The following is a 55,664-nucleotide window of genomic DNA, read 5'->3' as shown; positions in this document are numbered from 1 at the left end:
TCGTCTGGTGGTCACTTCGCGCCGGGCGTCGGCGTCGGATGGTAGTGCTCTTCCTCCTCGGTGAAGGCCTTGACCGGGACGGTCAGGTCGTGGGAGGTGCCGTCGGAGAACTTGAGCGTCACCGGGACTTCGTCACCTGGCTCCAGTGGCTGCTTGAGGCCCATCAGCATGACGTGGTCGCCGCCGGGGGAAAGGTGGGTGTGGGAGGTGGCCGGGACGGTGATGCCGCCCGTCTTCTCCTGCATCACCATCTTGCCGCCCTTCATCGCCATCTCGTGCAACTGCACGATCCCTGCCACCGGAGAGGTTGCCGAGGTCAACTGGATGTCCGCGTTCCCGGGGTTGGTCAGCGACATGAACGCCGCCGTCATGCCGGTGTCCTTCGCACCGACCGTCGCCCGTACCCACGCGTCCTCGACCAGCACCGAGGGCGTGGTCGCGGCTGCTTGCGTCGCGGGCTCCGGGGAAGATCCACAGGACGACAGCAACACCGGGAGGGCGACGGCCAGCGTGGCCGTCAGCAACGTCAGCTTCACGGACAGGCCAACGACCGTGACCCCAGGTGAGTTCCGGCCTCAGGCGATCCCGACCGTGTCCCGATCACCTCGAGAGGTTCGTCATTCTGCCGACGTGGCCCCGTCGTCATCAGGCTGGATGAAGTCCGGATCGCCGCCCTCGTCGCCCGAGCGGGCACCGGCCTGGGCGAGGTGTGAGACCGACTCGAGCTCCGCGAGAACCGTCTGGTGCTGGTCGACGCACAGGACGACGAGATCACCCCGGTTGGAGCGGCCCAGCGCATGCCGGACCGCTTCCAGCTCGTCCAGCTCGATGTCGACCTGGCGGCAGCGCGCTCCGTTCTCCATCGCGGCGCGGACACCCTCCTCGACCAACCCCGCCGACTCACCGCGCTTGCGGCCGCGTAGCCGGACGTCCTCGCGGACGACGACCACGTCGAAGTGCTGAGCCGCGACCTCACCAAGCTCGCGCATGTCGTCGTCACGCCGGTCGCCGGCGGTCGCGACCACGCCGATCCGGGACGGTCGCCCGAGCTCCGACGACGCGTTGAGGCTTTCGCCGAGCCGGTCGACGAAGTCACCGAGCATCCGCATCGCGGGCGCGTTGTGGCAGTAGTCGACGATCACCGTCCGGCCGTCAACGTCGATCTCGTTCAACCGGCCGGGGGAGAGGTAGTACGACGTACTGAACGTCCGCAGGCCCTGCCGGATGTCATGGAGTGGCGCACCGGCGGCGAACGCGGCGGCCGCGGCGGCCATCGAGTTCTGCACGTTCATCATCGCCCGCCCGCCGAACGTTGCCGGCAGCAAGTGTGTCCAGGCCAGCTGCATCGACCGGCGGCCGTGCTTGACCACGATCATGTCGCCCAGGTCCGAGCGCTCCAGGACGACGGCCCGCCCACCACGCCGGCAGTGGCCCTCGATGTAGTCGCGCACCTCGCTGCCCGGCTCGGCCATGCTGAACCACACCACCTGGCCGGAACACTTCCGCCGCATCTTGCGCACCAACGGATCGTCCGCGTTCAGTACGGCGTACCCGGTCCGCGGCACCGCCTCGACGAGCACCGCCTTCACATCGGCCAATTGCTCGAGCGTGTCCACACCCCGCAGACCGAGGTGATCGGGCTGGATGTTGAGAACCACAGCCACGTCGTTGCGTTCGTAGCCGAGGCCCTCGCGCAGGATCCCACCGCGGGCCACCTCGAAGACGGCGAAGTCGACCCGGGGGTTCTGCAGGACCATCCGGGCGGACTTCGGCCCGGACGCGTCGGCCCGGATCACCAGCCGCTCGTCGATCACGATGCCGTCGGTCGACGTCATCCCGACCTTGCGACCGATGCCCTTGAAGACATGGCTGATCATCCGCGCGGTGGTGGTCTTGCCGTTCGTCCCGGTCACCGCGACGATCGGGATCCGGCTGGTCGCCCCCGGCGGGAACAGCATGTCGACCACCGGCTTGGCGATGTACTGCGGTTCGCCGATCGTCGGGTTGGTGTGCATCCGGAAGCCGGGTGCCGCGTTCACCTCGCAGATCGCGCCGCCGGTCTCGCGCACCGGCTGGGTGATGTCCGGGCAGATGAAGTCGATACCGGCGATGTCGAGCCCGATCATCCGGGCCGCCTCCTCGGCGATCTCGACGTTCTCCGGGTGGGCCTCGAAGGTCCGGTCGATCGAGATGCCGCCGGTGGACATGTTCCCGGTCAGCGTCAGCTTGACCATGGTGTCTTCCGGCGGTACGTCGTCCAGCTCGAACCCCTGGCTGCGGACCAGTTCGCGGGCGGCGTTGTTGATGGTGATCCGGGTCAGGATCTTCTCGTGCCCGACACCGCGGCGCGGGTCGGCGTTGGTGATGTCGACCAGCTCGGCCACGGTGTGGATGCCGTCACCGACCACGTGCGCGGGCACGCGTTCGGCGATCGCTTCCATCCGGCCGTTGATGATCAGGCAGCGATAGTCCTTGCCGGTGACGAAGTTCTCCACGATCACCCAGCCGCGACGGGACTGCTCGACCGCGATCGGGAACGCCTCGCGGACGGCGTCCGCGTCCTGCAGGTTCAGGCACACACCTCGGCCGTGGTTGCCGTCGAGCGGCTTGCACACGACCGGGTAGCCGATCTTGTTGGCGACCGTTACCGCGTCCTCGACGGTACGGACCGAGTCCGAGCGGGGTACCGGCAGACCGGCCGACGCCAGCAGGCGGGTGGTCAGGTCCTTGTCGCCGGCCACGTCGACCGCGATCGATCCGGTCTCCGACGTCATCGTGGCCCGGATCCGTTTGGCGTGCACACCCTGGCCGAGCTGCACCAGACTGGCCTTGTTCAGCCGGATCCACGGGATGTCGCGGGAGACCGCCTCGTCGACGATCGCCTGGGTCGACGGGCCGAAGGCGCTCCGCTCGGCCCGCTTGATGAACGTCTCCAGCTCGGTGGTGAAGTCGAAATCCGGCGTCGGCTGGACCAGGTAGTTCACGAACCGGATCGCCAGCTCACCGGCGGCCAGGCCGACACCCTCGTCGGCGTACGAGTAGACGATGTTGTAGCGGCCGGGCACGCCCTTGACCTGGCGGGTCTTGCCGCGGCGCATGTCGTGGCCGGCCTCCTGCTGGAGTTGCAGCGCGACGTGCTCGGCGATGTGACCGAGCCAGGTGCCCTCCTGCAGGCGCTCGATGAAGCCGCCCCTGCGACCCCGCGAACAGTGGTGCTGGTCGAGCCGGGGCAGGGCCTCGAGCAGCCGCTCGGAGAAGCCGGGGATGGTGTTCGAGGGGAAGTTCTCCAGCGAACCGAGATCGACGACGAGGTGGATGGCCGGGTCGTAGCTCCACATGTTCGGCCCGCGGTACACGCGGGTCTCGATGATCTTCAGGTCCGGGCTGGGGGTGCCGTGCGTGTCGGTCATGCGGGCTCACTGTCTGGTCGGGTGCGGTCGGGGGTGTCGAGTTCGGCGCCGGCCGTGATCGGCTCGGTCGCCTCCGGTCTGGACTCCCCGGCCGCGGTGGCCCGTTTGGACGCAGTGGCCGTCCGACGTCCCGCCCGCCGCTTACGGTCCGCGTAGTACTTGGGTGACACCCCCTCGGCGGCGATCTCCTTGGCCAGCTTGCGCAGATCCGCCTCCGCGGCCTGCATCTCGGCGATCTCCTCGGCCGGCGGCTGCGGCCCGTACGACAGCAGGACGCGCGCCTGCAGGTCGAACGTCGCGGTCGCGGGCAGCACATGCAATACGACGCCCGACGCCAGGATCGGCTCGGACCGCTTGGCGTGGTGTGCGTTCGACGTGATCCGGCTGCCGTCGAAGATCGTCACCGCACCACGGCCGACGACCTCCAGATGAGTCCCGCGTACGACGGCCGCGGTGTCCTCGTCCACGCCGATGCCGAGCAGACCGGGGGACTGGGCGACGAGCGACAGCAGCCGGCCGTACCGGTTCCGCTGGGCGAAGTGCTGGTCGACGATCGCGCCCTGGACCAGGCCGAGGCCACCGGCCAACTGGCTCATCCGCTGCCGCGGGGTCGCGCCGGACCGGCCGAAGGCGATCATGTGCTCGGCCAGGATGCTCGCGCCGGCCGACGTACCTCCGACCGCGGCACCGCGGGCGTGGGCGGCGGTGACGGCTCGCCCGAACGCCGTACCGGTGACGACACCGGCCAGCTTCAGCTGGTTGCCGCCGGTCATGAAGACACCGGTGGCGTTGTGCAGCGGCTCGATGAAGGCCGGGTCGTCGGCGTCCTCCCGGTTCTCCGGGCGGACGCCGACGACACTCTCGGCTCCGAGGGCGGCGAACAGCGCGTGGTAGACGTCGACGACATCCGGACCGAGCGCGGACGCGGTCGGGACGACCACGATCCGGGCCTTCGACCCGCCCGCCGCCTCGACGAACTCCTGCAGCACCGTCCGCTTCTTCAGCTTGTCCTCGGCCCCACCGATGGCGAACAGGGCCCCCGGCCCACCGCTCACCCCACCCTGCTGTTCAGACATAGCCGAAGGATAGGTGGCGACGACCCGTTACCGCTGGATCGGGTTGTCAGTGACCGAATGTGAGCCAGTTGAGGTTGACGAAGTCAGCGGGTTGGCCGCTGGTGAAGGTGATGTAGACGTCATGCACGCCGGTGACGCCGCTGATGTTGGCCGGGACGGTTCGCCAGGACTGCCAGCCACCGGTGTTGGCGACGGCGAAGCTGCCGATCGGGGCGTTCGAGCGACTGTCGAGGCGTACTTCGACCAGCCCGCTGACCCCACCGGCCGCACCGGACGCGACCCTGGCGATGAACTGGGTCGCGGCCGTGCTGCCGAAGTCGAGCCCGCGGTAGAGCGCCCAGTCGCCGTTGCCGATCTGCATCAGGTTCTGGCCGCCGCCGGTGTCCGTGGTGGTCTCGACGCCGATGCTGGACCGTTGGGTGGACGTCTCGGCCTGCACGGTGCTGTAGGCGCTGCCACCGCCGGGCGGAGGCGTGGTGGGCGGGGGAGTCGTGGGCGGAGTCGTGCCGCCGCCGCGGGATGTGACGGCAACGTAGTCAACGACCATCGGATGACCCGGGACAGTCTCAGGCCGTGGCGTCGGTCCGTTGAGGGCATCCGGGAAGGCGCCGCCGATGGCGACGTTCAGGAGGATGAAGTAGCCGGCGTGCGAGGTCATGTTCGTCCACGTGTCGGCAGGCAGTTGGCCCTGGCTGATCGAGTGGAACTGCTGCCCGTCGACGTACCAGCGCAACTGGTTCGGCGAGATGCTCGTGTCCCACTCGAATCGGTAGGTGTGGAACCCGGACTGGCAACTCGAGCCCGGGCACGCACGGCTGGCGCCGAGGCCGCTGGTCTCGTTGCACGGTCCGCCGGGATTCACGCCACAGTGCAGGACAGCCCAGACGGAATTGATCCCGTTGACGTTCTCCATGATGTCGAACTCGCCGATGCCCGGCCAGTTCCAGTAGTTCCCGCGGTACGGCGCTCCGAGCGCCCAGAACGCCGGCCAGTAGCCGAGGGCCGCGTTGCCGGTGACGTTCGGCATCTGGATCCGGCTCTCGATCGCGAGGACACCGCCGGCGGGCGGTTTGAAGTCGCTCTTGTGGGTCTCGATCCGGGCCGACGTCCAGTTGCCGGCCGCGTCGCGGCGGGGCGTGATGCGCAGGTTTCCGGAGCCGTCGAGAGCGAGGTTGTCGGTGCTGTTCGTGTAGTTCTGGATCTCGCCGGTACCCCAGTTCCCGGGGCCGCCCGGGTAGCCGTGGCCGGTGTCGATGATCCAGTTGGCGCTCGACGGCAGCGTGTTGCCGGGCCCGTCGAAGTCGTCACTCCAGACCGTGGTCCAGCCGGCCGGAGGCGGCGGCACGCTGGCTTGTGCCGCAACGGCCAAGGCGCCGGTGACGAGAAGTGGGGCAAGCAATGCGGTGAGCAAGGGGCGGGAACGCATAGCGACCTCCAGGGATTGGTGAGGTCAATGTGAGCGCTCTCATGGCTAGGTGTCAACAGCTCGTCACGGTCGGAGTTCAGTGCGTCCGGCGATAAACCGTCGTACTGCGCCGGACCCGCATGCCGAGGCGTTCGTACATGCCGAGGGCGCCGGTCCCGGAATGCGTCCAGAGGATGCAGTCACGCCGGCCGAGCCGGTGGAACTCGGCGCAGGTGTCGTCGAGCATCGCCCGCGCCACGCCGTTGCCCCGCTGATCCGCGCGGACGGCGAGCTGCTGGACGTACCCCTCATCGGTCTCCGGGAGGTCGAGCGCGATCACGGCTCCGATGAGCTCGTCATCGGCGTACGCCAGCGTTGAGGCGTCCGGGCGGAAGGTGGATCGCTCCACGGTCAGCCGCGACCATTCGTCGTACGACTTCCGCCGCTGCTGGAACTCGGAGAACGCCCCCTCGATCAGCTCGTACACCTCGTGCGCCCTCGCCTCGTCGTACCGGCTGAGCGTGACGCCGGCCGGCACATTCCGCGGTCCAGGGGTCGTGATCGGGCGTTCCAGCAGCCAGTTGGTCGCGAGCACCTCGTAGCCGCGCGAGCGCAGCAGGTCGGTCCCGGCCTTGTCCGCGTCGTCCACGGCCTGCGCCAGCCATTCGCTGCCTTCCTCGCGCGACCGCCCTTCCGCCCAGTCGAGCAGCGCGGTTCCGATCCCGAGCCCCCAGTACGACGGATGCACGTCGATCTGAGCGCGTTTGGCCAGGTGCAGCCAGGCCCACCCGGCCAGGTCACCGTTGGCGGCCTCGACGAGGAGCGTGTCGCGCTCACGGTCCAGCTCGGGTCGCTGCAGATCCGCCGCGACCGCGTCCGCCGCGACCTCGGCCCGGCCGTGCCACCGGATCTCGCCCGCGGCCATCAGCCGATAGATCGCGTCGGCGTCATCTATCGTCGCGGAGCGGCTCGCGAACCCCTGCGGCAGCATGTCTCGATCATGGCGCACCCGCGGGGAAAATCCCGCGAACGGTCAGGTCGGATTGTCCGCGTCGGCGGCTTCCACTTCCTCGCGGCTGATGCCCAGCAGGTACAGGATCGTGTCCAGGTAGGGGTGACTCAGATGCGTGTCGGCCGCCGCCTGGACGACCGGCTTGGCGTTGAAGGCGACCCCGAGCCCAGCCGCCGCGAGCATGTCGAGGTCGTTGGCGCCGTCACCGATCGCGACCGTCTGGGACAGCGGCGTACCGGACTTCGCCGCGAACCGGCGCAGCGCGACCGCCTTGCCGGCCCGGTCGACGATGTCGCCGATCACCCGGCCGGTGAGCTTGCCGTCGACGATCTCCAGTTCGTTCGCCGTGGCGTAGTCGATGCCGAGGTCGGCGGCCAGCTTGTCGGTGATCTGGCTGAAGCCGCCGCTGACGATGGCGAACTGGTACCCGAGCCGCTTCAGCGTCCGCACCAGGGTGCGCGCGCCGGGCGCCAGCTCGATCGCGCGGTACACCTCGTCCAGCGCGGACTCGGGCAGACCTTTCAGCTGGGCGACCCGGTGGTGCAGGGACTCGGCGAAGTCGAGCTCGCCGCGCATCGCCTGTTCGGTGACCGCGGCAACTTCTTCCAGTCGGCCGGCGTGCCCGGCGAGCATCTCGATGACCTCGCCCTGGATCAGCGTCGAGTCGACATCCATCACGATCAGCCGCTTGGCCCGCCGGTACAGCCCGCCGGCCTGGACGGCGACGTCCAGTTTCTGCCGCACTCCCTCCAGGGCGAGCACGGTCCGCAGCGCCTCCGGATCGGCACCCGAGACCGCGATCTCCATCGCGGTCACCGGGTAGCGCGCCATCCGGCTGATCCGGTCGATGTTCGCGCCGGTGTCGGCGATCCGGCCGGCGATGGCGGCCAGCCCGGCGGCGGTCAGCGGGTGACCGATCACCGTCACCTGGCTACGGCCCTGGCGCCGGGGCTCGTTGTCGCCGATGCCCTTCTTCACCGAGATGTCGACGTCGAGGACCGTCCCGAGCGCCTTCAGTTCCTCTTTGAGGTCCTTGTGATCGCGTGGCACGGACACCAGCACACCGAGCACCAGGCGACCCCGGAGGACCACCTGTTCGGCATCGATCACCTCGAGCCCGCGGGTGGCGAGCGTCGAGAGCACAGCGGAGGTCAGGCCCGGGCGGTCAGTACCGGTCAACGTGACCAGCAGCGTCGGGCGATCGGGCGTTGTCGTCTCGAGCTCAGCCTGTCCAGTCATGGCAGCACGAACGGTACCTAAACCAGTTCAGTCGTGAACCGGCGGTCCACATGCCGCGACGAGGGCGCGGCGGGCGGCGGCGGCCAGATCCGTCAGCGTACGGCGGCGGGCGTCGGCCTCGGCGCCGGTGACCGCGGCACCGTCGTCCTCGAGCGCCGCATCGGCGATGGCGAGACACCGGCGAGCGGTGGCGGCGGTCTTCACCGCGCGGGGTTGGTAGCCGGGAGCAAGGTCGTCGTTGCGTCCGCTGCCGATCTTGCGGATGTCGATCAGTGCGTCCGCGATCTCCGGCTTCCACCGCGCGACGTCCAGGGCCGCGAGCGACTCGGCCGCCTCGATCAACGCCAGCCGCAGGCCACGGTCCGCCTCACCGATGTCGGCCGGCGGCGGACTCGTCGCCGCCATCACGGTCCACTGCACGGCCGGACCGACGTACGCCGGAACGAGCCCGACCTCGGCGCCCGTCAGGACGACGGCCTCACCCGTTTCGAGCGCGGCCTCGTTGAAGGTCGGCGGCCCGGCCAGTCCGATCGGATCGCCCGGAACCGGCAGGGCGAGATGGGCCTCCTTCGCGCCCGCCGCGCGTAACAGATTGAGTGCGACCGGCAGCGTCGCCGGCGCCGGATGCGCGGCCAAGCCGGCGACATGGTGCCCGACATCGTCGCCGAGGATCTTCAGGGCAGCGGTGTCCGGGTCACAGGATCCGGTCAGCATCGCGTTGGTCCACACGGTGAACCGAAGCGAGGCGGAGGTCGTCAACACGCCCGCCAGTCTCCCACCACGCTGGTCGCCGCACGACATCAGCAGGCCGCGCGCGGCTGTGGGCGAGCGACCCCGTAGGTTTTGGGCATGACTGCAGTGGTGGAGCTGGCCGGGGTGTCGATCGTTCGTGGTGGGGCGCTGCTGCTCGACGGGATCGACTGGACCGTCGACGAGGCCGACCGGTGGGTGGTGATCGGCCCGAACGGCGCCGGCAAGACGACGCTGCTGCAGATCCTCGCGGCACAGATCCACCCGACCTCCGGTGTCGCCGGACTGCTCGGCGAGGTGCTCGGTGCGGTCGACGTGTTCGAGCTGCGGCCGCGGATCGGACTGACCAGTGCCGCTCTCGCGGACCGGCTTCCCCGCGGCGAACGCGTGTCGGACGTCGTGGTCTCCGCGTCGTACGCCGTACTCGGTCGCTGGCGGGAGGAGTACGACGAACTGGACCACCAGCGGGCCAAGGAGCTGCTGACGGAGCTGGGTATCGGACACCTCGGCGACCGGACGTTCGGCACCTTGTCCGAGGGCGAGCGCAAGCGCGTCCAGATCGCCCGCGCGCTGATGACCGACCCCGAGCTGATGCTGATGGACGAGCCCGCGGCCGGCCTCGATCTCACCGGTCGCGAGCAGTTGGTTCGCTCACTCAGCTCGATCGCGACCGCGGCCGGTGCACCGGCGATGGTCCTCGTCACCCACCACGTCGAGGAAGTCCCGCCCGGCTTCACCCACGCCCTGCTGCTGAAGCGTGGCCGCATCGTCTCGGCCGGCCCGATCGACGAGGCCCTCACCTCCGAAAGCCTCAGCGAGACGTTCGACCTGGCCCTCTCGCTCAAGCAGGAAGACGGCCGCTACACCGCCCGCGCCCTCTGACCGGGATCCCGCAGCGAACAGGGCGCGTCCAATAACCGACCAAGGGCCCCGAATCGTGGATAGGCTTGGCAGATGATGGATTGGCTGCGGGACAACAGCTGGGCGGCGTGGCTGACAGTTGCCGCCGCCCTCGGTCTGGCCGAACTGGCGTCACTCGACTTCACCCTGCTGATGCTGGCGGCCGGTGCGCTGACCGCCGCCGGGGTGAGCGCCGTCTTCCCAGGACTGCTCTGGCTGCAGATCGTGGTCGGACTGATCACCGCCGCCGCGATGCTGGTCGCGATTCGTCCGCTGCTGGCCCGCAAGTTCCATCACGGCCCCGAGCTGAAGACCGGCTCCGCGCACGTCATCGGCCGCACCGGCACCGTGGTCAAGGAGATCCACCCGGACGGCGGCGGTTCGATCCGGATCGGTGGTGACCTGTGGACCGCCCGCCCGTTCGACGAGGTGTCCACGATCCAGCCGGGTACGCGGGTGGAGATCATGTCGATCGACGGCGCCACCGCCGTCGTCTATCCGGTCGGCGATTCGCTCCACCAGCTCAGCGACCCGCGGCCCAACCAGGACCCGAATCCCACCGACCCGCCGCAGAGCTGACGCCCTCCCGGCGGCCCGCAGTTGAGCGGTGCTGAGTTCGCAGTACTGTCGGTTACGGGAGGACGACAGAAGTACCTGCGCGATCAGGCAGCCGACGCGCCGGGGAACCGGTACGGCGAGTGGACCGTCGATAGGAAAGACTGTCCGTCCTGAGGGTTCTGTCGAGTGGAGGGTCTAGTGACCGCGTTCCTCGTAGTGTTGGCATTGGTCGCCTTGCTGGTGATCGTCACACTGATCAAGTCTGTCCGGGTGGTGCAGCAGCAGACCGTCGGGATCGTCGAGCGATTCGGTAAGTTCAAGACCGGTTTGCAGCCCGGTCTGAACCTGCTGACGCCGTTCGTCGACAAGGTTCGCTACACCATCGACATGCGCGAGCAGGTCGTCGCATTCCCGCCGCAGGGCGTCATCACCGAGGACAACCTGATGGTGTCGATCGACTCCGTCATCTATTTCCAGGTGAACGACCCGGTCCGGGCCACGTACGAGATCTCCAACTACATCCAGGCGATCGAGCAGCTGACCATGACGACGCTGCGCAACATCATCGGTGGCATGGACCTGGAGCAGACGCTGACCTCTCGTGAGGAGATCAACGAGAAGCTCCGGTACGTGCTGGACGAGGCGACCGGCAAGTGGGGGATCCGGGTCAACCGGGTCGAGCTGCGCTCGATCGACCCGCCGCCGTCGATCCAGGACTCGATGGAGAAGCAGATGCGCGCCGACCGCGACAAGCGCGCCGCGATCCTGACCGCCGAGGGTATGCGGCAGTCCGCCGTTCTGTCGGCCGAGGGCCAGAAGCAGTCCGCGATCCTCACCGCCCAGGGTGACCGGGAGTCCCGGATCCTGCGCGCACAGGCCGAGCGGGAGGCCCGGATCCTGAAGGCCCAGGGTGAGGCGCAGGCCATCACCACGGTCTTCAACGCGATCCACGCCGGCAAGCCGGACCAGGGTCTGCTCGCCTACCAGTACCTGCAGATGCTCCCGTCGATCGCTCAGGGCGACGCGAACAAGCTGTGGATCGTGCCGAGCGAGATCGGCGACGCGCTCAAGGGTCTCGGCAGTGCGGTCGGCCAGGTGGCCGGTATCCCGCAGAAGGCCGAGGGTTCCTGGCAGGCGCCGGAGCTCGCCGACGGCCACGCGCCCGAGATCGAGCGCGCCACGGACGGCACGCCCGACGCGGCCTTGGCCGAGGCCGACAACGCGGTCGCGGAAGCGATCGCCGCCGCGAAGAACGCGGCCGTCAGCACCCGCAGCCAGCAGCAGGTGCCGCCCGCGGTCAGCCAGAACTCGGAGCCTCCGGTTCCGCCGTCGCCCGAGCCGCCGCTCGAGCGCTGAACACACTGAAAGACAGAGCCTTCCCAGGGCGACCTGGGAAGGCTTTGTGCTGTCCGGCAGACCCAGGGTGCCGGTGTAACGATCGAAGGTTGCCTGCTCAACGGACGGACTGCTGAGCGGACCGACCGGTCAGGTGCGTAAAGTCTGGCATCGATGACATGGTTCGAGGCGCTGTTCGTCCTGGTGGCGGGGGTAGGCGCGGGCACGATCAACGCTGTGGTGGGGTCGGGCACGCTGTTGACCTTCCCTGCATTACTTGCCGTCGGCATCCCGCCGGTGCTCGCCAACGTCAGCAACAGCGTCGGTCTGGCACCGGGCACGGCGGCCGGTGCGATCGGCTACCGGCGTGAGCTCGAGGGCCAGCGCGGCCGGATGATCCGGCTGATGCCGGCCTCGCTGGTCGGTGGCATCGTCGGGGCGGTTCTGCTGCTGACCCTGCCCGACTCCGCGTTCCATGCCGTCGTACCGGTGCTGATCCTGCTCGGTTGTCTGCTGGTCGCCCTGCAGCCGTGGCTGAAGAACTGGATCAGTGTCCCCGCGCACGCTCACCGCGGTGCGTGGTGGGTGATCCCGGCGGTGTTTGCCACCGGCATCTACGGCGGGTACTTCGGTGCCGCCCAGGGCGTGCTGCTGATGGCGATCCTCGGGCTCGGCCTGGATCCGGACCTGCAGCGGATGAACGGTCTGAAGAACGTCCTCGCGACCGTCGTGAACACGGTCGCCGCGGTGCTGTTCATCATCGTCGCCGACGTGGACTGGCTGGCGGCCGGTTTGATCGCGGTCGGCTCCACCTTCGGCGGTTTCCTCGGCGCCCGCTACGGCCGCAAGCTCCCGCCGGTCGCGCTGCGCATCCTGATCGTCTGCATCGGCATCGTCGCCATCGTCACGATGGTGTTCTGACCTCGAGGCCCGCCAGCAGCAGGTCCAGGCCGTAGTCGAACTGGTCGTCGCCGCCTGTGGTCCGGGCCAGTTCCGGGGCGAGCTCGACGACCGACGGGAAGTCCCGCGCCGAGAGCGACTCCATCGTCGTCCGGAGACGTCGCCACGAATCGGGATCCCGTCGTTCGGCGGCCATCTGGATCTCCCAGGACGTTGCCCCGAGCACGTAGGTGAACAAGGTGGTGTGCGTCCGGGCCGCCGTCTCCGGGTCGAACCCGGCGGCCCGCAGGACTCCGAGCAGTCCCTCCGCGACCCGCGCTGTCTCGTGACCGCTCAACGGGCGGCCCGCCAGTAGTTGCGCAAGGCAAGGGTGCTGGAGCATCAGCAACCGCAGGCTCCGGCACACCGCACGCACCTGGTCGGGCCACGCCACATCCTGCGGTACGGCGGGCAGCAGACCCATCAGGTGGTCGCGGACGGCGTCGTAGAGATCGTCCTTGTTGCGGAAGTAGGTGTAGAGCGCCATCGGGCCGACACCGAGCTCCGCGGCCACCCCGCGCAGGCTGAACGCATCGGTGCCCTTCGACTCCATCAGGTCGAGCGCGGTTCGCACGATCAGCTCGGAGCTGAGGGTGTTGCGCGGCGTTCGTGCCATGTGACGCACCTCCCTTCGACATCCATAACGTACAGTGTATAGTACGGTGTATGCGAGCGATAGAGATCACCGAGTTCGGCGGGCCCGAGGTCCTCAAGATCAGCGACGTTCCGGAGCCGGTCGCCGGTGAGGGACAGGTGCTGATCACCGTGGATCGCGCCGGTATCAATTACGCGGACACCCACCAGGTGGAGAACAGCTACCTGTCGAAGACCGAGCTGCCGCTGATCCCGGGCGGTGAGGTCGTCGGCCGTACGGCGGATGGCCGTCGTGTGGTCGCACTCGTCGGTTCCGGCGGGTACGCCGAGCAGGCTGTGGCGCACGCGCCGTACGCCTTCGACGTACCGGAAGGTGTCAGTGATGGCGCAGCGCTCGCGCTGGTGTTGCAGGGCACCACGGCCTGGCACCTGCTGAAGACGTCCACGCATCTCCAGCCTGGTGAGTCCGTGCTGGTGCACGCCGGTGCCGGTGGTGTCGGGTCCCTCGCCGTACAGCTCGCGAAGCTGTGGGGTGCCGGTCGGGTGATCGCGACCGCATCCAGCGAGGAGAAGCGCAAGCAGGTGCTCGAGCTCGGTGCCGATGCGGCGATCGACGGTGAGCCGGAAGGTCTGAAGGACCGCATCCTCGAGGCGAACGGCGGCAAGCCGGTCGACATCGTGCTGGAGATGGTCGGCGGACCGACGTTCGACGAGTCGTTCGCCGCACTCGCTCGCTTCGGCCGCCTGGTGACCTTCGGTGCCGCTTCCCGCCAGGCTGCCGCGCCGATCGATTCGAGCCGGCTGATGAAGGGCTCGAAGACGATCGCCGGCTTCTGGCTGGCCGACTGCTTCGGGAATCCCGCCCTGCTGGGCGACCCGCTGGCCGAGCTGTTCGACCTGACGGAGACCGGCAAGCTCACCCCGATCGTCGGTGGCGAGTACGCCCTGTCTGATGTCGCCTCTGCCCACGAAGATCTGCGAGCCCGCCGGACCGTCGGCAAGCTCGTCCTCGACCCCACCCGCTGATCCCTCCGCGGATCTCGCCCTCCCCAGGAGAACACTGACAATGACGATCGCAGTAGAGAAGGTTCTGTACACCGCCAAGGCGACGGCCCAGGGTGGTCGCGACGGCAAGGTCGCCACGAACGACGGCAAGCTGGACGTCGTCGTCGCGCCGCCCGTCGAGATGGGCGGCGGTGGCAAGGGCACCAACCCCGAGCAGCTGTTCGCGGCCGGTTACGCGGCCTGCTTCCACAGCGCGCTCAAGCTGGTCGCGCGCAAGACCCGCCAGGACGCCGACGGCTCGACCGTCACCGCCGAGGTCGGCATCGGCCCGATCAACGGCGGCGCCGGCTACGGCCTGGAGGTCGTGCTCGAGGTGAGCCTGCCCGGCGTCGACCGCGCCATCGCCGAGGAGCTGGTCGCCAAGGCCCACGAGGTCTGCCCGTACTCCAACGCCACCCGCGGCAACATCAAGGTCGACCTCAAGGTCGCCTGAGCTCTCACACCGAGAGCGGCAGCGAACCCCTGGGAACCTGACGGTCCCGGGGGTTCAGTCCATCCGGGCCAGGGCTTCCTTCAGCAGGGTCTCGGTCTGCGACACCGGGGCCGCCGCGATGGTGAGGGCTTCCATGATCGCGACGTACTCGTCGACCTCTTCGAGCTTGTCGAGGTACAGCGCGCTGGCCGCGTGCTCGATGTAGACGATGTCCGGCAAGTCGCCCTCGGGGAACCGCAGGATGCTGAACGCACCGCCCGCGCCCGGGTAGCCGACGCTGCTGAACGGCATGATCTGCAAGGTGATGTTCGGCTGCTGCGCCCACTTCATCAGGTGCTCGATCTGGGCCCGCATGATGTCCTCACCGCCGACCGGGCGACGCAGCACAGACTCGTCGATGACCACCCAGAGGCGGGCCGGGTTCACCCGGTTCAGGATCTGCTGCCGGGTCACCCGCAGGGCGACCCGCTGCTCGATCTCTTCCGCGGGGAGATACGCCCTGCCCATCTGTACGACGGCCCGCGCGTACTCCTCGGTCTGCATCAGCCCCGGGACGAACATCACCTCGTAGGTCCGGATCAGCGTCGCCGCGACCTCCAGGCCGACGTAGTTGGTGAACCAGCTCGGCATCACGTCGCCGTACCGGGACCACCAGCCGGGGTTGTTCGCCGCCCGGGCCAGCTCCATCAGCCGGAAGCGTTCGACCTCGTCCTGCATGCCGTAGAGCTCGAGCAGGTCGCTGACGTCGCGTTCCTTGAACCCGACCCGGCCGAGTTCCATCCGGCTGACCTTGGACTCGGAGGCGCGGATCTGCCAGCCGGCGTCGGCACGGCTGATCCCGGCCTGCTCCCGCATCCGCCGCAGCTGTCCGCCGAGCATGATCCGGAGAGCGGTCGGTCCACCGTCTCCACCAGACACCGTCACTTCCGCACCCACGCCCTCGCCTCGCTCGGGGTTGGCGGGGAGACCCCGCACCCCGTCCACTCACCCATTTCAGCCCGCGATGCTACCGCCTGTCCACGCCAACTGGCGGTAAGCCGCTCACTAAGTTACTCCGGGTACGCCGCCGCGGCCGCCTGGTTAGAGTGGCGGGCATGAAGAACGAGATCAGCGTGGTGGACGCCAAGGAGCGGAACCGCTACGAAGCAGTCGACTCGGACGGCAACCTGATGGGCTTCGTCGACTACAAGCTGCACCCCGGTGTCATCACCTTCTTGCATGCTGAGACGCTGCCCGCTTTCCGCGGCCGCGGCGTGGCCGGCCGGATCGCCACGAAGTCGCTCGACGACGCGCGGGCCCTCGGGCTGCGGGTCAAGCCGGCCTGCCCGTTCTACCAGGACTACCTCGCCGAGCACACCGAGTACGCCGACCTCGTGAAGCGGGAGGCCCCATGACCGGGCCGGTGCTGGGCAAGATCGAGTGGCGACCTGCCGCCGAGGTGCCGGAACTGCTGGCCGAGCCGGTCCGCGACGGTCTCGGATCGATCCCGGGCTACGCGGCCGCGATCGATCCCGGCCTGGCCGACACGGCCGCGTTCTGCGCGGAGTACGACGTACCGATGGCCGCGTCGGCGAACTGCGTGATCGTCCACGGCAAGCGAGCCGGTGAGTCGACGTACGCCGCGGTGATGGTGCTCGCCACCCACCGGGCGGATGTGAACGGCGTGATCCGCAAGCACCTCGGGGTCCGGAAGATCTCGTTCGCCGCACAGGACGACGCGGTCAGCACGACCAGGATGGAGTACGGCGGCATCACGCCGATCGGACTGCCCGCGGACTGGCCGGTGCTGGTCGACGCGGCGGTCGCGAACGCCGGACCGGTCGTGATCGGCAGCGGTATCCGCGCCTCGAAGTTGCTCGTCGACGGCGCCGACCTCGCCAAGCTCTCCACCGCCGAAGTGCTGGAACTCGCCTCGCATTTAGGGTAGCCCGCGTGGGTTCACTGCTGATCGCCGGTACGACGTCCGACGCGGGTAAGACGACCGTGGTGACCGGGCTGTGCCGGTGGCTGGCGCGGCAGGGTGTGCGGGTGGCGCCGTACAAGGCACAGAACATGTCGAACAACTCGATGGTCTGTGCCGACGGCGCCGAGATCGGCCGGGCCCAGTGGATCCAAGCCGTCGCCGCCGGTGCCGAGCCGGAGGCCGCCATGAATCCGGTGCTGCTCAAACCCGGCAGCGATCGCCGGAGCCACGTCGTGCTGATGGGCGAGCCGTGGGGTGAGCTCACCGCGCGCGGATTCCTGACCGAGCGGGCCGAGCTGGCCAAGGCCGCCTTCGCGGCGTACGACGACCTGGCGTCCAGGTATGACGTGGTGATCAGCGAGGGCGCGGGCAGCCCGACAGAGATCAACCTGCGGCAGTCGGACTACGTCAACATGGGCCTTGCCCAGCACGCCCAGGCGCCGGTGGTCGTTGTCGGTGACATCGATCGCGGGGGAGTGTTCGCGTCGATGTTCGGCACGGTTGCGCTGCTGGACGCCTCGGATCAGGCGCTGCTCAGCGGATTCCTGGTGAACAAGTTCCGCGGTGACGTGTCGCTGCTCCAGCCGGGGATTGACATGCTGGCGTCCGCGACCGGCCGGCCGACGTACGGCGTACTCCCGTGGCTGCCCGAGCTCTGGTTGGACTCCGAGGATGCGCTGGACATTCCGGTACGACGGACTTCGTCGGCCGATGTGCTCACCGTCGCCGTCGTCCGGTTCCCGCGGATCAGCAATTTCACCGATCTGGACGCGCTCGCCGTCGAGCCGACGAACAGTGTGTTCTTCACGACCAGCCCGGCGGAGGTGCGTGACGCGGATCTCGTCGTACTGCCGGGATCGCGGGCGACCGTGGCGGACTTGCAGTGGTTGCGGGAGCACCGGCTGGCCGATGCGGTGGCCGCTCGGGTCGCGGCCGGACGTCCGGTGCTGGGGATCTGTGGTGGGTATCAACTGCTCGGTGGGACGATCTCGGATCCGCAGGGTGTCGAGGGTGGTGGCGAGCACACCGGCCTCGGGTTGTTGCCGGTAGCAACGTCGTTCGCCGCCGAGAAGGTGCTGGCCCGGCCGGCGCGGACGGCGTACGAGATCCATCATGGTGTCGTGACGGTCGTGGGGGAGGCGGCCGACTTCCCGGGTGGGTGCCGGGTCGGGACAACCTGGGGGACGATCTGGCACGGGTTACTCGATGAGGATGCGGCGCGGCATGCGTTCCTGACCGAGGTCGGCGAGTTGACCGGCAAGCCGGCGCCGGACGGCACCGTCTCGTTCGCCGCGCTTCGTGAGGCTCGCCTCGATCGGCTCGCCGACGCCATCGACGCGTATGCCGACACCTCGGCGCTGATGAAGCTGATCGAGCACGGTCCCAGTGCGCAGCGGTTCATCCCGCCGGGTGCGCCGGAGACTGTCTGACGATCCGGCTACTGTCCTCGGCATGACGGATCCATTGGCGACCGAGCTGCAGAAGTACCTCCAGGCCACGCGTGCGTTGCTGCTGGCGAAACTGGACGGGCTGTCCGAGTACGACAGACGCCGCCCGCTGGTGCCGTCGGGGACCAACCTGCTCGGCCTGGTCAAGCACCTCGTCGGGGTCGAGTACGTCTACCTCGGGACGAGCGTGGGCCGCCCACCGGAGAAGCAGTTGCCGTGGGAGGAGGACGGCTCGGTGTGGGAAGGCGCCGACATGTGGGCCCTGCCGTCCGAGAGCACGGCGTACATCACCGACCTCTACAAACAGGCCTGCGCACACGGCGACCGGAGTATCGCCGAGCTCCCGCTGGACACCCCGGCGGAGGTCCCGCACTGGGCCGAGGGGAAGCGCACTACGACGTTCGGCGCCCTGCTGGTCCGTGTTGTCGACGAGACCGCCCACCACGCCGGCCACGCCGACATCGTCCGCGAGCTGATCGACGGCCAGGGCGGTGCCGACGCCGACATGATGGACGAAGCCGGCTGGACCGAGTTCTACACCAAGATCCAGCACGCCGCGGAAAGCTTCCGCGTCTAATCCCGTCCTCCACCTACCCACCCGCACCCCGGGCGCGAACCCTACGCTGCTGTTCGGCTGAGGGTGCCCGGTGAGGTGTCTCGTCAGTCGTGGATGCAGTGGTTCGCCTCTACGCAAGCCCGACAGCGCCACGGTGCTCATGCCAAGGCTCGGATAGCGAACCGGTGGCTCCTGCGTTCGACGTGGCGCCAAACCTGCGGTGTGTCGCCACGAAAAACGGTGCGACCAGCTGGTATGCAGGAGGGTAGCCCTGAATCATGTCATCATCGGCGGTCTTCGCCTCAGGGCCAACTCTGCTGAGGAGAATCATGTCCGCTCGCGTGTCGGATCGACACCATCATCGGGGTGCTCAGCACGCTAGCGGGCACCGCCGCACGACTCCCGCCGACACGCCGCGGTTCCGGCCTCGAAGAACACCATCACCGAGCGAATGTCGGTGGCCGCCGCCCCTGCCCTCCATCTGCAGTGGCCCGGCTGCACCCACATGGAGGAGACGAGGATGAGCCTTTACACGCGCTCACAGTTCGGTGCAACCGTCATCAACGACTTCGCCCACCGGCGCAACCGCAACGAGGTCCTCGAGAAGTCGGTCCAACACAGCGCCAGCGCTGCGCTGGAGACGCGAGCGCTCGGACACCCCGACTTCGAGGGCCTTGATATCGGAGAGCGGCGCACCGCCCGCATGGTCTCGGTCTTCCTCGACCTCACCAACTTCACCGGGCGCACGTTCTGGGACGACCAGGACGAGGTCGTCGACCTCGCACACGCCGTTCTCTCGGGCTTCATCGAGGTCGTCAGTCTGTTCGGTGGGCACCCACTCGGCCTTCGTGGCGACGGCCTGTACGCGGGCTTCAGCCCTGGCGACCCGTCCTTCACCGCGAGCATGGCGCTCAGCGCATGCGCGTTCGCCCTCGATGGTGTAGAGAACGAGGTCAACCCGTGGCTCGACCGACGCGGGATCGCCCATGTCCAAGCGCGGGCCGGGCTTGACTACGGTCCGACGACCTTCGTGCGCAGCGGCAGCCACGATCGCAGCGAGATCAACCCTCTCGGCTTCGCAGCCAACTTCGCCGCTAAGTGTGAGAAGCAGGCCGATTCATGGGAGATCGTCGTCGGCGACCAACTGCACGAACTGCTCCCCGACTACCCCTTCTTCGTCGAGCACGAAGACTCGCCCAAACGATATACCCGCGACGACAAGACCGAGTCGTACAAGTTCTACGACTACCGCTGGCGCAATACCGTCAAGCACCTCCCAGGCGTGATCGAGCGCCTCGGCGGCACCCCGACGTCCCGCATCCACAGCCGCTAGGAGGCACACCCGATGTCCATGCCCGCGCTGCTCAGCCACTTCGGGATCAACACCGCCCGTTTCGTCACCAGCACCGGCGAGGTCGTCTTCGACGGAGTCACCTCCAACGGCGGTGACGCGTTCACCCACGTCACTCACGGGGCAGTCACCCCTGTCGCTAAGCACACCTTCCACGGCGGTGCTGAGGAGCCCGATGACGGCGAGAACGGGCCAGCCGTCTGGTGGGACAACCCCGACCGCCTGAACCGGCACATCGACGCGATGCGCCGATCCTTCCCGCACTTCGCATACCTCGCCCCCGAGGACGGATCAGCACCCTGCTGGGGAGGCGTCATCGACACCGGACGCGGCAAGTTCGACGTCGGCATCCTCATCCGACGCGACGAGGGTTTGCCCAGCATCGTGGTGTTCAACCGCCGCCTCGGTGCAACCGCTGGCGGCAGGTGGCAGCGCGCCCCGCACCTTTACGACAACGACAACCTCTGCGTCGCCGGCCGCGACGACTGGGATCCGGACGAACACACCGTCGCCACCGCCACTGCGTGGGCGGCGCACTGGCTCGCCGCCTATACGGAGTGGCGCATAAGCCGCAAGTGGCCGGTCGAGGGGGTGCGAACCGTTGCGGCGTAGCCGACAGCAGTCGACCATTGCGTCCAGAACCAAAACCGCCACCGCGAGCGGGTCCGTCCCATTGCCCGACGACCAGCCCGACGCAGAACCCGCCGACGGCGGACTCCAGTCGATGGATCAGATGGCTAACTGGGTCCGCTTCGCCGACACCAAGGCCACTATCCTCACCGCTGGTGTCGGCGTTGCTCTGACCATGCTGATGACGAACGCCAAGACCATCGCGACCGCCGTCAAGCACGGCTGGCCTGAGGCCGCCATCGTTGGCGGGCTCGCCGTGCTCACGCTCGTCGCGTTCTCCTACACGCTCTATTGGCTCGTCCGAGCCATCGGCCCCCGGAACAAGGTCACCTACAACACGATCAACCGGTTCGCGTGGCCGACATTGCTCAACGTCACCACGGACGAGTTAACCGAGCACACCCGTAACGTCGACGTGCGCACCGATGCGTGGCAACAAGTCATCGACCTGTCAGCCTTGGCCAACCGCAAGTTCGAGGCGTGCGGCAAGGCCGTGAAGGGCTTCGCCGCACTCGTGCTTCTCGGCGTTGCCTGTGTCGCAATCGCCATCGCGCTCACGATCTAGAACGCAGTCTTACAGAGAGGCGTCTGACTGCCGGTTGTGACCTTGCAGCTGGTATGAAGTCGGCGCGGCCAGACGGCTCGGTCTGTCGCGGGGTGGTTCGTGGCTGCCCGTTCGCGTCGACCGCGTTGACGTTTGGGTCGGGCCGACCTTGTCCGCGGCCGGAGGCGGTCGATAGCTCTTCGGTCTGGCGCAGCCGTGGCGCGTCGATCAGCCGCGACGGAGGTTCGGGCACCCGTTGGCTCATCGGAAAGCCTGCGAGGATGGGCAAATGAGTGTTGGTGTCGACGGGTTGGCGCTGTTCCAGCATCACCGGGGGCGGTTGTTCGGGATCGCCTACCGGATGCTCGGTACGGCGTCCGATGCCGAGGAGATCGTCCAGGAGGCGTGGCTGCGCTGGCAGAGCGTGGACCAGGAGGCAGTGAAGGATCCTGGCGCGTTCCTGGCGAAGGTGGTCACGAACCTGTCGATCAAGCAGCTCACCTCGGCCCGGGTACGGCGCGAGACGTACGTCGGGGAGTGGTTGCCGGAGCCGGTGCTCACCGGTCGACCCGAGTTCGACGAGCTCGGGCCTTTGGCGGTCGTTGCCGAGCGGGAGTCGGTGTCGTTCGCCCTGCTGCTCCTGCTCGAACGGCTGACTCCGGCCGAGCGAGCGGCGTACGTACTGCGAGAGGCGTTCGCCTACAGCCATCGCGAGGTTGCCGAGCTGATCGGCACCTCCGAGGCCAACGCGCGGCAACTCGCGTCCCGCGCGGCCAAGCGGGTCGCCGCCGAGCCGCAGCGTGAGCGCCGGGTTGACCCGGGGGAGTGGCGGAAGCTGGTCGAGCGGTTCATCGCGGCTGCCCAGCTCGGTGAGATCGGCGAGCTGGAGTCGTTGCTCGCCGAGGACGTCGTGTCGCGGGCCGACGGCGGGGGCAAGACGTTCGCGGCCCGGAACGCGATCGCCGGTCGGGACCGCGTCGCCCGGTACCTGGTGGGCGTACTGGAGCGGTTCGGCGCCGGGATCGAACCCCGCTTCGGCGAGGCGAACGGCCGGCCCGCACTCGTTGCCGTCAGCCCCGAAGGTGTCGAGGCCGTCTGCTTCATCGAGTTCACCGGCGACCAGATCAGCGATCTGGAGTTCGTGATGAATCCGGACAAGCTCACCTTCGCAGTCGGCCAGCTGTCACAAATCGGAGGGCTACCGGATCTGGGCTGGTGAACGAAAGGACACCAGATGGCAACCATCCTCGTCACCGGCGGTACCGGCACCCTCGGCCGGCCCACCGTCGAACATCTCCGCGCCGCCGGCCATGAGGTCCGCGTCCTCAGTCGCACGACGCGACCAGGGCTGATCACGGGAGATCTGAACACCGGCCGCGGCATCGACTCGGCCGTCGACGGTGTCGACACGATCGTCCACCTCGCCACCGGACTCGGCCGGCGGGACGTGCAGCAGACGCGCAACCTGCTCCAAGCCACGCCATCAACGACTCAGGTGGTGGTCATGTCGATCGTGGGCATCGACCGGATCCCGCTGCCGTACTACCGGTCCAAGCTCGAGGTCGAACGGCTCGTCGCCGAGTCCGGGACGTCGTACACGATCTTGCGGGCGACCCAGTTCCACGACCTGCTCGACCGCATCTTCAGCGTTCAGCGGTTCCTCCCGATCCTGCTCGCCCCGGCCATCACACTGCAGCCGATCGCGGTCGAGGACGTCGCCGTACGCCTCACCGAACTAGTCGCCCAGCCCGTCAACGGTCGCGCGCCGGATATCGGTGGTCCGGATCGCTTGCAGGTCATCGAACTCGCCCGCGCCTGGGCAGCGGCCCGGGGCTCCCGGCGCCCGGTCGTGCCGCTGCGCGTCCCCGGTAAGACCTTCCGCGCCTACGCGTCGGGTGCGGCGCTCGTCGACGGGCCGTCGTTCGGGCGGATCACGTTTGAGGAGCACGTCGGATGAGGGGCTATGTGCGGTCCGTCCTGGTGGTGTTCGCGGCGTACCAGCTCGTCCTCGGGGTGTGGCTGACGTTCTTTCCAGCGCAGTTCTACCAGCTGCCGACGGTCGATTGGACGCCGCCGTACAGCGAGCATCTGTTCCGCGACTTCGGTGGGGCGACGCTCGGCCTGGCGATCGTGCTGGTCGCGGCGGCGATCCGGTTCGATCGGCTGCTCACGGTCGTCGCGCTGCTGGCGTACCTGGCGTTCGCGGTGCCGCACCTGTTCTTCCACCTCGGGCACCTCGAGGGCGACTCGCCCGGCTGGTCGGTCGTGCTGGCCGTGGTCACCGCGCTGAGTGTGCTCGTGCCGGCCAGCGCTTTGGCCGCGACGCGCACGCTGACTTGACTACTGTGACAGTGGCACTGTCACAATAGCGGGCATGGGTCCACTCCAGGGGGTCAAGGTCGTCGAGCTGGCCGGGATCGGTCCCGGGCCGTTCGCCTGCATGATGCTGGCCGAGCTCGGTGCCGAGGTCCTCCGCATCGACCGGCCCGGCGGCGGCCTGTCCTTCGGTCCACCCGAGCTCGATCTGGTCAACCGCGGTCGCCGCAGCGTGGCCCTGGACCTGAAGAATCCGGCCGCGGTCGACGTCGTCCGACAGTTGGTCGCGCAGGCCGACGTGCTGGTCGAAGGGTTCCGGCCGGGGGTCGCCGAGCGGCTCGGGCTCGGACCCGACGACTTGCAGGCGATCAACCCGAAGCTGGTGTACGGACGCATGACCGGCTGGGGTCAGGACGGGCCGCTGGCTCAGTCCGCCGGCCACGACATCGACTACATCGCGCTGTCCGGCGCCCTGCACCTGATCGGGCGCGCGGGAGGTCCGCCGCAGGTGCCGTCCAACGTGCTCGGCGACTTCGCCGGTGGCTCGCTGTACCTCGTCATCGGCGTACTGGCCGCGCTGCACGAGGCACAGCAGAGCGGCCGCGGTCAGATTGTCGACGCGGCGATTGTCGACGGCTCCGCACACCTGACCACGATGATGCTCGGCGCCCTCGCCGCCGGCAGTTGGAAGCAGGAGCGCGGCACGAATCTGCTCGACACCGGCGCACCGTTCTACGACGTGTACGAGACGTCCGACGGCAAGCACGTTGCGGTCGGGGCGCTGGAGCAGCCGTTCTACGACGAACTCATCAGCAAGCTCGGTATCAGCGCCCCGGACCGCAACGACCCGGTGAACTGGCCCGAGCTCCGGAAGGTGCTGATCGAGACCTTCCTGCAACGCACCCAGGCCGAGTGGATGGAAGCATTCGACGGCTCGGACGCATGCGTCACGCCGGTTCTGCCGCTCGCCGCCGACCACCCGCACCTCGTTGCTCGTGGCACCTTTGTGGAGAAGGACGGCGTCCGCCAGGCCGCCCCCGCTCCGCGCTTCTCCCGTACGCCGACCAGCCTCGACCGACCGCCCGCGCGGGCCGGACAGCACACCCGCGAGGCCCTCGCGGACTGGGGTATCACCGCTATCGACGATCTGCTGGAGACCGGCGCCGCCGTCCAGAACTGAACACAGCTTGAGAGGAAACCGCCCGTGGAACGTCAGCTCTTCGACGCCGATCACGATGCCTTCCGGGAGACCGCGCGAGCGTTCTGCGACAAGGAGATCGTGCCGCATCACGACGCCTGGGAGGAGGCCGGTATCGTCCCGCGCGAGGTCTGGACCGCGGCCGGTCACGCCGGGCTGCTCGGCTTCATGATGCCGGAGGAGTACGGCGGTGGCGGTGCCCGCGACTTCCGGTTCAACGCCGTCGTCATCGAGGAACTGACCCGGGCCCGCGCGAGTGGTGTCGGCTTCGCGATCCATACCGACATCAACTCGGCGTACCTGCTGGACTACGCCAGCGACGAGCAGAAGGCGCGCTGGCTGCCCGGGTTCTGCTCCGGTGAGACCATCACCGCGATCGCGATGACCGAGCCCGGTGCCGGCAGCGACCTGCAGGGCATCCAGACCACGGCGCGCCGCGAGGGCGACCACTACGTGCTGAACGGCCAGAAGACGTTCATCTCGAACGGCATCCTGGCCGACCTCGTCATCGTCGTCGCGAAGACCGACGTCGCGGCGGGCGCCCAGGGCATCTCGCTGCTGGTGGCCGAGCGCGGGATGCCCGGGTTCGAGCGGGGCCGCAACCTGGACAAGATCGGCCTCAAGGCGCAGGACACCGCCGAGCTGTTCTTCGACAACGTCAAGGTCCCGGTCGAGAACCTGCTCGGCGAGGAGGGTAAGGGCTTCGTCTATCTGATGGAGAAGCTGCCCCAGGAACGCCTCGCCATCGCCGTCGTCGCGGCGGCGGCCTGTGAGAATCTGCTGGCCACGACGCTCGACTACGTGAAGGAGCGCAAGGCGTTCGGCCGCCCGATCGGCTCGTTCCAGAACAGCCGGTTCGTGCTCGCCGAGATAGCCACCGAGACCCAGATCGCCCGCGTCTTCGTCGACCGCTGCATCCAGGAACTGAACGCCGGCACCCTGACGGTGGCCGAGGCGGCGATGGCGAAGTGGTGGACCACGGAGCTGCAGAAGAAGGTGGTCGACCGCTGCCTGCAGCTGTACGGCGGCTACGGCTTCATGACCGAGTATCCGATCGCCAAGGCCTACCTGGACACCCGGATCCAGACCATCTACGGCGGTACCACCGAGATCATGAAGGAAATCATCGGCCGGACGATGGGGGTGTAGGCGTCAGTGCTCGAACGGGTCCTGGTCCGACGCGTAGCGCTGCGCCAGTTCGTACTGCAGCCGGCGCCGGTAGATCATCAGCCGGATGTCGATGACCTGAGGCTCGCCGGCCGGCCGGCGGCGTTCGGCATTGAGAGCGTCGACCACCGTCAGTGCGGCGGTCAGCTCATCCTGCTGCCACGATTCGAGCCGCTCCGAGCGGGCGAGGCGGTCCAGATACTCCGACCCGGTCGGCACGGTGTCGGACTCGGTCCCGACCTTCTTGCCCCTGAGCGTCATGTCAGCCGCCATCCCGCAGGATCACCCGATCGCGGCGATCCTGCGGCGACCAATCGAACACAGTGCCCCCCGGCACCGGAGATTCCCACTGAATCAGACGTTTGAAGCAAACCCGTGAGTGCCACACCGACCCCTCCCTAGCGCGGCCAATTCCGGCGCCGGGGTCTGGGGCATGCCACAACAAGCAAGCTCACAGTAACGCCGGAACCGACAGTGCGCCAGATGGCCACTCCCCGTCATCCGGAACCCCTGGTGCCTAGGCCGGAGGCACTTCCACGGAGCCGCGGAGGCTGATCCGGCCCTGCACGACATCGTGGGCAACATCGGTCAGGCGCCGATTGTTCGCCCGGGCATAGGCCCGCAGCACCGCGAATGCCTGGTCGACACCCAGGCCGAGACTGTGGGTGAGGAATCCCTTGGCCTGCTCGATCAGGATCCGGCTGTCGAGAGCCGCTTGCAGTTGCTCGGTGACGACCTCCTGGCGGGCCTGAGCGCGCTGGTGCACGATACCGATGGTGGCGGCGTCGGCGAGCGCTTGCCCGAGGGCGATCGTGTCGTCGGTGAGCGGCCCGGCGGCCTCGCTCAAGAGGTTCACCGCTCCCAGTACGGTGTCCCGCAGCCGCATCGGCATCGCCTGTACCGAGAGGTAGCCCGCTGCGACGGCGGCTGCGGTGAAGCGGGGCCATTGTGCGCCGGCGTCGCGTAGATCACCGGCCTGGACCGGACGGCCACTGGTGAACGCGTCCAGGCAGGGGCCCTCGTGATTCTGCAACTGGGTCAGCTCGACCAGTCGCGCCTGTTCGGTGGACGCCGCGACGAGGTTCAGTACGCCGTGATGGTCGGCGAGCAGGATGCCGCAGGCCGAGACCCCCAGCAGCTCACTGCACCGGGCCGCGAGGCGGTCCAGGAACTCGATGATGTCGAAGTCGTCGACGAGGGTGTCCGACAGTTCGATGAACACTTCCCGCACCCTCCGGTCCGATGCGCTCATCAGTCCTCCTGCTCCAGCTCGGGTTGCGGTGAGTCCGTGTCGTCCGGATCGGACGCCAGGCGGAGGCGATCGGCCATCACATCGGTGGCGATCCTGTGCAACGGCAGCCCGCTGCTGTACGAATGTGCGCGCAGCAGCGCCAGAGCGTCGGTGACGCTGATGCTTTGCTGGGCCGCGACCCGGCCTGCGGCCTGGTGCACCTCGGCGCGGCGAGCGGTGAAAGCGGCCTCGATCACCCCGTCGAGGTCGGCGCTGACGCCGCGACGGTGGTCCAGGGCGAGGACGAACACGGCGTCGGCGCACACCAACCCGTCTCTCAGCTGATCGGCTTGCAGCGGCCCGGGCTCCCTTCGATACACGCTCAGCACTCCCACTTTGGCGGCCCCGGCGCCGATCGGGAAGGCGAAGGCGCCGCGCACACCGCGCTCGGCACCGGCCGACGCGAACGCCGGCCACCGGTGTCCCGCGGCGACACCGGCCAGGTCGGTCTCCAGCACCGGCGCACCGGTGGCGATCGCGTCGCCGCTCGGTCCTTCACCCAGCGCGAACTGCAGTTCGTCGAGTTCACCGACCTCCGGGCCGGTGGCCAGTAGCGGTTCCAGGATCCCGCCGTCACGCGTCATGGACAACCCGGCGCCCATCGCTGACAAGACCTGAGCACAGGCCGTCACGGCGTGCAGCAAGGACGGAGATCCGCCATCGCTGCTGGCAATGGTGTTGATCGCCCCCCACACTCTGGCGCTGCGGTCTTGATCCACCCATTCCCGTCCAGACTTGTACCGCCGCCGGGCGGATGCCCCACTCTAGCGGTCGGCTTGCCGAAATCTCGTTCATCCGCGACACGGGCCGCCATCAGGTCGGCCCCGCACCGCTCACTCGTCCGGCGGTGCGTCCTCGGTCGGCGACGCCTCCGGGTCGGATTCCGCCGGCGGCCGTCGCTCGGTTGCTCGTTTGGGTCCCGGCGCCGCAACCTCGGTGCCGGGAACAGGGCGTAGGGCGAACCATTCGCTCATAGGTGCTTCCCTCCCGGGGCACGTCGCGATCCGCGCGGCCACCGAGGTCTCGAGCAGCACAACAAGCTTGAATTCTAGACCTCGGTCAGGCATGGCGCTCGTTCATCGCGCGCCGCGGCCCGACGAAATGATCGGCGGCAGGCTGGACATCCGGCGGCGCCATGATTGACTGCTTCCAGGTGCGAAGAGGGAGGTCGCCATGGGGATCGTGTCGGAGGGGTTCAGTGGTCGTCGACGGGGTGGCGCGGACCTTCCGCCGGGGCAGTACGTCACGCAGGATTTCCCGGTGCTGTCCGCCGGTCCGACACCGCACATCCGGACCGAGCACTGGGAGTTCACCGTCACCACGGAGACGGGTGAGGTGTACCGGTGGGACTGGGCCGGTCTGCTCGCGCTGCCGGCCGAGGAGATCACCAAGGACATCCACTGCGTGACCAGGTGGTCGAAGTTCGAGACCACCTGGAAGGGCGTCTCGCTCGACACGCTGCTCGCCGATGTCGAGACCGCGGCCGACTTCGCGCTCGCCCACAGCTACGGCGGGTACACGACCAACCTGCCGATGGACGACCTGCTCGACGGCCAGGCCTGGATCGCGTACGAATACGACCACGAGCCGGTCGACCCCGAACACGGTGGCCCGGCCCGCCTGCTCGTGCCGCACCTGTACTTCTGGAAGAGCGCCAAGTGGGTCCGCGGACTGGTCCTGTCCGACACCGAGGACCTCGGCTTCTGGGAGACCGCCGGCTACCACGAGTACGGAGATCCATGGAAAGAACAGCGCTACGCCGGCGACTGAGCTGGCAGGTCGCCACGGTGACCGACGTACGGCGTGAGACGGCGACCGCTCGGACGCTGGTTCTGGACGTACCGGAGTGGCCTGGACACCTGGCTGGTCAGCACCTCGACGTGCGGCTGACCGCACCGGATGGCTATCGGGCCTCCCGTTCGTACTCGATCGCGTCAGCCTGGGCCGGTGACACCATCGAGCTGACCGTCGAGCAGGTGCCGGACGGCGAAGTCTCGACGTACTTGGTCGATGTGGTGAAGGTCGGCGATCAGTTCGAGGTCCGTGGGCCGGTCGGTGGCTGGTTCGTCTGGAAGCCGGAGCAGGAGGAGCCGGTGCAGCTGATCGGCGGAGGATCCGGAGTCGCCCCGCTGATGTCGATGCTGCGCGCGCACGCAGCGGCGGACAGCACGGCGCCCGTGCGGCTGCTCTACTCGGTACGGCGTCCTACTTCGGTGATCTACGTGGGCGACCTGAAGGAGCTGGCCGCGGCGGACCACGTCGACGTACGTCTCGTGTACACGCGGGAGGCGCCGGCGGGGGAGCCACGGATCGGGCGGATCGACGCGGACGTGATCGAGCGGTTCGCCTTCACGCCGGCCGAGTCGCCGACGACGTACGTGTGCGGACCGACGCCGTTCGTGGAGACGGTGGCGGACCTGCTGGTCGCGGTCGGGCACGACCCGGCTCGCGTGAGAACTGAACGTTTCGGATAGACAGGAGGCCCGCGATGACTGAAGCCACGCATCTCGACGGCAACGCGGCCGCAGGTGCCCTGAGCGAACTGTTCGCGGTGGACGTCACCGCTGCGATCGCTCGCTGCGCCGGCTGCGGCCAGACCGGCGTGTTCGCCGACACGCGGCTGTACGTGAACGCACCCGGGCTGGTCGCCCGCTGCGTCGGCTGCGACGGCGTAATCCTCCGCGTCGTCACCACCCCGACCGACACCTACCTGGACCTCCGCGGACTCACCTACCTCAAACTCCCCAACGAGTAGCAGTCGGTCGGCACCACAAGACCCCAGCCAGGGAACTGGCTGGGGTTTCTTTACGTGGCTGGACCTTGACAGCGTGCACACACCTGAGGTTTTGTAACACGATCTGATGCGAAGTTAACAGGATCGGTTGAGAGGTGTGCGCGAATGAGACGGTTCGGGGTGTTGGCGGTCGCTGGGTTGGTGGCGCTGGCGTCGGCATCGTGCGGTGCGGACGAGGGCGGCGCGGGAGGTGGTAGCTCGGACGCGAAGATCGCCTTCCTGATGCCGGACATCGCCTCGACCCGCTACGAGCTGTTCGACGCGCCGCTGTTCACGGCCAAGATGAAAGAGCTCTGCGCCGGCTGCACCGTGCTCTACCAGAACGCCGCCGCCGACCCGGCCAAGCAACAGCAGCAGGCGAACTCGATGCTCGCCCAGGGCGTGAAGGCGATCGTGATCGACCCGGTCGACTCCGCCGCGGCCGCCTCGATCGTCCAGACCGCGCAGAGCCAGGGCGTCCCGGTGATCGCCTACGACCGGCCGATCCCGGACAAGAAGGCCGACTACTACATCTCGTTCGACAACGAGAAGATCGGCCAGATGATCGCCCAGTCGCTGGTCGACCAGCTGAAGGCGACGAAGGCGACCGGCGGCATCCTGCAGGTCAACGGGTCGCCCACCGACGCCGCGGCGGGCCTGATCAAGAAGGGCATCCACAGCGCGGTCGACCCGAGCGTCTACAAGCTGCTCTCCGAGTTCGACACCCCGGGCTGGGCGCCACCGAAGGCACAGGAGTGGGTCAGCGGACAGATCACCCGGTTCCCGAACCAGATCGCCGGCGTGGTCGCCGCGAACGACGGCACCGGCGGCGCCAGCATCGCGGCCTTCAAGGCCGCCGGCGCCAAGGTCCCGCCGGTGACCGGCAACGACGCCGAGCTGGCCGCGCTGCAGCGGGTCGTCTCCGGCGACCAGTACAACACCATCTCCAAGCCGATCAAGATCGTCGCCGACGCGGCCGCCGTGGTCGCCCATGAGTTTGCCCAGGGCAACAAGCCGGAGGGGAAGACGACGCTGTTCGACACCCCGTCCGAGCTGTTCACGCCGACCGTCGTGACCCGGGAGAACATCGCCGAGATCCTCAAGGAGCCCGGGTTCGCGGTGAAGATCGCCGACGTCTGCACGGCGGAGTACAAGGCGGCCTGCACGGAGCTGGGCCTGAGCTGATGGCGACGCTGCACCTGGACGGCATCAGCAAGAACTTCGGTGCCGTCGCGGCCCTGACTGACGTCGACCTCACGGTGGACGCCGGTCAGGTGGTCGCGATCGTCGGCGACAACGGCGCGGGGAAGTCCACGCTGGTCAAGGTGCTGTCCGGCGTCCACGCGCCGGACGCGGGCACCATCACCTTCGAGGACCGGGAGGTGACGATCCCGGGCCCGGCAGCGGCACACAAACTCGGGATCGCGACCGTGTTCCAGGACCTCGCGCTGTGCGAGAACCTCAACGTGATCGAGAACCTCTTCCTCGGCCAGGAGCTCGGTCCGTACCGGCTCGACCACGTCGCGATGGAGGTCAGGTCCTGGGAGCTGCTGCGGCAGCTGTCCGCCAAGCTGCCGGCCGTCCGGCTGCCGGTAGCTGCGCTGTCGGGCGGTCAGCGGCAGACGGTCGCGATCGCGCGGTCGCTGCTCGGCGACCCGAAGATCATCATCCTGGACGAACCGACCGCCGCGCTGGGCGTTGCCCAGACCGCCGAGGTGCTGAACCTGATCGACCGGCTCCGCGAGAACGGCCACGGCGTGATCATGGTCAGCCACAACATGGCCGACGTACGGGCGGTTGCGGACCAGGTCGTCGTACTGCGTCTCGGCCGGAACAACGGGGTGTTCGACGCGCGGAGTACGTCGTCGGAGGAGATCGTCGCGGCGATCACGGGTGCCGCGGACAACGTCGTCGCGCAACGGGCAGCCCGGGTGCAGGACGCCGTACCGAACGAAGGAGCTGAGCGGTGACCGCTGCCGACCTGACCGACGAGCGGCTCCGGCAGGCGTCCGGCCTGCGCGGGTCGGTGACGGCCCTGGTGGACCGGGTCCGGGCCGGTGAGCTCGGCGTACTCCCGGTGGGCGCCGGGCTGCTGGTGATCTGCGTGGTGCTGCAGATCATGAACCCGATCTTCCTGTCCAGCACCAACCTGGTGAATCTGCTGATGGAGTGCGTCCCGGTCGGGGTCATTGCCCTCGGCATCGTCTGCGTGCTGCTGGTCGGCCAGATCGATCTGTCGGTCGGGTCGATCAGCGGGTTGTCGGCGGCACTGACGGCGATCCTCTTCGTGAAGGAGGGGTGGCCGGCCTGGGCGGCGGTGTTGCTCGCGTTGGTCGCCGGATGCGCGATCGGGCTGCTGTACGCCGAGATCTACAACCGGGTCGGGATTCCGGCGTTCGTGATCACGCTGGCCGGGTTGCTGTCGTTCCTCGGATTGCAGTTGAAGGCGCTCGGTGCGATCGGATCGGTGAACCTGCCGTTCGACTCCGGGCTGGTGGAGTTCGCGCAGTTGTCGTTCGTGCCGGCGTGGTTGTCGTACGCGCTCGTGGTCGCGGCTGCGGGCGTGCTGTTCGGCATCGGCTTCCAGCATGCGCGCAAACGTCGTACGGCGAACTTGTCCGCACGGTCGACCCGGTTCCTGCTGGTGCGCAGCGGCGTACTGGTGGTGGGCCTCGGGTTCGCGGTCTGGTACCTGAACCGGGCGCGGGGGATCGGCTGGATGTTCGTCCTCTTCGTCGCCCTCGCGCTGGTGCTGCACTACACGTTGACGTCGACCAAGTGGGGCAAGGCCGTCTACGCGGTCGGTGGCAACGTCGAGGCGGCTCGTCGCGCCGGTATCAACGTGCGGCTCGTCTACACCTCCACGTTCGCGATCTGTACGACGCTCGCCGCCTTCGGTGGAGTCCTCGGCGCCGCCCGCCTGGCCGCCGCGAACCAGTCCAGCGGTGGCGGCGACGTCAACCTCAACGCCATCGCGGCTGCCGTCATCGGCGGCACCTCCCTCTTCGGCGGCCGCGGCACCGCCTTCGCCGCCGTCCTGGGAGTCCTGGTCATCCAATCCATCTCCAGCGGCCTGACCCTGCTCAGCCTCGACTCGTCCTACCGCTTCTTCGTCACCGGCGTGGTCCTGCTCCTGGCTGTAGGAGTCGACTCGCTGGCCCGCCGTACCAGGACATCTCACGGCCGCGCCTGAGGGCCTCAGCGACGTCGGCGGATGGTGTCGCGCTGGGTTTCGCCCACTGCGCGTTCGTAGGCGAGCACCAGACCCTGAATCGTCACCGGTTTGAACCGCTCGACCAGTTGCTGAATGTGCTCCGGCGGTCCACCCGAGTCGCGGTAGTGCGGCCAGACCTTGGTGCGGAAGACCTCGGTGAGTTCCTCGGCGATCGCACGGCCGTGCTCGGTGAAGATGCGGCCGGCGTCCAGCACCGCCTCGACCGGGAGGTCCAGGTCGAGCAGCTCGACGCCGAGGCTCAGGTGAGCGGTCGCGACCTGGAAGACGTCCTCGTCCGGGGTGGGCTCGACCACGCCGAGCGCGACCAGCATCTCGATGTCGTCATCGCTGAGTTCGCGGCCGGTACGACGTACCAGCGCCGACCGATCCAACGTCTCCGGCAGGTCTCGCATCCAGGGAGTCAGCAGCGTCCGGTGCAGCGCGATGTCCTGCGGTGTCGCGTCGGTCGGGATCCGGTCCAGGTATCCCTCGATCGCCGACAACGTGAACCCGTGCGCCTGCAGTTCACGCACCAGGTCCAGCCGCGCGATGTGCTCCGGCCCGTAGTACCCGACCCGCCCACGCCGGATCGGCGGCGGAATCAGCCCGCGCCCGGCATAGAAACGCAGTGTCCGCACCGTCATCCCGACCCTCGTCGACAACTCGTCGACAGTGAGGGTCGCTTCGTCCCCCGCGACTTCAGACATGGCGGAGATCATAACGACCCCCACTTGACCATCGTGACACCAGCACTGTCACAATCGGGAGGACGACTCGACCGACGGGATCATCATGACCAGTGAAGCCTTCCTGTACGACGCGATCCGCACCCCGCGCGGCAAGGGCAAACCAACCGGTGCGCTGTACGAGGTCAAGCCGATCCAGCTGATCACCGGCCTGCTGCACGAGCTGCGCAACCGGCATCCCGACCTCGACCCGGCGACGATCGACGACGTGGTCCTCGGTGTCGTCACGCCGATCGGCGACCAGGGCATGGACATCGCCCGGACGGCGGTTCTCGCGGCCGGCTACCCGGAGACGACGGGCGGCGTACAGCTCAACCGTTTCTGCGCCTCCGGCCTGGAAGCGGTCAACCAGGCGGCCCAGCGGGTCCGCTCCGGCTGGGAGGACTTCATCCTGGCCGGTGGAGTCGAGTCGATGTCGCGCGTGCCGATGGCCTCCGACGGCGGCGCCTGGGCGATGGACCCCGAGACGGCGCTCGAGACGAACTTCATCCCGCAGGGCATCAGCGCGGACCTGATCGCGACCCTCGACGGCTTCTCCCGGACCGACGTCGACACGTACGCCGCCGAGTCGCACGCGCGGGCCGCAAAGGCCTGGGCCAACGGCTACTTCGCTCGCTCGGTCATCCCGGTCAACGACCGCAACGGCCTCCAGATCCTGGACCACGACCAGCTGGTCCGCCCTGGTACGACGGTCGAGACGCTGGCCGGCCTGCCACCGTCGTTCGCGGCGATCGGGGAGCACGGCGGATTCGACGCGGTCGCGCTGGAGAAGTACCTGACGGTCGAGCGGATCGAGCACGTCCACCACGCCGGCAACTCGTCCGGCATCGTCGACGGCGCCGCCCTGGTTGCGATCGGCAACGAGAAGGCCGGCGAGGCGCTCGGCCAGGCTCCCCGCGGCCGGGTGGTCGCGACCGGCGTCAGCGGTGCCGACCCGACCATCATGCTCACCGGCCCGGCGCCGGCCGCCCGCAAGGCGCTGGCCAAGGCCGGCCTCGAGGTCGGCGACATCGACCTGTTCGAGATGAACGAGGCGTTCGCCGCCGCGGTCCTGCATTTCATGAAGGATCTCGGCGTACCGCACGAGAAGGTGAACGTGAACGGTGGCGCGATCGCGCTCGGCCACCCCCTCGGTGCCACCGGCGCCATGCTGATCGGAACCCTGCTGGACGAACTGGAGCGGCGGGAGCTCCGGTACGGACTGGCCACCCTGTGCGTCGGCGGCGGGATGGGCGTCGCGACGATCATCGAGAGGCTTGCGGCATGATCTCCTGGAACAACGTCGAGGGTGTCGTCACGCTGACGATGGACGATCCCGACGCATCGGCGAACACCATGAACGAGACCTACATCGCGGCGATGGGGCAGACCGTCGAGCGGCTGCAGGCCGAGAAGGACTCGCTGAAGGGAGTCGTCATCACCAGCGCCAAGCCGACGTTCTTTGCCGGCGGCAACCTGCAGCTGCTCTCGAAGATCCAGCCGGAGAACGCGGCCGAGGTCTTCGAGACCCTCGAAGAGGTCAAGCGGCAGCTCAGAGCCCTGGAAACGTTGGGCATCCCGGTCGTTGCCGCGATCAACGGTGCCGCTCTCGGCGGTGGGCTCGAGATCGCGCTGGCCTGTCATCACCGCCTCGTTGCCGACGACAACCGGATCGAGATCGGCGTACCCGAGGTGACCCTCGGCCTGCTCCCCGGCGGCGGTGGCGTGACCCGCACGGTCCGGATGCTCGGTCTCCAGGACGCGCTGATGAAGGTGCTCCTCCAGGGCCAGCGGATGAAGCCCGCTCACGCCCAGTCCGTCGGCATCGTCGACGAGGTCGTCCCGGCCGACGACCTGCTCGATGCGGCGTACCGCTGGATCGCGTCGTACGACGGCGACGCCAAGCAGCCATGGGACCGCGACGGTTACAAGATCCCCGGCGGTACGCCGTCCTCCCCGAAGCTGGCCGCGTTCCTCCCGGCCTTCCCGGCGAATCTGCGCAAGCAGCTGAAGGGTGCGCCGTACCCGGCGCCGCGGGCGATCATGAGTGCCGCGGTCGAAGGCAGTCAGGTCGACTTCGCGACCGCTTCGCGGATCGAGTCGCGGTACTTCGTGTCGCTGGCGACCGGGCAGATCGCGAAGAACATGATCCAGGCGTTCTTCTTCGACCTGCAGGCGATCAACGCCGGGGCTTCGCGGCCGAGCGGCGTACCGAAGTTCCGGACCCGCAAGGTCGGGGTGCTCGGCGCGGGCATGATGGGTGCCGGGATCGCTTACGTGTGCGCGAAGGCCGGCATCGAGGTGGTGCTGAAGGACGTCTCGCTCGAGGCGGCCGAGAAGGGTAAGGCGTACTCGGAGAAGCTGCTCGCGAAGCAGGTGCAGAAGGGCCGGACGACTGCCGGTCAGGTGGAGGAGTTCCTCAGCCGGATCACGCCGACCGCCGACCCGAACGACCTGGCCGGCTGCGATCTGGTGATCGAGGCCGTGTTCGAGAGCGAGGAACTCAAGCAGAAGGTCTTCGCCGAGATCGCCGGCGTGGTCGAGCCGGACGCGCTGCTCTGCTCGAACACCTCGACCCTGCCGATCACCTCGCTCGCCGACGGTATCGACCGGCCGGACGACTTCATCGGCATGCATTTCTTCTCGCCGGTCGACCGGATGCCGCTGGTCGAGCTGATCGTGGGGGAGAAGACCTCGGACCGGGCCATCGCCCAGGCCTACGACGTGGTCCGGCAGATCAAGAAGACGCCGATCGTGGTCAACGACAGCCGTGGCTTCTTCACCTCGCGGGTGTTCGGCACCCTGGTGATGGAGGGTGCCGCGATGGTTGCCGAGGGCGTCGACCCGGTGACGATCGAGCGGGCCGCGACCCAGATGGGCTTCCCGGCGCCGCCGCTGGCGATGCTCGACGAGGTCACGCTGACGCTGCCGCAGAAGATCCGCGACGCGGCGCTCGCCGCCGGGGACAACGCGGGCGCCTTCGACGATCACCCGGGGATGGCGGTGACCGACCAGCTGGTGAACGAGTTCGACCGCCGGGGGAAGGCGGCCGGTGCGGGTTTCTACGACTACCCTGCGGACGGGCCGAAGCGCCTCTGGCGGGGCCTGTGGGAGCACTTCCCGCGACAGGACGCCGTACCGCTGCTCGATGTGCAGGAGCGGATGACGTTCGCGATGGCGCTGGAGACGGTCAAGTGCCTGGACGAGGGAGTACTACGCTCCGTCGCCGACGCCAATATCGGGTCCATCTTCGGTATCGGATTCCCGCCGCTGCACGGTGGCGCGCTGCAGTACATCAACGCCTTCGGGCTGCCGGCCTTCGTGACCAGGTCGCGCGCGCTGGCGGCGTCGTACGGACCTCGCTTCGAGCCGCCCGCGCTGCTGGTCCGCAAGGCCGAGGCCGGCGAGACCTTCGGCTGATCACGCAGTGATACCGATCCGAGCAACACCCCACACATTCGAACAAAGAACAGCGCGCACGGTCTTGCGCCGGACGCGCTTTTGAGCGATCGTGCTACCACTTCTCCAACGATTCACCTGACCGCCGGCGGCACCGGGATCGTCGAGGGCGTGGACTCCGTGCCCGAAACGTCATCTGCCGAAGGCTGTTGCGATGTTCGATCGAGTTGTAGCGTGTGCGAAATCAGAGATGCTTAACGCCGTTAAGTAACTCGGAACCGTCGGCGTCGTACCCCTGCGGCGCTGCTTTCGGGAAGGTGGAAATCATGCCTGCTCATGTTCCGAACCCCGGCTTGTCCCGGCGGGATCTGCTCAAGCGGACCGGCGGCCTGGCCGCGTTGGCCGCGTTCACCGCCGCGTGCGGTGGCAATACCGGCAGACCGTCCAGCACCGGGGGAGAAGGCGGCGGAGCCAAGGTCAACCTGTCGCAGTGGTACCACCAGTACGGCGAGACCGGTACGAAGGAAGCGGCCCTGAAGTACGCCAAGGCGTACACGGACTCCAACATCGCCGTGCAGTGGACCCCCGGCGACTACGGCAGCAAACTGTCGGCCGGCCTGCTGTCCAACAAGGGACCGGACGTTTTCGAGAGCCAGCTCAACATCGGCATGGTGAAGGGCAACCAGGTGGTGCCGCTGGACGACATCATCGCCGACGTGAAGGACGACTTCCAGCCGGGTGACCTGGCCACCAACACCGTCGACGGCAAGGTCTACGGGATCCGGATGATCGTCGACCCGCAGGTGATCTACTACAAGAAGAGCCTGCTGGACAAGGCCGGTATCAAGCCGCCGGAGACGATCGACGACCTGATCGCCGCGGCCAAGGAACTCACCACGAACAAGGTGAAGGGCATCTTCGTCGGCAACGACGGCGGCCTGGCGATGGGCGGACCGTCGCTGTGGTCGTCCGGCGGTTCCTACCTGACCGAGGACAACAAGCCGGGCTTCACCGGTGACCGCGCGGCCCAGGCGTTCTCCAAGCTGCACCAGTTGTACGCCGACAAGAGCGTGCTGCTCGGTGCGCCGACGGACTGGTGGGACCCGAGTGCGATCAACCAGGGCCTGGTCGCGATGCAGTGGATCGGCATGTGGGCGGTGCCGGGGATGCAGAAGGTGCTCGGCGACGACATCGGCGTGATCCCGTTCCCGAAGCTGGACGCCGAGGGTCAGCCGGCCGTGTACTCCGGCGGCTGGACGCAGTTCGTCTCGGCCAAGAGCCCGAACATCGACGCGGCGAAGAAGTACATCAAGTGGCTGTGGATCGACAAGGAGGACTTCCAGGAGGACTGGTCGCTGAACTACGGCTTCCACATCCCGCCGCGGAAGAGCCTCGCCGCCAAGGCGGCCAAACTGCAGAGCGGTGTCGCCGCCGAGACCGTGAAGCTCACCCAGGACTACGGCCATACCGACAACCCGGCCTGGACTCCGAAGATGGGTACGGCGTTCGCCGATATGCTCACCAACATCATCCGGAAGGGGGCCGACCCCGCCGCGGAGATCGCGAAAGCCGAGAAGACCGTCAACACCGAATTGACGCGGCTGTTCGGATGAGCACCAGCACTTCTCCGAGAACCGCCGACCCCGCCGCCACTGGTGAGCGGCGGGGTCCGCGACGCAAGCAGGGGATCGCGGGGAACACCCGCTGGTTCTGGATCTTCGTCGGGCCGTTCGTCCTCGGCCTGCTGGTCTTCTCCTACCTGCCGATCATCTGGAGCCTGGTCCTCAGCTTCTTCGAGGCCTACAACACGGTCACGCCGTCGAAGTTCGTCGGGTTCCAGAACTACGTCGACATGCTGACCGACCACGCGTTCCTGTCCAGCCTCGGTACCTTCACGCTCTTCGCGGTGTTCATCGTGCCGCTGACGTTCGCGTTATCGCTGGCGCTGGCGCTGCTGGTCAACCAGGTGAAGATCGCGCGGGCGTTCTTCCGGTCGGTGTTCTTCCTGCCGACCGCCTGCTCCTATGTGGTCGCATCGCTGATCTGGCGGCTGTCGATCTTCAATGGTGTCCGGTTCGGCCTGGCCAACACGGTGCTCAGCTGGTTCGGTATCGACGGGATCGCCTGGCTGTCCACGATCGATCCGCCGTGGTACTGGATTCCGATCGTCAGCGTGCGGCTGTGGTTGCAGCTCGGGTTCTACATGATCCTGTTCATCGCCGGGCTCCAGCGCATCTCGCCGACGCTCTACGAAGCGGCGTACGTCGACGGCGCCAAACCCGGCTGGCAGGTGTTCCGCTACATCACGCTGCCACAGTTGCGCAACACGTCGGTCGCCGTACTGATCCTCAACCTGATCGCGGCGTACCAGGCGTTCGACGAGTTCTACAACCTGATCGGCAACGCCAGCTTCGCCCGGCCGCCCCTGGTGTACCTCTACGGCATCTCCCTGGGCTCGATCCAGGACCTCGGCCACGGCTCGGCCGGCGCGCTGATCCTGGCTGTCATCATCATGCTCGTCACACTGCTGCAGAACAGGATCTTCGGATTCGGGAAGGCGGGTGACTGATGGCCGCCTCCGAACGTACGACGGGAACGCCACAACCGATCGGCTTCAGCCGCAGCTCGGCCGGCCTCATCGGGATGGTCCTGCGATGGATCGCGCTCTTCGTGGCGGTGGTGCTGTTCCTGCTGCCGTTCTACCTGATCCTGCGCAACGCGTTGTCGACCGAGGCCGACATCACCGCACCGGACTGGACGCTGTTCCCCAAGGACTTGCAGTGGGGGAACATCAGCGAACTGTTCAAGGACACCCAGGTGCCGATGGCGCGATCGCTGTACAACTCGGCGGTGGTCGGCATCGTCGGTACGGCGGGACAGTTGCTACTGGCATCGATGGCGGGGTACGGCCTGGCCCGGATCCCGTATAAGCACGCGGACAAGGTGTTCTACGCGATCATCGCGACCCTGATGATCCCGGCTGCGGTGACCTTCATCCCGAGCTTCATCGTGGTGTCGTCGCTGGGTTGGGTCAGCTCGCTGCGCGGGTTGATCATCCCGACGCTGTTCAGCGGGTTCGCGGCGTTCCTGTTCCGGCAGTACTTCCTGAACTTCCCCCGTGAGTTGGAGGAGGCTGCGCGGGTGGACGGCGCCGGTCATTTCGGGGTGTTCTGGCGGATCGTCGTACCGAACTCCCTGCCGTTCTTCGCCGCCCTGGCCGCCATCACGTTCATCGGCAACTGGAACTCGTTCCTCTGGCCGTTGGTGATCGGCCAAGACTCGTCCTCCTGGACGGTCCAGGTCGCGATGTCGACGTTCGTGACGGCGCAAACCATCAACATCCACGAACTCTTCATGGCCGCAGCAGTCTCGATCCTCCCGCTCGTCCTCATCTTCCTCTTCCTCCAGCGCTACCTGATCCAAGGAGTAACCCAGTCAGGCATCAAGGACTAGACAGACCGACCCGAAAGGACACCGCCTCCGGCGGCGACTCCTCTCTTGGCCGCCTCCGGCGCAGCCGCTCAGCCGCGCCACGGGTCAGCCTGATAGGCGAACGAACTGAACGCCCGAACCACAAATTTCCAACTCCACCAAGGAGTTGAGAAGCCCCGGCGGGGAGTCCACCAGGCTCCCCGCCGGTCCGAGGCGTCACAGGTGCCGAGCGGCGAAGTGGTCGGGGGCGCTGTCCACCACGTGTACCGACCGCAGCTTCAGGTCGAAGTCACCCCCCAGTGACTTGCCGGCGATCGCAAGGATGACACCAGTCTCGCGGTCAGCGACGATCTGCAGTTGCCGGCCGTCCTCAGTGGCGGCGGTCCGGATGTCGGCGGCCCGATGCTCGAACTGTCGGGGATCGGCTTGCCGACTGCCGGGCCGGAGTGTGGCCTCGGACCATGCCAGCGCAGCGTGCAGACTGACGAGCGCGCTCGCCTCAGCCGCCGTGTCGCCTTGCACCATGACTGCTTCCTCGTCGGTGTGCGCGTACTCGAGGACCTGACCATCAGCCGCGGTGAAGGCGCTCGAGTTGGTCGTCTCCAGCCAGATCAGCCGGCCGTCGAGGCTTCGGACACAGATAGCGTTCGCACCGACCAGCAGCCGCAGCGTCCGAGGTGCATACATCAGCGCGCCGCTGCTGATCACTTCGCCGATCAGAGTACGGCCAGGTTCGACCACCTCCGGTGGGGCGGTTGTCGACCCCATAGTCCAGTCGGCGGTACTCACTCATTCCCCAACGCAGATCTTCACACCAGCAGAATAGCCAGCTGTGTGCTCCCGGACGCAGGCGAAGCCGAACTCCAAGGACGCGCTGGATTGTTCGTCGGTGCCCCGGCTGTCCTGATCGCTCGCGGGCGAGATCCGCTGGTCGCAAGGTAGTCGCTAGATTGGAGACTTTGCGGTGTTGCTACGTGGTGACGGCGATCGAAGTCTCTATCAATTAGTTCAACGATACGATTTAGGGACATGGGCCAAGAGATTCGAGACTTCGTAACCCCGTCGTGTGAGCTGTTGGCGCTCGGTGAGCCGGTACATCCGACGCGCGAGCCGGCGTTCGGGTACATCCGTAACGAGCTGTTCGCATCACTTGCGAGCCAGGGCTTCCGGTCCATCGCCCTGGAGACCGATCGAGTGGCCGCGCTCGCGGTGAACGACTTTGTCCAGGACGGAGCGGGAACCCTCGACACAGCGACGAGTGAGGGCTTCTCGCACAGCTTCGGAGACCTGGAGCCCAACAGGCAACTGGTCGCCTGGATGCGCGAGTACAACGAGGGCCGTCCCACCGAAGAACGGTTGGCCTTTCACGGCTTCGACGCGCCGACCGAGAACACCAGCGCACCCAGCCCTCGGCGCGATCTGGAATACGCGTGCAACTACCTCGGGCTCGACCTCGACCTCGCGAGCCTGCTCGGCACCGACGAACGGTGGAGCCGCCAGGAGGCGATCCTGAACCCGGCGATGTCGCCCGGCGACAACCCCGAAGCCGCGCAGCTGCGAGCGATCGCCGACGACCTGCTCACCTCGCTCTACGCACGCGCACCGGAACTCATCGCGGCGACCTCACGCGCCGACTGGTTCCGGGCCCGCACACACCTGACCGCCGGCCTCGGTCTGCTGCGCTACCACAAGCAGTCCGCCCAGCGGATCGAGGAGAGCGCTCGGATATCCGGGCTCCTGGCCACCCGGGACGCGCTCATGGCCCAGAACCTCCTGGACATCCGCACCATTGAGGAGCAACGCGGCCCGACGCTGGTCTTCGCGCACAACGGCCACCTGCAACGCAACCTGAGCAGTATGCGCATGGCTGGAATGGACCTCGACTGGTACTCCGCCGGCGCCATCGTGGGCTCTCTGCTGGGTCGGCGGTACTCCGTCGTCGTCGGCAGTCTGGGACGCAGCGAAGCCCTCGGACTCGGAGAACCGGAACCGAACACCTACGAGGGGTTCCTGCAGCGCCGTATCACCACCTGGGGCCTGACAACCGCGGCCGCGGTCCCTGCTGCACGCAAGCGCACCGACACAAGACCAGAGCAGGCCTACTCTCCCCTCGACCAGGCAATCGTCGACGCGGCTGACGCGGTACTGCACGTCAACGCCAGCGCGACGCCCACACCGGGCGGGCGCTGATAGCGTCGCCGGTCGTGGACAGCGTTGATGACTTACAACTCGCGTTCGACACGTCGGACCGGGCGGCGGAGATCGCGCTCGCCTACTTCGAGTCGGGCGTTTCGGCAACGCTGAAGGCCGACGGCACACCAGTCACGGAAGCCGACCGGGCAGTCGAGCGATTGTTTCGCGAGACGTTGTCTGTGGCGAGGCCAAAAGATGCGCTCCTCGGCGAGGAACTTGGTCAACTCGGTGAGTCCGATCGAATCTGGATCATCGACCCGGTTGACGGTACGTCGTTCTTCAGTCGGCGTGACCCGAACTGGCGGGTTCAGATTGCGCTGGAGGTTGGCGGGAGCATCGAGATCGCGGTCGTCACCGCTCCTGCGCTGCGACGCTGCTGGTGGGCGACCCGAGGCGGCGGTGCCTTCGAGTCGTCCTGGCCACGCGATGAGGCCGAATCGAAGCGCCTCGAAGTCAGCACCACGTCGATGTTCGCTGATGCGCGGCTCGCTGCTCTGGACGACGCGTCCAGAGCCCGCCTCCCACCGAGTGCGGCGCCCGCACCGGCAAGCCCCCTCCCGCTCATCGAGCTTGTTCGTGGCGAAATCGACGCCTTCTTGGTCGAGCGCTACCACATCTGGGATCACGCACCGTGGATTCTTCTCGTCGAGGAAGCGGGCGGACGTTTCACCAATCGGACCGGAGGACATGCGGGTGATCAAGGCGGTGGCCTGTACTCCAACGCCAACTTGCACAGTCGGTTGCTCACCGCGCTTCACTACCCGGCGCACCCCTGACTGCCGGTTCAACAGACTCCGGGCGGTCTTCGAGTTCTAGGTGCGTTTGATTGTTGCGAGCCAGGCTGGGGCGCCGTTGGCGTCGTGGAATCTCGTGCGGACTCGCTCGGCGGCGATGGTGGCGATGGTCCAGCCGGCGCTCGAGGTGAAGGCCGCCTTCAGATCTTCCTGGCTGACAGGGTGTGGGCCGGTGTCAGGCCCATCGTCACTGAAGCAGAGCACATACAGGGTGCCGTCATGCTCGGTGACCGAAGCTAGGCTCGCCGCGTAGCCCGGCCGTTCCTCGTTGTCGAAGGTGTGGAACAGCGCACTGTCGAGCACGGTGTCGAACGTCCGCCCCAACCGCTCCAGCTGCAACGCGTCAGCCAAGGCGAACTCGGTCTCGATCCCACGCTCAGCAGCCTTCTCTCGGGCCAGCGCCAACGCCGTCTCAGCGACATCAACCCCGAACACCGACAGCCCCAGCGAGGCCAGATGGAGCGCGTTCTCCCCACTCCCACAGCCCACATCAAGCACAGCCCCGCTGAATCCACCCGCAGCCGCCACCCGCACAACCGCCGGCTGCGCCCCACCAAAGTCCCAAGGCGCCGGCCCATCCTGGTACGACGCATCCCAAGGCTGCCCAGACATCCGCTCATGACTAGTCGGCCGCCGACCCGCCAACGGATCGTCAACCCGCTTTCCTGATCGCTCCGACATAACTGCCCTCTTCCCGCAACCGACGTCTCCACCTCATCGTGGCATGCGATTCACAGGCCTCGAGGTTTCGCGCACACGATCGAGTGGTCGTCTGACTCGGAGAGCGTCGTGCTCTGTCAGGGGGTCGCGTCGACGACTGCGCTCCAGTCCTTCGGGTCGTGCGGGATCGAGATGTGCTCGTGGGTGATCAGCCACCGGTCGCCGAACCGCCGGAGGCACACGGTCGAGTGCAACCAGACCGCGAGCTCCAGCCCGTTCCGTCGCGTCCCGCTGTCCAGATGGAGCATGTGGGCGAATGCCACATCCCCGCTCACAGCAACGCTCAGGTCGCGCGTCTCCAGACCGATCGGGCCGGCGTACTCGTCGAACCATCGGATGAAGTTCCGCCGTACCGCATCAGCCCCGATGAACTGGAGCGGTGCCACAACGTCGAAGTAGACGATGTCGTCCGAGTAGAGCAACATCAACCGATCAATGTCCTTCGCACGGCAGGCCTCGGCCCGCCTGTCCAGCAGCTCACCAACCTCAGCCTCGAGCGAAGTCGTCGGTACGCCTGATTCTTTGCTCGTCTGCGTCATACCAGTACGACGACGCAGCGCCCAGAACTGTGAGGCGCAGGGCTGAGGTTGGGCATGGCCCCTTCAGTCGTGTAGATACTGCAGGATTGCAATAAAGAACTGCGTGGTTGTAGTATCTTTCTCATGGTTACTGCACCCCCTTCCGATGGGCCGATGTCGCTGCTGTTTGACGTTTGGTTGGTCGGTGGTCTGGCGTCTGGGCTTCTGGACGAGGTCCTCGCGGGGACCGACCTCAGTGGTGACGACTTCGGTATGTACTCGCTGCTGCGCAGGTATGGCCCGGTGACTCCGACTCAGGTGCATCGGTGGACCGGGCTGCGGCCGACCAGCATCTCCGCGCACCTGAAGCGCCTCGAGACGCGCGGCCACGCTGTCCGCTCGCCCAACCCGGCTGATGGCCGCTCACACCTTGTCGGCCTGACCGGCGCGGGCAAGGAGGCGCACGACCGCGCAACCGAACTGTTCCACGAGGCAATGCATGCACTGCGCGCCAGGTTCATCCCCGACACGTTGCGGGAGCGTCTGGTGCTCCAGCACATCGACATGGTGCTTCGGGAGAGCGCCGGACTGGACGAGCGCCCCTACCGGGTCGCTCCAGCTGAGGAAGCCCGCCCCAAAGACCACGCCGGCGTGCCGGTACTGGCCTACCCCGGCGCACCGCTGACCGCCTTCGAAGAGCAGCAGGTCCGCCTCTACATCGACTTCCTGAGAAGTCAGGAACCGAACCGCGCGTCACCGGCCTAACCGGCCGATACCCGTCCTCAAGGACTCGGCATGAACACTACCGGCGAACAGGCAACAGTCCTCGCACCCAGTCCAGGTCTCAACAACAACCCCGCGACCCCGCACGCGAGCAGGGGAGGGCGGCTTCGGCGATGGACGTCCCGCCACCCGGTGCCCGCCTTCCTGGTGCTTGCCTTCTGCATCGCATGTCCGGCGATGTCTCTACCAATCCTGGCCGAGCATGGTGTGATTCCCAGTGGTTGGATGCCGCAACTGGCGGGCCTGAACACGGAACGCATCGCCTCTATCGTGCTCGTGTTCGGGGCACTCTTACCCGCATCGCTATGGGTCACCTGGGCCGCCGAGGGGCGTCCCGGAGTACGGGCGCTCGTCACTCGGATGTTCCGGTGGCGCATCGGTCCGCGTTGGTGGCTCCTGATCCTGGCCGGATTACCGATCCTTACCATCGCCTTTGCGGTTCTGCTCGGGGACAGCCTGAAGCCGGTCGATATCGAGCCCTTGGTCGTCGGCCAGTTGTTCGGACTCCTGGTGAACCTGCTCCTCATCAACATGTGGGAGGAGACCGCGTGGACAGGCATCGTTCAGACCCGGCTCGAGCGACGCCACGGCCTGGCCACAGCAGCGCTCCTGACCGCCGTACCGTTCGCACTGGCCCACATGCCCCTGCACTTCATCGGTGACTTCACGGTCGAGTCCCTGGTCGCAGCCTTGGTCGCGTTGCTGATTGTCTGCACCATCGTCCGACTGATGATCGGCGTGTTCCTTCGAGGTGCCCGTGACAGCATTCTCGCGGTCGCGCTGCTCCACACCGTGTTCAACCGCAGCAACAACGACGAGGGCTTGGTCGCGGGCCTCGTCGAAGGCGACGCTCGCAAGCTCGGTGGACTGCTGGCCGTGCTGGTCCTGACCGCGGCAGTCGCGTTCGTGGCTCGGCGCAACCTGGGTCGTCCCTACCGGCTATTGCTCGACTTAGCCGCTGCAACGTCGTCAACGAGATCCGTCAGTACGGACAAGGACCAGACATGAACAGCACCAACAACCAGCCGGATCGACCCGGTGACCAGAGCGCGCAGGGGAGCGACGACCGCGCTCGACGGATCATCGCGGAGGTCGCCACGGCCGGAAGGATCCCCGGGATATCAGTCGCGGTGGCCGGTCCAGATGGGATCCTCTACTCGGGTGCTCAGGGCTACGCGGACCTGGCGACACGTCGCCTGTCCACCGTCCAAGACCAATATCTGTGGTTCTCCATGACGAAGATCGCCACAGCGACCGCAGCGATGCGACTGCACGCCGACGGGGTCCTCGATGTGGAGGCACCGATCGGGACGTATCTCCCCGGCTATCGACCCCACGCCAAGCACGGCCATCCCACCACCCGGCAGTTGCTGACCCACACCGCAGGCCTCGCCAACCCACTGCCGATCCGCTGGGTCCGCGCCGAGAATCAGCCCGAGGACCCCGCTCTCCTCGAGCGAATCGTCGCCAAACATGGAACACCGACTAGGGCCGTCGGCACCCGCGCCGCCTACTCCAACATCGGCTACCTGCTCGCTGCCCGCGTTATCGAAGCCGTCACCGGACAGCCTGTCCAGGACTGCGTCCGCGACACCGTGCTGACGCCCTTGGCGATGAACGGAACCGATTACGCCTACCGGGCCGGCCTGCCTCGATCCGTGGGCTACGTGCGCATACCGAGAGTTGTCGTGCCTGCCCTTCGTTGGATGCTGCCTCCGGGCATCGTCGGTCCGCGGGTTGACGGTCACACGTCGCTGCGGCCCTTCGTCGTGAGCGGGGCTGGTTACGGGGGCCTGCTTGGCACCGTGACCGACGCCGCCAAGCTCGCCGCCGCCCACGCAGCCGGCCCGTCGTACGCCGGCCTGGGACTGACCTCCGCCGACACCGAGCAAATGCGGACGATCACCTCGACCGGGAAGCCGTTCGACCATGGCATCGGCTGGTTCCGCAAGCCGATCGACGCTCAGCGCACCCCGGCGTTCGTCGAGCATTACGGAACCGGCGCTGGATTCTGGAACGCAATGCGCATCTACCCCGACACAGGCATCGCCATGGTCGCGATGACCAACACCACCACAGCGTGGAACTTTGACGGCCTCTTCACTGAGCTCTACACGTGCTTCTACTGAGGTGGATGAGATGCGTGAGACGGCTCGGACGCTGGCCGGGGTGACGAGGTAGCGTTTGGGTTGTGCCGGTAGCAGGTTCGAAGCCGGAGCGGCGGACCGTGCTGGTTGCCTGCTTGCTGGTGTTCATGACTCAGATGGCCACGACCATCTACTTGCCGTCGCTGCCTGCGGTGGAGCGAGAGCTCGGTATCTCGCGCAGCCATGCAGCCTTGTCCGTATCGCTGTTCGTCATCGCCGCGGCTGCTCCTGTCCTGCTGTGGGGACGGGCTGCGGAGCGGTACGGACGCCGGGCTGCAGTGCTTGCGTCGTTGGCGCTATTCATCGTCGCCAGTGCCCTGTTGGCGGTGAACACCTCGGCCGCGGGGTTGCTGATCTTGCGTTCGTTCCAAGGCATCGGCGCCGGTGGCGCGGCAATCCTGGCGAGAATCTTCGTCCGGGACCTCGGCGACGGCGAAGTACTCGCCCGCCGGCTGTCGGTCCTGTCGATTGCATTCGTCGTGGCACTCGGGGGTGGCCAGTTCCTCGGCGGTTTGATCGGCAAGTACTCCCACTGGCAGATGGGTTTCGTCGTACTGGCCGTGGTGGGAACGATCGGCGTGCTCGGGACGCTGACTCTGCCCCTGGAGCCTGGGCAGGGGCGGAACAGACTGGCCGGCGCAAACCGCATCTACCTGTGCATCCTGACGACTCCCGCATTCCTGTTGCCCACGGTCGCCGCTGGGCTCGGCTTCGCCACGATCGTCCTGCTGCAGGAAGTGGCGCCGTTCGTCTTCCAGCAACACTTCGGCCTGAGCGTCGACGGATACGGCAACGTCGGACTCCTGATCGGACTGTCCTATTTCGCCGGTGCGATGACGGTGAATCGGTTGGCGGCCTCAGCCGGATCAGCCAGGCTGATGCGTATCGGTGCGCTCGTCATGACCGGCTCGGGCCTCTTGCTGGTCACCTTGTGGCTGCTGCCTGGCATCCCGCTCGTCGCAGCTCTGGTGGTCTTCATCGTCCTGTACTGCGTCACGACGTTCGGGCAGGCAGCATTGTTCCCGAGCAGCATGGCTGTCGCGGTGACCAGCGTGAAGGGCAACGGAGCCTACGCGGTCGCCCTGTGCGGATTCTTCGCGCAGTCGATCGCCGGAATCACCGCGAGCCTCGCCGTCGTGCTGCACAACAACGTCACCTGGGCGTGCGTTGCCACCGCGCTGAGCGCCCTGGCCTACCTGCTGGTCCGCCGCAGCGGACGGTAGCTGCCGCGCGGCCGCCGTCGTAGACCCCGGCCAGCCGCTGGTAGATGGCGCGGTTCCGGTCGTTCCTACTCGGCATGGGGCTTCCAGGGTGCACCGCCGCGGGTTCAGTCCTCAGAATCCTGCTTGTCGGTTAGTACGCCGGGGAGTCGCCTCGGGCTATGGCGTCGAGGCGACTCCTCCTCCGGCTAGCGCGAGCGTGGGGTGAGCTACTCGGCGATCTGGTAGGTGGGGGTGATGATGGCTCGGGCGAGGGTGTGGAAGGCGAGGTTGAAGCTGACTACGGCTGGGGTGGCGTCCGCGTCGACGTCCAGGGCTTCGACGTCGATGGCGTGTACGACGAAGTAGTAGCGGTGGACCTGGTCGCCCGCGGGCGGAGCGGCGCCGCCGAAGTTCTTGGTGCCGAAGTCGTTGCGGACGTGGAAGGCACCGTTCTCGAGGCGCTCGGTGGTGCCTGCTCCGGTCTCCAGCGAGGTGACGGTCGCAGGCAGGTTGACCAGGACCCAGTGCCAGAAGCCGGACACGATCGGGGCGTCCGGGTCGAAGCAGGTGACCACGAAGGCCTTGGTCTCCTCGGGGAACCCGGACCACCTCAGCTGCGGCGAGGTGTTCCCGCCCGCGAAGGCATGGTCGTCCGACAGGGGCTCGCCGTTAGCCACGTCGGTGCTGGTGACGGTGAAGGAACCGGCCTTCGGGAGGAGTTCGTACGGGTCCGGTGTGACGGGCCGATCGAGCGACATCTGTGAACCTCCGGGATCTCGCGACGTGTGGGGATTCCGACATTACTGTCCACATCACACCGCTACGTCCCGGGGCACCCACTCGAGGATGCGAAGATCGGACCACACGACGAGTGGAGGACGTGCGGTGGAGGAGTACCTGGCCCGGATCGGCCCGGCGGACGAGGCGGCGATGCGGGCGGCCACGGAGCGGCAGCTCGCATTGACGAAACCGGCCGGTTCCCTCGGGGTGCTGGAGGACTTGTCGGTCCGCGTCGCCGGGATGGTCGGCAGTTGCCCGCCCGCGGTCCCGGCGCCTGCCGTGGTGACCGTCTTCGCCGCCGATCACGGCGTCCACGCACAGGGTGTGTCGCCCTGGCCGCAGGAAGTGACCGCCGCGATGCTGGCGAACTTCGCCGCCGGGGGTGCCGCGGTGAACGCGTTCGCGGCCAACAACCGGGTCGACGTGCGCGTGGTCGACGTCGGCGTGGCGACGGACGTCGACCAGCTGGACATCGTCCACGCGAAGGTCCGCGCCGGCACGCGCGACCTGTCTACCGAGCGAGCTCTCACCGAGGACGAGGCGAAGACAGCGATCGCGGTCGGCTTCGACCTCGCCGACTCGCTGGTCAAGGACGGCTACCGCTGCCTGCTCACCGGCGACATGGGCATCGCGAACACGACCGCGTCGGCCGCGCTGATCGCCACCTTCACCGGCTCGACCGCGGAGGTCGTGACCGGCCGTGGCACCGGCATCGACGACGCCACGCTGGCTCACAAGACGGCGGTGATCAAGTCGGCTCTCGCGCTGCACGACGTACCGGCGTCGGATCCGTTGCGAGCGCTCCAGGCGTACGGCGGCCTCGAACATGCGGCCCTGGCCGGCTACATCCTCGGCGGCGCGGCCAACAAGGTGCCGGTCATCCTGGACGGCGTGATCGCGGGAGCTGCGGCGCTCGTCGCACAGGCGTTCCACCCGAAGGTGATCGACTACTGCGTCGCCGGGCACCGATCGGCAGAGCCAGGTCATGCGGTCGCGCTGAAGACGCTGGGCCTGCAGCCGCTGGTCGACCTGGATCTGCGGTTGGGTGAGGGCACCGGCGCCGTACTGGCGTATCCGATCGTCACCTGCGCGGTCCGCGCGCTCGGCGAGATGGCCACCTTCGAGTCCGCGGGGATCAGCTCGTGACGAGTCAGTACCTGTCTGGCCTGGTGCTCGAGGGACGCCGGGTGGTCGTCGTCGGCGGCGGGGGAGTCGCCCAGCGGCGGTTACCGCGGCTCCTCGAGTCAGGCGCGCACATCGACCTCATTTCGCCGTCGAGCACCCCGACCATCGAGGGTCTCCTCTCCAACCCGTCGCTCAACTGGATCGAACGCGGCTATCAGTACGGCGACCTGGACGGCGCCTGGTACGTCGTCGTGGCCACCGACGACCCCGCGGTGAACGACCAGGTGTCACAGGAGGCCGAGGAGCGCCGGATCTTCTGCGTTCGATCCGACGACCGCTCCCGCGCGACGGCCTGGACGCCGGCGTCGGGGCAGCACGACAACGTGACGATCGGCGTCCTCGGTGGTGGCGACCACCGGCGTTCGGCGGCGGTCCGGGACGCGATCCTGGAAGAGCTGCGCACTGGTGCACTGGGCGCGCGTGACGTCGACAAGCATCCCGGCGTGTACCTCGTCGGTGGGGGACCGGGCGACCCGGACCTGATCACCGTCCGCGGACGGCGGCTGCTCGCCGAGGCCGATGTGGTCGTGGCAGACCGGCTCGCGCCGCAGCCGTTGCTGGACGAGTTGCACCCGGATGTCGAGCTCTTCGACGCGGCCAAGTTGCCAAGAGGGCGCGCGGCCCAGCAGGAGGAGATCAACCGGATTCTGGTCGACCGCGGTCGGCAGGGGAAGGTCGTCGTCCGGCTGAAGGGCGGCGATCCGTACGTGTTCGGCCGCGGCTTCGAGGAGGCGCTGGCTTGCGCGGAGGCCGGCGTACCGTGGACGGTCGTGCCGGGGATCACCAGCTCGATCTCGGTGCCGGCGATGTCCGGGATCCCGGTCACGCATCGTGGCGTGACGCATGAATTCACCGTCGTGTCGGGGCACATCCCGCCGTCGCATCCGGACTCGCTGATCAACTGGGACGCGCTGGCGCAGCTGTCCGGCACGCTGGTGCTGCTGATGGCCGTCGAGAACCTGCCGGTGATCGCCGAGCGGCTGATCGCCGGCGGCCGGCCGGGGGAGACGCCGGCCGCGGCCATTGCCGACGGCACCCTTCCGGGACAGCGGATGGTGACGTCCGACCTCGCTGGAATCGCGGCAGCAATGAAAGAGAACGGTGTCGGCGCTCCCGCGATCGTTGTGGTCGGCAACGTGGTGGAGGTCGCGGCCCAGGTGCGATCGGCCGCGGAGGCGGACGGCGGCGTGGCGTGAGTCCGCTCGTCCCGCTGGACGATCCGGCCGACCAGCGGCTGGCGGACTACGTGCAGCTGCGGGAGGTGAACCTGCGCCGGCTCCTGGAGGAGGAGCACGGGCTGTTCATTGCCGAGGGCGACAAAGTGATCCGCCGGGCCGCGGACGCCGGCTACGAACCGCGGTCGTTCCTGCTCGCGCCGCGCTGGCTGGACTCGCTGGCTGACGTCCTCGAGAAGTGGCCCGATGCGCCCGTGTACGTCGTGTCGGAGGAGCTGGCCGAGCAGGTCACCGGCTTCCACGTGCACCGCGGCGCGTTGGCGTCGTACCGGCGACGTCCGGCTGTGTCGCTCGAAAGTCTGCTCAAGCACGATGTACGGCGGGTCGCGATCTTCGACGACATCGTGGATCACACGAATGTCGGAGCCGGATTCCGGGCGGCCGCGGCAATGGGGGTCGAGCTGGTGCTGGTGACACCGACCTGCGCGGATCCGTTGTACCGGCGGTCGATCAAGGTATCGATGGGCACGGTGTTCCAGGTGCCGTGGACGCGGCTGGCGTCCTGGCCGGGCGATCTCGAAACCCTGCAGGATCGAGGGTTCGTCGCGGCGGCGCTCGCGCTGACCGACGACTCGATCACCCTCGATGATCTGGTCGCTCGGCGGGATGAACGGCTGGCGCTGATCTTCGGTACCGAAGGGCACGGGCTCAAGCCGCACGTGCTCGGCAAGGCAGACCTGACCGTACGCATCCCGATGGCAGGAGGTGTCGACTCCCTCAACGTGGCATCCTCGGCAGCAGTCGCGTTCTACGCCACGCGACCTGTCGTTTAGGGGGAGCCATGCGTACGACGGACCGCCTGGTACTGCGCCCGTTCCGTGAAGAGGACCTGGAGCCGTGGGCCGCACTGAACACCGATCCCGAGGTGATGAAGTACCTCGGCGGCGTGCCGTTGAGCCGGGAGGAGTCCGACGGGATCGCGTCGGGTGTCAACAAGCGGTACGCCGCCGACGGCACCGGGTTCCTGGCGATCGAGCGCCGTACCGATGGAGCCTTCGTCGGCGCGTGCGGGTTGCAGTTCACACCCTGGTACCCGGACTTCGAGATCGGCTGGCGCCTGGCCCACGCGTACTGGGGTCACGGCTACGCGACCGAGGCGGCGTCGTCCTGGCTGGAGCACGGCTTCACGACGATGGGACTCCAGCGCGTCATCTCGGTCACGGATACGCCGAATGTGCGCAGCATCGGCGTGATGCGCCGGCTCGGCATGACCTTCGACCACGAGGCGGTGTTGGAGGAGGACGGCGTACCCTTCGACGCCACCGTCTACTCGATGACGCCCGCCGCCTGGAGCGCGAAAATCGGTGGACGTGGGTGATGTGATGGGCGCATGCCGAAGGTAGTGCTCGTCACCGGGATGCAGGCTGCGGGGAAGTCGACGATCGCGCCGCTGCTGGCCAGTCGGTTGGGTCCGCCCGCGGCGACGCTGGACGGCGATGTGTTCTACCGCGGGGTCGTCGCCGGCGCCGAGATCATGACGCCCGATCCGTCACCCGAGGCCGTGCATCAGTTGCAGCTCCGGTACGACGCCTCGGCCCTGATCGCTCAGCACTATGCCGACGCCGGGTTCGACTTCGTCTGCAGTGACAACATCTTTGAGGACGACGTCGAGCGCTGGTTCGACAAGCTCCACGGCGTCGACCCCTACCTGGTCATGCTGACGCCGTCCGTCGAGTCCGTCGTACACCGTGAACTGGCGCGCGGCGGCAACAACGCCTACCGCGACTGGCAAAGCTCGTCCGACAGCCTCACGGATGCCGTTCGAGCCTTTCAGACGTACGTCGACAACACGCCACGCCGAGGCCTCTGGCTCGACACGACCGATCAGACCCCGGAGGAGTCGGTCGAGGCGATCCTCGCGGACCTGCCGAAGGCCCGCTGGTAGGTCACACCCTGCTCGCCGGACGTGAAGCGCCGTGTGGACCTCAGGTGGCGGGAGTCTCTTCGTGGTGGTCTTCGTGCTCGACCATCGGGGAGACCGGCCAGTCGGACGGGTAATCGGGGGCCAGCTCCTCGGCCTCGGCGAACAGGCGCTTGCGGTACTTACGGGAGAGCCGGTCGCCGAAGACGGTGCCCTGGGTGTGGTCGGTCTCGTGCTGCAGGCAGCGCGCCAGCAGGCCGTCACCCTCGAAGCTGACCGGCTCGCCGTGCTGATCGACGCCGGTGACCCGGGCGAAGTCCGGACGAGCGCATTTGGTGAACGCACCCGGCAGCGACAGGCAGCCCTCGTCGCCCTCGTCGAGCCTGCGGTCCTTGCCCTCGGGGAGGTCGATCACCGGGTTGCAGACGACGCCCTGGACCCGGTTGCCGTCCTTGTCCGGGCAGTCGAACACGAACAGCTGCAGATCCACGCCGACCTGGTTCGCGGCCAGGCCGACACCCTCGGCCGCGTTCATGGTCGCGACCATGTCGGCGACCAGCTTCTGCAGCTCGTCCCCGAACTCGGTCACAGGCTTGTTGACCCGGTGCATGACGTCCTCACCCCACCGGGTGATGGGCAGCACCGAACCGTTCGCAGGCAGCGTAGACATGGCGGAAATCCTACCCAGACCGGGTTGCGTCCGAAGAACCGTGCAGTTCTCCGGACGCAACCGGGCTACTTCGCGTTGACCTCGTCGCGCCAGGCGACCCACTCGCGCAGCAGCCCCAGGTCGTAGTCCGGGCCCGAGGACGAGATCGTGAACAGCCGTGTGCCGACATCGAGCAGTGACTTGCCGAGGTCCTCGGGCGACTTGTTGCCGACGCCGGCCGAGCGCTCGATCTCGCCCGGGTCGCGGCCGATCGTCTTGCAGTGCTCGTCCAGTACGGCGTGCTTGTGCGCGATCGTCTCCGCGTCGCCGAACCCGTGCCAGATGTTCGCGTGCTGGGCGACCAGCTTCAGCGTCTTCTTCTCACCGCCGCCGCCGATCAGCACCGGGATGTCCCGGGTCGGCTGCGGGTTGAGCTTGGCCCACCGCCGCTCGATCCGTGGCAGCGCCTCGCCGAGTGCGTCCAGCCGGCCGCCCGCCGTACCGAACTCGTACCCGTACTCGTCGTAGTCCTTCTCGAACCAGCCGGAGCCGATGCCGAAGATCAGCCGCCCCTCGCTGATGTGATCGACCGTGCGGGCCATGTCGGCGAGCAGGTCGGGATTGCGGTAGGAGTTACAGGTGACCAGGGCACCGAACTCGATCCGCTCGGTCGCCTCGGCCCAGGCGGCCAGCATGGTCCAGCACTCGTAGTGCAGGCCCTCGGGCTCACCGCTCAGCGGGTAGAAATGATCCCAGTTGAAGGCGACGTCGACGCCGATCTCCTCGGCCGCTGCGACGGTCCGCCGGATATCGGCGTACTGGGCATGCTGGGGCTGAATCTGGAGGCCGATCCGCACCGGGAAGGCGGCGTACG

General features: G+C 67.7%; 61 protein-coding genes (2 of these 61 only partly in view). 40 read left to right on the top strand and 21 right to left on the bottom strand.

All coding sequences use genetic code 11. The features are described from left to right. The 8 genes from EV652_RS36580 to EV652_RS36545 all read right to left on the bottom strand — a co-directional run. On the bottom strand, positions 1–15 hold the 5' end (the start) of the coding sequence (locus EV652_RS36580) for a Dyp-type peroxidase (RefSeq protein ID WP_132214156.1). It extends 1,158 nt beyond the left edge of the window; only the first 15 of its 1,173 coding nucleotides appear in the window; its start codon is at positions 13–15; the stop codon falls past the left edge of the window. Next, complete coding sequence (locus tag EV652_RS36575; protein ID WP_132214154.1) at positions 12–536, bottom strand: copper chaperone PCu(A)C; 525 nt, start codon at positions 534–536, stop codon at positions 12–14. The genes EV652_RS36580 and EV652_RS36575 overlap by 4 nt, the downstream gene beginning before the upstream one ends. Before the next feature lie 81 nt (positions 537–617). Next, entirely contained in the window at positions 618–3,410 is a 2,793-nt protein-coding gene (gene cphA, locus EV652_RS36570; protein ID WP_132214152.1) for a cyanophycin synthetase, read from the bottom strand. Next, positions 3,407–4,486 carry a cyanophycinase gene (locus EV652_RS36565; protein WP_132214150.1) on the bottom strand — a complete coding sequence of 360 codons (1,080 nt, stop codon included), beginning with the start codon at positions 4,484–4,486 and terminating at the stop codon, positions 3,407–3,409. Before EV652_RS36565 ends, cphA begins: the two co-directional genes overlap by 4 nt. 46 nt (positions 4,487–4,532) lie before the next feature. Continuing rightward, entirely contained in the window at positions 4,533–5,912 is a 1,380-nt protein-coding gene (locus tag EV652_RS36560) for a carbohydrate-binding protein (protein WP_132214148.1), read from the bottom strand. Positions 5,913–5,988: 76 nt separating this feature from the next. Beyond that, positions 5,989–6,882 carry a GNAT family N-acetyltransferase gene (locus EV652_RS36555; protein ID WP_132214146.1) on the bottom strand — a complete coding sequence of 298 codons (894 nt, stop codon included), beginning with the start codon at positions 6,880–6,882 and terminating at the stop codon, positions 5,989–5,991. Positions 6,883–6,924: 42 nt separating this feature from the next. Continuing rightward, entirely contained in the window at positions 6,925–8,142 is a 1,218-nt protein-coding gene (serB, locus tag EV652_RS36550; RefSeq protein WP_132214144.1) for a phosphoserine phosphatase SerB, read from the bottom strand. Between the two features lie 27 nt (positions 8,143–8,169). Further along, positions 8,170–8,904, bottom strand: a complete 735-nt coding sequence (locus tag EV652_RS36545) for an Rv1486c family protein (protein WP_132214142.1) — start codon at positions 8,902–8,904, stop codon at positions 8,170–8,172. Between the two features lie 87 nt (positions 8,905–8,991). Here EV652_RS36545 and EV652_RS36540 point away from each other — a divergent pair, with 87 nt between their 5' ends. The 4 genes from EV652_RS36540 to EV652_RS36525 all read left to right on the top strand — a co-directional run bounded on the left by EV652_RS36540 (position 8,992) and on the right by EV652_RS36525 (position 12,606). Further along, complete coding sequence (locus tag EV652_RS36540) at positions 8,992–9,774, top strand: ABC transporter ATP-binding protein (protein ID WP_132214140.1); 783 nt, start codon at positions 8,992–8,994, stop codon at positions 9,772–9,774. A 72-nt stretch (positions 9,775–9,846) separates the two neighbouring features. Beyond that, positions 9,847–10,371, top strand: coding sequence for an NfeD family protein (locus tag EV652_RS36535; RefSeq protein WP_132214138.1), 525 nt, complete (start codon positions 9,847–9,849; stop codon positions 10,369–10,371). A gap of 177 nt (positions 10,372–10,548) precedes the next feature. Continuing rightward, on the top strand, positions 10,549–11,706 hold the full coding sequence (locus tag EV652_RS36530; RefSeq protein WP_132214136.1) for an SPFH domain-containing protein: 1,158 nt from the start codon (positions 10,549–10,551) through the stop codon (positions 11,704–11,706). A gap of 153 nt (positions 11,707–11,859) precedes the next feature. After that, on the top strand, positions 11,860–12,606 hold the full coding sequence (locus EV652_RS36525; RefSeq protein ID WP_132214134.1) for a sulfite exporter TauE/SafE family protein: 747 nt from the start codon (positions 11,860–11,862) through the stop codon (positions 12,604–12,606). On the opposite strand, the gene EV652_RS36520 is transcribed toward EV652_RS36525, so the two are convergent. After that, entirely contained in the window at positions 12,590–13,240 is a 651-nt protein-coding gene (locus EV652_RS36520) for a TetR/AcrR family transcriptional regulator (protein WP_132214132.1), read from the bottom strand. The two genes, EV652_RS36525 and EV652_RS36520, sit on opposite strands and share 17 nt — an antisense overlap. Positions 13,241–13,290: 50 nt before the next feature. Between EV652_RS36520 and EV652_RS36515 the strand changes: the two genes are divergently transcribed. Both EV652_RS36515 and EV652_RS36510 read left to right on the top strand, forming a co-directional pair. Beyond that, on the top strand, positions 13,291–14,244 hold the full coding sequence (locus EV652_RS36515; RefSeq protein WP_132214130.1) for a quinone oxidoreductase family protein: 954 nt from the start codon (positions 13,291–13,293) through the stop codon (positions 14,242–14,244). 40 nt (positions 14,245–14,284) lie between these two features. Beyond that, positions 14,285–14,716 (top strand): organic hydroperoxide resistance protein, encoded by a 432-nt coding sequence (locus EV652_RS36510; RefSeq protein WP_132214128.1) that lies wholly within the window; start codon positions 14,285–14,287, stop codon positions 14,714–14,716. 54 nt (positions 14,717–14,770) lie between these two features. On the opposite strand, the gene EV652_RS36505 is transcribed toward EV652_RS36510, so the two are convergent. Further along, positions 14,771–15,652 carry a Sco1979 family transcriptional regulator gene (locus EV652_RS36505; RefSeq protein WP_500784505.1) on the bottom strand — a complete coding sequence of 294 codons (882 nt, stop codon included), beginning with the start codon at positions 15,650–15,652 and terminating at the stop codon, positions 14,771–14,773. Positions 15,653–15,810: 158 nt separating this feature from the next. Between EV652_RS36505 and EV652_RS36500 the strand changes: the two genes are divergently transcribed. The 12 genes from EV652_RS36500 to EV652_RS36445 all read left to right on the top strand — a co-directional run bounded on the left by EV652_RS36500 (position 15,811) and on the right by EV652_RS36445 (position 25,871). Next, positions 15,811–16,110, top strand: a complete 300-nt coding sequence (locus tag EV652_RS36500) for a GNAT family N-acetyltransferase (RefSeq protein ID WP_132214126.1) — start codon at positions 15,811–15,813, stop codon at positions 16,108–16,110. After that, entirely contained in the window at positions 16,107–16,643 is a 537-nt protein-coding gene (locus tag EV652_RS36495; RefSeq protein WP_132214124.1) for a YbaK/EbsC family protein, read from the top strand. The genes EV652_RS36500 and EV652_RS36495 overlap by 4 nt, the downstream gene beginning before the upstream one ends. A 5-nt stretch (positions 16,644–16,648) precedes the next feature. Then, positions 16,649–18,109 (top strand): cobyric acid synthase, encoded by a 1,461-nt coding sequence (locus tag EV652_RS36490; RefSeq protein WP_132214122.1) that lies wholly within the window; start codon positions 16,649–16,651, stop codon positions 18,107–18,109. A 22-nt stretch (positions 18,110–18,131) separates the two neighbouring features. After that, positions 18,132–18,704, top strand: a complete 573-nt coding sequence (locus tag EV652_RS36485; protein WP_132214120.1) for a DinB family protein — start codon at positions 18,132–18,134, stop codon at positions 18,702–18,704. A 499-nt stretch (positions 18,705–19,203) separates the two neighbouring features. Further along, complete coding sequence (locus EV652_RS36480; RefSeq protein WP_199238604.1) at positions 19,204–20,016, top strand: adenylate/guanylate cyclase domain-containing protein; 813 nt, start codon at positions 19,204–19,206, stop codon at positions 20,014–20,016. 12 nt (positions 20,017–20,028) lie between these two features. Beyond that, on the top strand, positions 20,029–20,646 hold the full coding sequence (locus EV652_RS36475; RefSeq protein ID WP_132214118.1) for a type II CBASS E2 protein: 618 nt from the start codon (positions 20,029–20,031) through the stop codon (positions 20,644–20,646). Between the two features lie 61 nt (positions 20,647–20,707). After that, a complete protein-coding gene (locus tag EV652_RS36470; protein ID WP_132214116.1) occupies positions 20,708–21,229 on the top strand; it encodes a Pycsar system effector family protein in 522 nt (173 codons plus the stop codon). A gap of 268 nt (positions 21,230–21,497) precedes the next feature. Then, the gene (locus EV652_RS36465; protein WP_132214114.1) at positions 21,498–22,427 is read left to right on the top strand and encodes an RNA polymerase sigma-70 factor; all 930 of its coding nucleotides are present in this window, start codon (positions 21,498–21,500) and stop codon (positions 22,425–22,427) included. 15 nt (positions 22,428–22,442) lie between these two features. Next, positions 22,443–23,165, top strand: a complete 723-nt coding sequence (locus tag EV652_RS36460; protein WP_132214112.1) for an SDR family oxidoreductase — start codon at positions 22,443–22,445, stop codon at positions 23,163–23,165. Next, positions 23,162–23,548, top strand: coding sequence for a hypothetical protein (locus tag EV652_RS36455; protein ID WP_132214110.1), 387 nt, complete (start codon positions 23,162–23,164; stop codon positions 23,546–23,548). Before EV652_RS36460 ends, EV652_RS36455 begins: the two co-directional genes overlap by 4 nt. Positions 23,549–23,582: 34 nt before the next feature. After that, positions 23,583–24,704: a CaiB/BaiF CoA transferase family protein gene (locus EV652_RS36450; protein ID WP_132214108.1), complete on the top strand. Its 1,122-nt coding sequence runs from the start codon at positions 23,583–23,585 to the stop codon at positions 24,702–24,704. Positions 24,705–24,728: 24 nt separating this feature from the next. Continuing rightward, on the top strand, positions 24,729–25,871 hold the full coding sequence (locus EV652_RS36445; protein WP_132214106.1) for an acyl-CoA dehydrogenase family protein: 1,143 nt from the start codon (positions 24,729–24,731) through the stop codon (positions 25,869–25,871). Between the two features lie 3 nt (positions 25,872–25,874). Here EV652_RS36445 and EV652_RS36440 read toward each other — a convergent pair whose 3' ends face one another. The 4 genes from EV652_RS36440 to EV652_RS44300 form a co-directional block, all read right to left on the bottom strand. After that, positions 25,875–26,150, bottom strand: a complete 276-nt coding sequence (locus EV652_RS36440) for a hypothetical protein (protein ID WP_132214104.1) — start codon at positions 26,148–26,150, stop codon at positions 25,875–25,877. A 256-nt stretch (positions 26,151–26,406) separates the two neighbouring features. Beyond that, entirely contained in the window at positions 26,407–27,141 is a 735-nt protein-coding gene (locus tag EV652_RS36435; protein WP_132214102.1) for a GAF and ANTAR domain-containing protein, read from the bottom strand. Next, positions 27,141–27,764: a GAF and ANTAR domain-containing protein gene (locus EV652_RS36430; RefSeq protein WP_132214100.1), complete on the bottom strand. Its 624-nt coding sequence runs from the start codon at positions 27,762–27,764 to the stop codon at positions 27,141–27,143. Before EV652_RS36430 ends, EV652_RS36435 begins: the two co-directional genes overlap by 1 nt. 249 nt (positions 27,765–28,013) lie before the next feature. Beyond that, complete coding sequence (locus tag EV652_RS44300) at positions 28,014–28,154, bottom strand: hypothetical protein (RefSeq protein ID WP_158441428.1); 141 nt, start codon at positions 28,152–28,154, stop codon at positions 28,014–28,016. A 199-nt stretch (positions 28,155–28,353) separates the two neighbouring features. On the opposite strand from EV652_RS44300, the gene EV652_RS36425 reads away from it, so the two are divergent. The 6 genes from EV652_RS36425 (at position 28,354) to EV652_RS36400 (ending at position 33,146) form a co-directional block, all read left to right on the top strand. Then, complete coding sequence (locus EV652_RS36425; RefSeq protein ID WP_132214098.1) at positions 28,354–28,950, top strand: molybdopterin-dependent oxidoreductase; 597 nt, start codon at positions 28,354–28,356, stop codon at positions 28,948–28,950. Next, positions 28,920–29,654 (top strand): ferredoxin reductase, encoded by a 735-nt coding sequence (locus tag EV652_RS36420; protein ID WP_132214096.1) that lies wholly within the window; start codon positions 28,920–28,922, stop codon positions 29,652–29,654. The genes EV652_RS36425 and EV652_RS36420 overlap by 31 nt, the downstream gene beginning before the upstream one ends. 14 nt (positions 29,655–29,668) lie before the next feature. After that, positions 29,669–29,935 carry a DUF6510 family protein gene (locus EV652_RS36415; RefSeq protein WP_132214094.1) on the top strand — a complete coding sequence of 89 codons (267 nt, stop codon included), beginning with the start codon at positions 29,669–29,671 and terminating at the stop codon, positions 29,933–29,935. A gap of 144 nt (positions 29,936–30,079) precedes the next feature. Continuing rightward, entirely contained in the window at positions 30,080–31,138 is a 1,059-nt protein-coding gene (locus EV652_RS36410) for an ABC transporter substrate-binding protein (RefSeq protein WP_132214092.1), read from the top strand. Continuing rightward, positions 31,138–31,923, top strand: a complete 786-nt coding sequence (locus tag EV652_RS36405) for an ATP-binding cassette domain-containing protein (protein WP_132214090.1) — start codon at positions 31,138–31,140, stop codon at positions 31,921–31,923. The genes EV652_RS36410 and EV652_RS36405 overlap by 1 nt, the downstream gene beginning before the upstream one ends. Then, positions 31,920–33,146 carry a sugar ABC transporter permease gene (locus tag EV652_RS36400; protein WP_132214088.1) on the top strand — a complete coding sequence of 409 codons (1,227 nt, stop codon included), beginning with the start codon at positions 31,920–31,922 and terminating at the stop codon, positions 33,144–33,146. The genes EV652_RS36405 and EV652_RS36400 overlap by 4 nt, the downstream gene beginning before the upstream one ends. A gap of 5 nt (positions 33,147–33,151) precedes the next feature. Here EV652_RS36400 and EV652_RS36395 read toward each other — a convergent pair whose 3' ends face one another. After that, positions 33,152–33,874, bottom strand: coding sequence for a MerR family transcriptional regulator (locus EV652_RS36395; protein WP_132214086.1), 723 nt, complete (start codon positions 33,872–33,874; stop codon positions 33,152–33,154). A gap of 85 nt (positions 33,875–33,959) precedes the next feature. Here EV652_RS36395 and EV652_RS36390 point away from each other — a divergent pair, with 85 nt between their 5' ends. From EV652_RS36390 to EV652_RS36370, 5 genes are all read left to right on the top strand, one after another. Further along, a complete protein-coding gene (locus EV652_RS36390) occupies positions 33,960–35,180 on the top strand; it encodes an acetyl-CoA C-acetyltransferase (protein ID WP_132214084.1) in 1,221 nt (406 codons plus the stop codon). Continuing rightward, positions 35,177–37,312, top strand: coding sequence for a 3-hydroxyacyl-CoA dehydrogenase NAD-binding domain-containing protein (locus tag EV652_RS36385; RefSeq protein ID WP_132214082.1), 2,136 nt, complete (start codon positions 35,177–35,179; stop codon positions 37,310–37,312). Before EV652_RS36390 ends, EV652_RS36385 begins: the two co-directional genes overlap by 4 nt. A 305-nt stretch (positions 37,313–37,617) precedes the next feature. Beyond that, on the top strand, positions 37,618–38,904 hold the full coding sequence (locus EV652_RS36380; protein ID WP_132214080.1) for an ABC transporter substrate-binding protein: 1,287 nt from the start codon (positions 37,618–37,620) through the stop codon (positions 38,902–38,904). Then, complete coding sequence (locus tag EV652_RS36375; protein WP_132214078.1) at positions 38,901–39,860, top strand: carbohydrate ABC transporter permease; 960 nt, start codon at positions 38,901–38,903, stop codon at positions 39,858–39,860. The genes EV652_RS36380 and EV652_RS36375 overlap by 4 nt, the downstream gene beginning before the upstream one ends. Next, a complete protein-coding gene (locus EV652_RS36370) occupies positions 39,860–40,744 on the top strand; it encodes a carbohydrate ABC transporter permease (protein ID WP_132214076.1) in 885 nt (294 codons plus the stop codon). Before EV652_RS36375 ends, EV652_RS36370 begins: the two co-directional genes overlap by 1 nt. 195 nt (positions 40,745–40,939) lie before the next feature. Here the strand turns inward: EV652_RS36370 and EV652_RS36365 are convergent, their stop codons facing one another. Further along, complete coding sequence (locus tag EV652_RS36365; protein ID WP_206752110.1) at positions 40,940–41,431, bottom strand: hypothetical protein; 492 nt, start codon at positions 41,429–41,431, stop codon at positions 40,940–40,942. A gap of 321 nt (positions 41,432–41,752) precedes the next feature. Here EV652_RS36365 and EV652_RS36360 point away from each other — a divergent pair, with 321 nt between their 5' ends. Together EV652_RS36360 and EV652_RS36355 are read left to right on the top strand one after the other, a co-directional pair. Continuing rightward, entirely contained in the window at positions 41,753–42,913 is a 1,161-nt protein-coding gene (locus EV652_RS36360) for an erythromycin esterase family protein (protein WP_132214072.1), read from the top strand. A gap of 14 nt (positions 42,914–42,927) precedes the next feature. Beyond that, entirely contained in the window at positions 42,928–43,692 is a 765-nt protein-coding gene (locus EV652_RS36355) for an inositol monophosphatase family protein (protein WP_158441426.1), read from the top strand. Positions 43,693–43,728: 36 nt separating this feature from the next. Here the strand turns inward: EV652_RS36355 and EV652_RS36350 are convergent, their stop codons facing one another. Both EV652_RS36350 and EV652_RS36345 read right to left on the bottom strand, forming a co-directional pair. Further along, positions 43,729–44,322, bottom strand: coding sequence for a class I SAM-dependent methyltransferase (locus EV652_RS36350; RefSeq protein WP_132214068.1), 594 nt, complete (start codon positions 44,320–44,322; stop codon positions 43,729–43,731). Between the two features lie 185 nt (positions 44,323–44,507). Next, the gene (locus tag EV652_RS36345; RefSeq protein ID WP_132214066.1) at positions 44,508–44,969 is read right to left on the bottom strand and encodes a YybH family protein; all 462 of its coding nucleotides are present in this window, start codon (positions 44,967–44,969) and stop codon (positions 44,508–44,510) included. A 153-nt stretch (positions 44,970–45,122) separates the two neighbouring features. Here EV652_RS36345 and EV652_RS36340 point away from each other — a divergent pair, with 153 nt between their 5' ends. From EV652_RS36340 to EV652_RS36325, 4 genes are all read left to right on the top strand, one after another. Then, complete coding sequence (locus EV652_RS36340; protein WP_158441424.1) at positions 45,123–45,713, top strand: MarR family winged helix-turn-helix transcriptional regulator; 591 nt, start codon at positions 45,123–45,125, stop codon at positions 45,711–45,713. Positions 45,714–45,956: 243 nt separating this feature from the next. Next, positions 45,957–46,739, top strand: a complete 783-nt coding sequence (locus EV652_RS36335) for a CPBP family intramembrane glutamic endopeptidase (RefSeq protein ID WP_158441422.1) — start codon at positions 45,957–45,959, stop codon at positions 46,737–46,739. Then, positions 46,736–47,860 carry a serine hydrolase domain-containing protein gene (locus tag EV652_RS36330; RefSeq protein ID WP_132214060.1) on the top strand — a complete coding sequence of 375 codons (1,125 nt, stop codon included), beginning with the start codon at positions 46,736–46,738 and terminating at the stop codon, positions 47,858–47,860. The genes EV652_RS36335 and EV652_RS36330 overlap by 4 nt, the downstream gene beginning before the upstream one ends. Before the next feature lie 62 nt (positions 47,861–47,922). Continuing rightward, a complete protein-coding gene (locus EV652_RS36325; protein ID WP_199238602.1) occupies positions 47,923–49,101 on the top strand; it encodes an MFS transporter in 1,179 nt (392 codons plus the stop codon). Between the two features lie 206 nt (positions 49,102–49,307). On the opposite strand, the gene EV652_RS36320 is transcribed toward EV652_RS36325, so the two are convergent. Next, complete coding sequence (locus EV652_RS36320) at positions 49,308–49,838, bottom strand: YbhB/YbcL family Raf kinase inhibitor-like protein (RefSeq protein WP_132214058.1); 531 nt, start codon at positions 49,836–49,838, stop codon at positions 49,308–49,310. A gap of 127 nt (positions 49,839–49,965) precedes the next feature. Here EV652_RS36320 and cobT point away from each other — a divergent pair, with 127 nt between their 5' ends. Genes cobT through EV652_RS36295 form a run of 5 tightly spaced genes read left to right on the top strand, consistent with a single transcriptional unit; the run spans position 49,966 to position 54,165 of the window. After that, positions 49,966–51,006: a nicotinate-nucleotide--dimethylbenzimidazole phosphoribosyltransferase gene (gene cobT / locus EV652_RS36315; protein ID WP_199238601.1), complete on the top strand. Its 1,041-nt coding sequence runs from the start codon at positions 49,966–49,968 to the stop codon at positions 51,004–51,006. Then, positions 51,003–52,241, top strand: a complete 1,239-nt coding sequence (gene cobA, locus EV652_RS36310; protein ID WP_132214054.1) for a uroporphyrinogen-III C-methyltransferase — start codon at positions 51,003–51,005, stop codon at positions 52,239–52,241. Before cobT ends, cobA begins: the two co-directional genes overlap by 4 nt. Next, positions 52,238–53,053 (top strand): TrmH family RNA methyltransferase, encoded by an 816-nt coding sequence (locus EV652_RS36305; RefSeq protein ID WP_132214052.1) that lies wholly within the window; start codon positions 52,238–52,240, stop codon positions 53,051–53,053. The genes cobA and EV652_RS36305 overlap by 4 nt, the downstream gene beginning before the upstream one ends. Before the next feature lie 8 nt (positions 53,054–53,061). Further along, complete coding sequence (locus EV652_RS36300; protein ID WP_132214050.1) at positions 53,062–53,598, top strand: GNAT family N-acetyltransferase; 537 nt, start codon at positions 53,062–53,064, stop codon at positions 53,596–53,598. Positions 53,599–53,610: 12 nt separating this feature from the next. After that, complete coding sequence (locus EV652_RS36295) at positions 53,611–54,165, top strand: P-loop nucleotide/nucleoside kinase family protein (RefSeq protein WP_132214048.1); 555 nt, start codon at positions 53,611–53,613, stop codon at positions 54,163–54,165. Between the two features lie 40 nt (positions 54,166–54,205). Here the strand turns inward: EV652_RS36295 and def are convergent, their stop codons facing one another. Together def and EV652_RS36285 are read right to left on the bottom strand one after the other, a co-directional pair. Further along, positions 54,206–54,811 (bottom strand): peptide deformylase, encoded by a 606-nt coding sequence (gene def / locus EV652_RS36290; RefSeq protein WP_132214046.1) that lies wholly within the window; start codon positions 54,809–54,811, stop codon positions 54,206–54,208. Between the two features lie 65 nt (positions 54,812–54,876). Next, positions 54,877–55,664, bottom strand: the 3' portion of a protein-coding gene (locus tag EV652_RS36285; RefSeq protein WP_132214044.1) for an LLM class F420-dependent oxidoreductase. Its footprint extends 28 nt past the window's final position; the window shows 788 of its 816 coding nt (coding positions 29–816); its start codon lies off the right edge, out of view; its stop codon occupies positions 54,877–54,879.

It is taken from the genome of Kribbella steppae (assembly GCF_004342025.1).
GTDB classification, from domain to species: domain Bacteria; phylum Actinomycetota; class Actinomycetes; order Propionibacteriales; family Kribbellaceae; genus Kribbella; species Kribbella steppae.
Note: the sequence above shows the minus strand (reverse complement) of the source record. Positions and strands in the feature narration are given on the sequence as shown.

Bases quoted from the DNA above. Each gene is read 5' to 3' on its own strand.
- EV652_RS36540 (WP_132214140.1), top strand. From the start codon at position 8,992: ATGACTGCAGTGGTGGAGCTGGCCGGGGTGTCGATCGTTCGTGGTGGG.
- EV652_RS36390 (WP_132214084.1), top strand. From the start codon at position 33,960: ATGACCAGTGAAGCCTTCCTGTACGACGCGATCCGCACCCCGCGCGGC.
- EV652_RS36520 (WP_132214132.1), bottom strand. From the start codon at position 13,240: ATGGCACGAACGCCGCGCAACACCCTCAGCTCCGAGCTGATCGTGCGA.
- EV652_RS36535 (WP_132214138.1), top strand. From the start codon at position 9,847: ATGATGGATTGGCTGCGGGACAACAGCTGGGCGGCGTGGCTGACAGTT.
- EV652_RS36345 (WP_132214066.1), bottom strand. From the start codon at position 44,969: ATGACGCAGACGAGCAAAGAATCAGGCGTACCGACGACTTCGCTCGAG.
- EV652_RS36430 (WP_132214100.1), bottom strand. From the start codon at position 27,764: ATGACGCGTGACGGCGGGATCCTGGAACCGCTACTGGCCACCGGCCCG.
- EV652_RS36560 (WP_132214148.1), bottom strand. From the start codon at position 5,912: ATGCGTTCCCGCCCCTTGCTCACCGCATTGCTTGCCCCACTTCTCGTC.
- EV652_RS36420 (WP_132214096.1), top strand. From the start codon at position 28,920: ATGGAAAGAACAGCGCTACGCCGGCGACTGAGCTGGCAGGTCGCCACG.
- cphA (WP_132214152.1), bottom strand. From the start codon at position 3,410: ATGACCGACACGCACGGCACCCCCAGCCCGGACCTGAAGATCATCGAG.
- EV652_RS36515 (WP_132214130.1), top strand. From the start codon at position 13,291: ATGCGAGCGATAGAGATCACCGAGTTCGGCGGGCCCGAGGTCCTCAAG.
- EV652_RS36375 (WP_132214078.1), top strand. From the start codon at position 38,901: ATGAGCACCAGCACTTCTCCGAGAACCGCCGACCCCGCCGCCACTGGT.
- EV652_RS36495 (WP_132214124.1), top strand. From the start codon at position 16,107: ATGACCGGGCCGGTGCTGGGCAAGATCGAGTGGCGACCTGCCGCCGAG.
- EV652_RS36465 (WP_132214114.1), top strand. From the start codon at position 21,498: ATGAGTGTTGGTGTCGACGGGTTGGCGCTGTTCCAGCATCACCGGGGG.
- EV652_RS36340 (WP_158441424.1), top strand. From the start codon at position 45,123: ATGTCGCTGCTGTTTGACGTTTGGTTGGTCGGTGGTCTGGCGTCTGGG.
- EV652_RS44300 (WP_158441428.1), bottom strand. From the start codon at position 28,154: ATGAGCGAATGGTTCGCCCTACGCCCTGTTCCCGGCACCGAGGTTGCG.
- EV652_RS36455 (WP_132214110.1), top strand. From the start codon at position 23,162: ATGAGGGGCTATGTGCGGTCCGTCCTGGTGGTGTTCGCGGCGTACCAG.
- EV652_RS36295 (WP_132214048.1), top strand. From the start codon at position 53,611: ATGCCGAAGGTAGTGCTCGTCACCGGGATGCAGGCTGCGGGGAAGTCG.
- EV652_RS36475 (WP_132214118.1), top strand. From the start codon at position 20,029: ATGTCCATGCCCGCGCTGCTCAGCCACTTCGGGATCAACACCGCCCGT.
- EV652_RS36405 (WP_132214090.1), top strand. From the start codon at position 31,138: ATGGCGACGCTGCACCTGGACGGCATCAGCAAGAACTTCGGTGCCGTC.
- EV652_RS36350 (WP_132214068.1), bottom strand. From the start codon at position 44,322: ATGTCTGGGCAGCCTTGGGATGCGTCGTACCAGGATGGGCCGGCGCCT.
- EV652_RS36510 (WP_132214128.1), top strand. From the start codon at position 14,285: ATGACGATCGCAGTAGAGAAGGTTCTGTACACCGCCAAGGCGACGGCC.
- EV652_RS36360 (WP_132214072.1), top strand. From the start codon at position 41,753: ATGGGCCAAGAGATTCGAGACTTCGTAACCCCGTCGTGTGAGCTGTTG.
- def (WP_132214046.1), bottom strand. From the start codon at position 54,811: ATGTCTACGCTGCCTGCGAACGGTTCGGTGCTGCCCATCACCCGGTGG.
- EV652_RS36480 (WP_199238604.1), top strand. From the start codon at position 19,204: ATGAGCCTTTACACGCGCTCACAGTTCGGTGCAACCGTCATCAACGAC.
- EV652_RS36300 (WP_132214050.1), top strand. From the start codon at position 53,062: ATGCGTACGACGGACCGCCTGGTACTGCGCCCGTTCCGTGAAGAGGAC.
- EV652_RS36370 (WP_132214076.1), top strand. From the start codon at position 39,860: ATGGCCGCCTCCGAACGTACGACGGGAACGCCACAACCGATCGGCTTC.
- EV652_RS36330 (WP_132214060.1), top strand. From the start codon at position 46,736: ATGAACAGCACCAACAACCAGCCGGATCGACCCGGTGACCAGAGCGCG.
- EV652_RS36440 (WP_132214104.1), bottom strand. From the start codon at position 26,150: ATGACGCTCAGGGGCAAGAAGGTCGGGACCGAGTCCGACACCGTGCCG.
- EV652_RS36460 (WP_132214112.1), top strand. From the start codon at position 22,443: ATGGCAACCATCCTCGTCACCGGCGGTACCGGCACCCTCGGCCGGCCC.
- EV652_RS36450 (WP_132214108.1), top strand. From the start codon at position 23,583: ATGGGTCCACTCCAGGGGGTCAAGGTCGTCGAGCTGGCCGGGATCGGT.
- EV652_RS36485 (WP_132214120.1), top strand. From the start codon at position 18,132: ATGACGGATCCATTGGCGACCGAGCTGCAGAAGTACCTCCAGGCCACG.
- EV652_RS36555 (WP_132214146.1), bottom strand. From the start codon at position 6,882: ATGCTGCCGCAGGGGTTCGCGAGCCGCTCCGCGACGATAGATGACGCC.
- EV652_RS36395 (WP_132214086.1), bottom strand. From the start codon at position 33,874: ATGTCTGAAGTCGCGGGGGACGAAGCGACCCTCACTGTCGACGAGTTG.
- EV652_RS36410 (WP_132214092.1), top strand. From the start codon at position 30,080: ATGAGACGGTTCGGGGTGTTGGCGGTCGCTGGGTTGGTGGCGCTGGCG.
- EV652_RS36500 (WP_132214126.1), top strand. From the start codon at position 15,811: ATGAAGAACGAGATCAGCGTGGTGGACGCCAAGGAGCGGAACCGCTAC.
- EV652_RS36335 (WP_158441422.1), top strand. From the start codon at position 45,957: ATGCCGCAACTGGCGGGCCTGAACACGGAACGCATCGCCTCTATCGTG.
- EV652_RS36415 (WP_132214094.1), top strand. From the start codon at position 29,669: ATGACTGAAGCCACGCATCTCGACGGCAACGCGGCCGCAGGTGCCCTG.
- EV652_RS36435 (WP_132214102.1), bottom strand. From the start codon at position 27,141: ATGAGCGCATCGGACCGGAGGGTGCGGGAAGTGTTCATCGAACTGTCG.
- EV652_RS36385 (WP_132214082.1), top strand. From the start codon at position 35,177: ATGATCTCCTGGAACAACGTCGAGGGTGTCGTCACGCTGACGATGGAC.
- EV652_RS36320 (WP_132214058.1), bottom strand. From the start codon at position 49,838: ATGTCGCTCGATCGGCCCGTCACACCGGACCCGTACGAACTCCTCCCG.
- EV652_RS36525 (WP_132214134.1), top strand. From the start codon at position 11,860: ATGACATGGTTCGAGGCGCTGTTCGTCCTGGTGGCGGGGGTAGGCGCG.
- EV652_RS36425 (WP_132214098.1), top strand. From the start codon at position 28,354: ATGGGGATCGTGTCGGAGGGGTTCAGTGGTCGTCGACGGGGTGGCGCG.
- serB (WP_132214144.1), bottom strand. From the start codon at position 8,142: ATGACTGGACAGGCTGAGCTCGAGACGACAACGCCCGATCGCCCGACG.
- EV652_RS36380 (WP_132214080.1), top strand. From the start codon at position 37,618: ATGCCTGCTCATGTTCCGAACCCCGGCTTGTCCCGGCGGGATCTGCTC.
- EV652_RS36565 (WP_132214150.1), bottom strand. From the start codon at position 4,486: ATGTCTGAACAGCAGGGTGGGGTGAGCGGTGGGCCGGGGGCCCTGTTC.